The 41,032-nt window shown below is 52.1% G+C and carries 43 protein-coding genes; 16 read left to right on the top strand and 27 right to left on the bottom strand.

Going from position 1 to position 41,032, the window contains the following annotated elements; genetic code table 11:
• Positions 1-99: 99 nt before the first annotated feature.
• Positions 100-861: an SURF1 family protein gene (locus ACQY8X_RS11075; protein ID WP_428035202.1), complete on the bottom strand. Its 762-nt coding sequence runs from the start codon at positions 859-861 to the stop codon at positions 100-102.
• Positions 862-882: 21 nt separating this feature from the next.
• Here ACQY8X_RS11075 and ACQY8X_RS11070 point away from each other — a divergent pair, with 21 nt between their 5' ends.
• Positions 883-1,125 (top strand): twin transmembrane helix small protein, encoded by a 243-nt coding sequence (locus tag ACQY8X_RS11070; RefSeq protein WP_428035201.1) that lies wholly within the window; start codon positions 883-885, stop codon positions 1,123-1,125.
• Here ACQY8X_RS11070 and ACQY8X_RS11065 read toward each other — a convergent pair.
• The 9 genes from ACQY8X_RS11065 to ubiM form a co-directional block, all read right to left on the bottom strand.
• Positions 1,099-1,983 (bottom strand): cytochrome c oxidase subunit 3, encoded by an 885-nt coding sequence (locus tag ACQY8X_RS11065; protein WP_428035200.1) that lies wholly within the window; start codon positions 1,981-1,983, stop codon positions 1,099-1,101. The genes ACQY8X_RS11070 and ACQY8X_RS11065 overlap by 27 nt on opposite strands.
• A complete protein-coding gene (locus tag ACQY8X_RS11060) occupies positions 1,980-2,558 on the bottom strand; it encodes a cytochrome c oxidase assembly protein (protein ID WP_428035199.1) in 579 nt (192 codons plus the stop codon). The genes ACQY8X_RS11065 and ACQY8X_RS11060 overlap by 4 nt, the downstream gene beginning before the upstream one ends.
• Before the next feature lie 8 nt (positions 2,559-2,566).
• Positions 2,567-4,171 (bottom strand): cytochrome c oxidase subunit I, encoded by a 1,605-nt coding sequence (gene ctaD / locus ACQY8X_RS11055; protein ID WP_428035198.1) that lies wholly within the window; start codon positions 4,169-4,171, stop codon positions 2,567-2,569.
• Between the two features lie 4 nt (positions 4,172-4,175).
• Positions 4,176-5,291 carry a cytochrome c oxidase subunit II gene (coxB, locus tag ACQY8X_RS11050; RefSeq protein ID WP_428035197.1) on the bottom strand — a complete coding sequence of 372 codons (1,116 nt, stop codon included), beginning with the start codon at positions 5,289-5,291 and terminating at the stop codon, positions 4,176-4,178.
• A 461-nt stretch (positions 5,292-5,752) separates the two neighbouring features.
• Entirely contained in the window at positions 5,753-6,343 is a 591-nt protein-coding gene (locus tag ACQY8X_RS11045) for a sulfite oxidase heme-binding subunit YedZ (RefSeq protein WP_428035196.1), read from the bottom strand.
• On the bottom strand, positions 6,343-7,365 hold the full coding sequence (gene msrP / locus ACQY8X_RS11040; protein WP_428035195.1) for a protein-methionine-sulfoxide reductase catalytic subunit MsrP: 1,023 nt from the start codon (positions 7,363-7,365) through the stop codon (positions 6,343-6,345). Before msrP ends, ACQY8X_RS11045 begins: the two co-directional genes overlap by 1 nt.
• A gap of 32 nt (positions 7,366-7,397) precedes the next feature.
• Complete coding sequence (gene pssA, locus ACQY8X_RS11035) at positions 7,398-8,192, bottom strand: CDP-diacylglycerol--serine O-phosphatidyltransferase (protein ID WP_428035194.1); 795 nt, start codon at positions 8,190-8,192, stop codon at positions 7,398-7,400.
• A gap of 137 nt (positions 8,193-8,329) precedes the next feature.
• Positions 8,330-9,070, bottom strand: a complete 741-nt coding sequence (locus ACQY8X_RS11030; protein ID WP_428035193.1) for a type 1 glutamine amidotransferase — start codon at positions 9,068-9,070, stop codon at positions 8,330-8,332.
• 144 nt (positions 9,071-9,214) lie between these two features.
• Positions 9,215-10,420 (bottom strand): 5-demethoxyubiquinol-8 5-hydroxylase UbiM, encoded by a 1,206-nt coding sequence (ubiM, locus tag ACQY8X_RS11025; RefSeq protein WP_428035192.1) that lies wholly within the window; start codon positions 10,418-10,420, stop codon positions 9,215-9,217.
• Positions 10,421-10,655: 235 nt separating this feature from the next.
• Here ubiM and ilvY point away from each other — a divergent pair, with 235 nt between their 5' ends.
• Entirely contained in the window at positions 10,656-11,528 is an 873-nt protein-coding gene (gene ilvY / locus ACQY8X_RS11020; protein ID WP_428035191.1) for an HTH-type transcriptional activator IlvY, read from the top strand.
• Between the two features lie 51 nt (positions 11,529-11,579).
• Here the strand turns inward: ilvY and ACQY8X_RS11015 are convergent, their stop codons facing one another.
• The 6 genes from ACQY8X_RS11015 to ACQY8X_RS10990 form a co-directional block, all read right to left on the bottom strand.
• Entirely contained in the window at positions 11,580-12,476 is an 897-nt protein-coding gene (locus tag ACQY8X_RS11015; RefSeq protein ID WP_428035190.1) for a DMT family transporter, read from the bottom strand.
• The gene (locus tag ACQY8X_RS11010) at positions 12,473-12,862 is read right to left on the bottom strand and encodes an acyl-CoA thioesterase (protein ID WP_428035189.1); all 390 of its coding nucleotides are present in this window, start codon (positions 12,860-12,862) and stop codon (positions 12,473-12,475) included. Before ACQY8X_RS11010 ends, ACQY8X_RS11015 begins: the two co-directional genes overlap by 4 nt.
• A gap of 64 nt (positions 12,863-12,926) precedes the next feature.
• Positions 12,927-13,511, bottom strand: a complete 585-nt coding sequence (phnN, locus tag ACQY8X_RS11005) for a phosphonate metabolism protein/1,5-bisphosphokinase (PRPP-forming) PhnN (protein ID WP_428035188.1) — start codon at positions 13,509-13,511, stop codon at positions 12,927-12,929.
• Between the two features lie 112 nt (positions 13,512-13,623).
• Complete coding sequence (locus tag ACQY8X_RS11000) at positions 13,624-13,857, bottom strand: hypothetical protein (RefSeq protein ID WP_428035187.1); 234 nt, start codon at positions 13,855-13,857, stop codon at positions 13,624-13,626.
• A 460-nt stretch (positions 13,858-14,317) separates the two neighbouring features.
• Positions 14,318-14,809 carry an acetolactate synthase small subunit gene (gene ilvN / locus ACQY8X_RS10995; RefSeq protein WP_428035186.1) on the bottom strand — a complete coding sequence of 164 codons (492 nt, stop codon included), beginning with the start codon at positions 14,807-14,809 and terminating at the stop codon, positions 14,318-14,320.
• A 2-nt stretch (positions 14,810-14,811) separates the two neighbouring features.
• On the bottom strand, positions 14,812-16,533 hold the full coding sequence (locus ACQY8X_RS10990; RefSeq protein WP_428035185.1) for an acetolactate synthase 3 large subunit: 1,722 nt from the start codon (positions 16,531-16,533) through the stop codon (positions 14,812-14,814).
• Positions 16,534-16,956: 423 nt separating this feature from the next.
• Here ACQY8X_RS10990 and ACQY8X_RS10985 point away from each other — a divergent pair, with 423 nt between their 5' ends.
• Complete coding sequence (locus tag ACQY8X_RS10985) at positions 16,957-17,223, top strand: hypothetical protein (protein WP_299202321.1); 267 nt, start codon at positions 16,957-16,959, stop codon at positions 17,221-17,223.
• Between the two features lie 95 nt (positions 17,224-17,318).
• Here ACQY8X_RS10985 and tyrS read toward each other — a convergent pair whose 3' ends face one another.
• Positions 17,319-18,617 (bottom strand): tyrosine--tRNA ligase, encoded by a 1,299-nt coding sequence (gene tyrS, locus ACQY8X_RS10980; RefSeq protein WP_428035184.1) that lies wholly within the window; start codon positions 18,615-18,617, stop codon positions 17,319-17,321.
• Between the two features lie 381 nt (positions 18,618-18,998).
• On the opposite strand from tyrS, the gene ACQY8X_RS10975 reads away from it, so the two are divergent.
• Together ACQY8X_RS10975 and ACQY8X_RS10970 are read left to right on the top strand one after the other, a co-directional pair.
• Positions 18,999-20,390, top strand: coding sequence for an OapA family protein (locus tag ACQY8X_RS10975; RefSeq protein WP_428035183.1), 1,392 nt, complete (start codon positions 18,999-19,001; stop codon positions 20,388-20,390).
• A gap of 28 nt (positions 20,391-20,418) precedes the next feature.
• Positions 20,419-21,549 (top strand): anhydro-N-acetylmuramic acid kinase, encoded by a 1,131-nt coding sequence (locus tag ACQY8X_RS10970; RefSeq protein ID WP_428035182.1) that lies wholly within the window; start codon positions 20,419-20,421, stop codon positions 21,547-21,549.
• A gap of 265 nt (positions 21,550-21,814) precedes the next feature.
• Here the strand turns inward: ACQY8X_RS10970 and erpA are convergent, their stop codons facing one another.
• Positions 21,815-22,165: an iron-sulfur cluster insertion protein ErpA gene (gene erpA / locus ACQY8X_RS10965; RefSeq protein WP_428035181.1), complete on the bottom strand. Its 351-nt coding sequence runs from the start codon at positions 22,163-22,165 to the stop codon at positions 21,815-21,817.
• A gap of 87 nt (positions 22,166-22,252) precedes the next feature.
• A complete protein-coding gene (gene argC, locus ACQY8X_RS10960) occupies positions 22,253-23,284 on the bottom strand; it encodes an N-acetyl-gamma-glutamyl-phosphate reductase (protein WP_428035180.1) in 1,032 nt (343 codons plus the stop codon).
• Positions 23,285-23,443: 159 nt separating this feature from the next.
• Here argC and ACQY8X_RS10955 point away from each other — a divergent pair, with 159 nt between their 5' ends.
• The 9 genes from ACQY8X_RS10955 (at position 23,444) to ACQY8X_RS10915 (ending at position 31,604) form a co-directional block, all read left to right on the top strand.
• Positions 23,444-25,186, top strand: coding sequence for a chloride channel protein (locus ACQY8X_RS10955; RefSeq protein WP_428035179.1), 1,743 nt, complete (start codon positions 23,444-23,446; stop codon positions 25,184-25,186).
• 27 nt (positions 25,187-25,213) lie between these two features.
• Complete coding sequence (thiE, locus tag ACQY8X_RS10950) at positions 25,214-25,843, top strand: thiamine phosphate synthase (RefSeq protein WP_428035178.1); 630 nt, start codon at positions 25,214-25,216, stop codon at positions 25,841-25,843.
• A 33-nt stretch (positions 25,844-25,876) separates the two neighbouring features.
• On the top strand, positions 25,877-27,166 hold the full coding sequence (gene hemL / locus ACQY8X_RS10945) for a glutamate-1-semialdehyde 2,1-aminomutase (protein WP_428035177.1): 1,290 nt from the start codon (positions 25,877-25,879) through the stop codon (positions 27,164-27,166).
• Positions 27,167-27,172: 6 nt separating this feature from the next.
• Positions 27,173-27,814: a hypothetical protein gene (locus ACQY8X_RS10940; protein WP_428035176.1), complete on the top strand. Its 642-nt coding sequence runs from the start codon at positions 27,173-27,175 to the stop codon at positions 27,812-27,814.
• A gap of 56 nt (positions 27,815-27,870) precedes the next feature.
• Complete coding sequence (locus ACQY8X_RS10935; protein WP_428035175.1) at positions 27,871-28,332, top strand: DUF2846 domain-containing protein; 462 nt, start codon at positions 27,871-27,873, stop codon at positions 28,330-28,332.
• A 438-nt stretch (positions 28,333-28,770) separates the two neighbouring features.
• A complete protein-coding gene (locus tag ACQY8X_RS10930) occupies positions 28,771-28,917 on the top strand; it encodes a hypothetical protein (protein ID WP_428035174.1) in 147 nt (48 codons plus the stop codon).
• 450 nt (positions 28,918-29,367) lie between these two features.
• Entirely contained in the window at positions 29,368-29,964 is a 597-nt protein-coding gene (locus ACQY8X_RS10925) for a hypothetical protein (protein ID WP_428035173.1), read from the top strand.
• Entirely contained in the window at positions 29,961-31,154 is a 1,194-nt protein-coding gene (locus tag ACQY8X_RS10920; RefSeq protein ID WP_428035172.1) for a hypothetical protein, read from the top strand. Before ACQY8X_RS10925 ends, ACQY8X_RS10920 begins: the two co-directional genes overlap by 4 nt.
• A 240-nt stretch (positions 31,155-31,394) precedes the next feature.
• Complete coding sequence (locus tag ACQY8X_RS10915) at positions 31,395-31,604, top strand: cold-shock protein (RefSeq protein WP_372597360.1); 210 nt, start codon at positions 31,395-31,397, stop codon at positions 31,602-31,604.
• Between the two features lie 104 nt (positions 31,605-31,708).
• On the opposite strand, the gene ACQY8X_RS10910 is transcribed toward ACQY8X_RS10915, so the two are convergent.
• From ACQY8X_RS10910 to mrcB, 3 genes are read right to left on the bottom strand one after another with little or no spacing between them, the layout of a single operon-like run.
• Positions 31,709-32,392 carry a Crp/Fnr family transcriptional regulator gene (locus tag ACQY8X_RS10910; RefSeq protein ID WP_428035171.1) on the bottom strand — a complete coding sequence of 228 codons (684 nt, stop codon included), beginning with the start codon at positions 32,390-32,392 and terminating at the stop codon, positions 31,709-31,711.
• A 23-nt stretch (positions 32,393-32,415) separates the two neighbouring features.
• On the bottom strand, positions 32,416-32,970 hold the full coding sequence (locus ACQY8X_RS10905; protein ID WP_428035170.1) for a tetratricopeptide repeat protein: 555 nt from the start codon (positions 32,968-32,970) through the stop codon (positions 32,416-32,418).
• A gap of 4 nt (positions 32,971-32,974) precedes the next feature.
• Positions 32,975-35,320 carry a penicillin-binding protein 1B gene (gene mrcB, locus ACQY8X_RS10900; protein WP_428035169.1) on the bottom strand — a complete coding sequence of 782 codons (2,346 nt, stop codon included), beginning with the start codon at positions 35,318-35,320 and terminating at the stop codon, positions 32,975-32,977.
• Positions 35,321-35,368: 48 nt separating this feature from the next.
• Between mrcB and ACQY8X_RS10895 the strand changes: the two genes are divergently transcribed.
• Positions 35,369-36,940, top strand: coding sequence for an AAA family ATPase (locus tag ACQY8X_RS10895; RefSeq protein ID WP_428035168.1), 1,572 nt, complete (start codon positions 35,369-35,371; stop codon positions 36,938-36,940).
• Positions 36,941-36,970: 30 nt separating this feature from the next.
• Here the strand turns inward: ACQY8X_RS10895 and ACQY8X_RS10890 are convergent, their stop codons facing one another.
• The 3 genes from ACQY8X_RS10890 to ACQY8X_RS10880 are packed head-to-tail and all read right to left on the bottom strand — an operon-like array spanning position 36,971 to position 39,479.
• Complete coding sequence (locus tag ACQY8X_RS10890) at positions 36,971-37,732, bottom strand: heme ABC transporter ATP-binding protein (protein ID WP_428035167.1); 762 nt, start codon at positions 37,730-37,732, stop codon at positions 36,971-36,973.
• Complete coding sequence (locus ACQY8X_RS10885; RefSeq protein WP_428035166.1) at positions 37,726-38,715, bottom strand: FecCD family ABC transporter permease; 990 nt, start codon at positions 38,713-38,715, stop codon at positions 37,726-37,728. Before ACQY8X_RS10885 ends, ACQY8X_RS10890 begins: the two co-directional genes overlap by 7 nt.
• Positions 38,715-39,479 (bottom strand): TonB family protein, encoded by a 765-nt coding sequence (locus ACQY8X_RS10880; protein WP_428035165.1) that lies wholly within the window; start codon positions 39,477-39,479, stop codon positions 38,715-38,717. Before ACQY8X_RS10880 ends, ACQY8X_RS10885 begins: the two co-directional genes overlap by 1 nt.
• 114 nt (positions 39,480-39,593) lie before the next feature.
• On the opposite strand from ACQY8X_RS10880, the gene ACQY8X_RS10875 reads away from it, so the two are divergent.
• A complete protein-coding gene (locus ACQY8X_RS10875; RefSeq protein WP_428035164.1) occupies positions 39,594-39,920 on the top strand; it encodes a Rieske (2Fe-2S) protein in 327 nt (108 codons plus the stop codon).
• Positions 39,921-39,923: 3 nt separating this feature from the next.
• Here the strand turns inward: ACQY8X_RS10875 and sfsA are convergent, their stop codons facing one another.
• Positions 39,924-40,628, bottom strand: coding sequence for a DNA/RNA nuclease SfsA (sfsA, locus tag ACQY8X_RS10870; protein WP_428035163.1), 705 nt, complete (start codon positions 40,626-40,628; stop codon positions 39,924-39,926).
• A partial coding sequence (locus tag ACQY8X_RS10865; protein ID WP_428035162.1) for an aminotransferase class I/II-fold pyridoxal phosphate-dependent enzyme occupies positions 40,628-41,032 on the bottom strand: 405 nt, incomplete at its 5' end. The genes ACQY8X_RS10865 and sfsA, both read right to left, overlap by 1 nt.

Below are 41,032 nucleotides of genomic sequence, written 5' to 3'. Positions count from 1 at the left end.
CGCCGAAGATAGCAATCCTCACTCCGGCCTCATCCGCTCCCGCGCCACCCGCGGCGCCCCACACCAGCCAGAAAACAGTTCGGGGATAATGCCGATGACTCATATCTCCTCCTTACGCGGCCAAACCAGCCAGCTGCAACCACCCATCAGCACTATCGCCAGAGCAAACCATTGGATCGCATAGCCGAGATGCCGCTCAGGTGTCATATTGACTACTGGCCAGCCGACACTCAGCCCTGACAGCAACGGTTTATCAATACGGATAACCGCCGGGTATAAGCCCGGATGTCGCAACGCTAATCGATCCATATCCAACTGTTGTATTCTCACCCGCCCACTCGCCTGCCACTTGTCAGGACGGAGCTGAATGGTCTGCGACGGGATTGCAAGCCTGCCGGTTATAGTTTGAGACCCCAAAGGCAGACGGATCTCCGGCAGCTGATCCCGGTACTCACTTGCGGCAATCCATCCCAGATTAATCAACACCACCGGGTGTTTAGTAGTTGCATCAATATCGGGCTTAAACGGCACAATCACTTCATAGCCTGTGCGCCCACCCCGGGTACGATTATCCAGCAGGTAGATAATGCCACTGATAAATTGCCCATGAAGATTAACGCCGACCGGTTCAATACTTTCCCGTTCAGGCAGCCCAGTCAGGTCTGTACGTGCACTGTTCCAGCGGTCCAGTAACTGCTGTTTCTCATCCGCCCGCTGTAGTTGCCACACGCCCAGCCACAGCAACAGAGGAATCAGCAACAGCGCAAGAATCGCCATCAGCCACTTGCTAACGGGTATCTGCTGAACTTTACTCAAATGAGGTCTGCGCATAGACGCTTCATTCATAACCACTTTACTCATACACCGACCTGAGCACTGCATATGTTAAAGACTGCGATTGTTATCATCTTTATTCTTATCATCATCACCCTCTTCGCGGGTCTCTACTTTTTGCTGAAAGATCAGAGCCGCTCGCGGCGCACCGTTAAATCTCTGGCGTTGCGGGTCTCCCTGGCGGTGCTTTTACTCATCATCATCCTTTTAGGCTTCTACACCGGGGAGCTGAAACTGCGAACCCCGTTCCCACTAGCGCCCTCATCACAACAGGTAGACAAACAGAAATAGCCCGACCCAGACCACATCAACAAAATGCCAATACCATGACACCGCTTCGAAACCAAAATGATGATCTGGCGCAAAATGCCCACGTATCACCCGCAACAGAATAATCAGCAGCATCAGCGTACCCAGCGTCACATGCATCCCATGGAAACCGGTGAGTATGAAGAAGGTTGCACCATAGATACCTGCATGCAGGGTTAGCCCGAGCTCATGATAGGCTTCTGCATACTCCACTGCCTGAAACACCAGAAACGCTGTCCCCAGGGCGATAGTGAGTACCAACCACAAAATCACCTGCGGGCGACGATCCTGCTTTAAACGGTAATGAGCGAAGGTCACCGTGATGCTGGAACTCAACAACAACAGGGTATTCACCAACGGTAAGTGCAGAGGATCAATAACCCCCTCGGGACCGGGATAGGCGGTCATATCCGGCGTTTTCATCAGCGGCCAGGTTGCCTCAAACCCCTGCCACAACATATTGGCGACGCCTTTCTCACCCTCTCCGCCCAACCAGGGAACAGAGAGATTTCTAACGTAAAACAGCGCACCAAAGAAAGCGGCAAAAAACATGATTTCAGAGAAGATAAACCAGCTCATTCCCCAGCGAAACGAACGATCCATCTGATCAGAGTAGAGCCCTTTGCGGCTCTCATCGATCACATGGCCAAACCAGCCGGTGAGAATCAGCCCCATACACAGCGCACCGACTACTAAAAGACTCAACCCAAGAGCTCCGCCGGTATTAGCACTCAACGCGTTGATCAGCGTCCCGGCGCCATAAGCGATCAGAAACAGAGACACCGATGCCAGGATAGGCCAGCGGCTTTGAGCCGGAACATAATAAGCCTGAGTACTCATAGAACACTCCTTGCCGGCACAGCGAAGACGCTGCTCACCGGCCTGGGTTCGGGGGTAATATCGAATAATGTATAGGAGAGAGTGATGGTGGTGATGTACTTAGGTAGTTCATCATCCACCATAAATACCAATGGCATTGCGCGCTTTTCGCCTGCGGCAAGCGGCTGCTGCTCAAAGCAAAAACAGTTAACTTTGTGTAAAAAGGGAGCCGCTTCAGAGGGGGCAACACTGGGTATCGCCTGCGCGACCATGTTGCTGCTGGTTGGGTTAAAAGCCATGAAAGCGGTTTGCGTCATCTCTCCCGGATGAACCGAAATCTCAGCCAACTGAGGATGCAGTCGCCACGGCATCGACTCATTGTTAACCGCCAGAAACTGCACCCGCACTTTGCGCTTATCATTAATCGGATATTCCTGCGTCAACACACCAGTGTTCTGCAGTTTGCCATTCAAACCGGTGATATCGCAGAACACGTCATACAGTGGTACCAGCAAAAAACCAAAACCAAACATAAGCACGGCACCCGCTAACAGTTTTATTAACAAAGAGCGATTACGCTGCTGCAGCTGATTCATGATTCACCTCAGCTATTATCTTTGTATGGATGTTTGAATACTGGAGGCTCAGTGAACGAGTGATAGGGTGGCGGAGATGGCAGTGTCCACTCCAGCCCATGACTGCCCTCCCAGACTTTATCCGTCGCTTTTTTACCGGAGCGGATACAGCTAATGATGTTATAGACAAAGAGTAACTGGGAAAAACCAAACAGGAATGCCCCAAACGTTGCCACCATATTAAAGTCGGCAAACTGCAGTGCGTAATCAGGAATTCGGCGTGGCATGCCTGCCAGACCAAGGAAGTGCATCGGGAAAAAAGTCACATTCACGCCGATAAAGGAGAGCCAGAAATGCAGTTTCCCCATCGACTCGTTATACATATGCCCGGTCCATTTAGGTAGCCAGTAGTACGCCGCTGCCATGATCGAGAACACCGAGCCCGGCACCAGTACATAGTGGAAGTGAGCCACCACAAAGTAGGTGTCGTGATACTGGAAATCAGCAGGAGCGATCGCCAGCATCAATCCGGAAAAACCACCAATGGTAAACAGCACAACGAATGCCAGGGCAAACAACATCGGCGTTTCAAAAGTCATCGAGCCACGATACATGGTGGCAACCCAGTTAAACACTTTGACGCCGGTCGGCACCGCAATCAGCATCGTGGAATACATAAAAAACAGCTCGCCCGCCAACGGCATACCCACAGCAAACATATGGTGCGCCCAGACGATAAAGGACAGTATCGCAATCGAAGCGGTGGCATACACCATCGAGGTATAACCGAACAATCGCTTGCGGGCAAAGGTAGGGATAATCTCGGACACCACACCGAAGGCTGGCAGGATCATGATATACACCTCAGGGTGGCCGAAAAACCAGAACACATGCTGAAACAGCACCGGATCACCACCACCAGCCGCATCAAAAAAACTGGTGCCGAAATGGATATCCATCAGCATCATGGTCACCACCCCAGCTAAAACCGGCATTACCGCAATCAGAAGAAAAGCGGTGATCAGCCAGGTCCAGACAAACAGCGGCATATCCATCAGTTTCATACCTGGCGTGCGCATGTTGAGAATGGTGGCGATCACATTGATCGCTCCCATAATCGAACTGACCCCCATCATATGCACGGCGAAAATGAAAAATGTCACGCTGGGAGGCGCATAGGTGGTTGATAGCGGGGCGTAAAAAGTCCAGCCAAAATTGGGACCGCCGCCCTCCATCAACAGCGTGGAGAGCATCATCGTAAAGGCAAAAGGCAAGATCCAGAAGCTCCAGTTATTCATCCGCGGCAAGGCCATATCCGGCGCACCAATCATCATCGGAATCAACCAGTTTGCCAGCCCGACAAAGGCTGGCATCACCGCACCGAACACCATAATCAGCCCGTGAGACGTGGTCATCTGATTGAAGAACTCGGGCCGGACCAACTGCAACCCCGGCTGAAAAAGCTCAGCCCGGATAGTCAGTGCCATGCAGCCACCGATAAAGAACATCGTCAGACTGAACAAAAGATAGAGCGTACCGATATCTTTATGATTCGTAGTGTAAAGCCAGCGGGTGATACCTGTGGCAGGGCCATGATGACCTGTGCTGTGAAGCGGTTGTTCTAAACTACCCATCACCCTACTCCTTCAACAATTCACTGATTTGCTGAACCGTAACCATGCCACCCTGATTACCCCAGGAATTTCGTTCGTAAGTAATCACTGACGCCAGATCGACCGCATTGAGCTGCTCGCCAAAGGCTTGCATCGCAGTTCCAGACCGACCATGCAGCACCACATTGATATGTTCTGCCGGATTGCCGGTCATCAGCGGACTGCCTGCCAGCGCCGGGAAGACTCCGGGAATCCCCTGTCCTTCCTGCTGATGGCAGGCTGCGCAAGTGCATTTATAAACCTGTTCCCCTCTGGCCATCAGTTCGGTCTGGCTCATCTCTTTCTGTACTGATTGCGCTTCAGCCACTTTCAGGCTGGCCTGCTCAGCGACCCACAACGCATAATCGTCCTGAGACTTCGCCTCAACCACGATTGGCATAAAACCATGATCCCTACCACAGAGTTCAGCACACTGTCCGCGGTAGATTCCCGGCTCATCCACCCGCGTCCAGGACTCATTCACAAACCCAGGAATAGCATCTTTTTTCACCGCCAACGCTGGCACCCACCAGGAGTGGATGACGTCATTTGAGGTCAGCAAAAAGCGAATTTTCTTGCCAACAGGAATCACTAACGGCTTGTCTACCTCAAGCAAATAGTGATCCCCCTTAAGCTGCTCATTACTGATCTGCTCCTGAGGGGTTGCGAGGGAACTGAAAAAATCGATATCCTGATTAAGATATTTATAACGCCATTTCCACTGATATCCGGTGATCTGAATATCAATATCCGCGCTGTTTTTATCGTACATCTGAATCAGGGTGGTGCTGGCTGGAACCGCCATAGACACGAGGATAATCACGGGCACAATAGTCCAGATGATCTCAACCCAGGTACTTTCGTGAAAATGCGCAGCCTTCACTCCACGGGATTTTCGATGCCAGATAATCGACCAGAACATAACGCCGAATACCACAACGGCAATGGCAACGCAGATATAGAAAATAATCATATGCAGGTTGTAGACAGAGCGACTGATCTCCGTTGCCCCCTCAACCAGATTTACCTGCCACTGTGCTGCAACCAGCGGCGCATAAAAAAGTCCAGCCAGAAACAGGACCCTTCCTATACGTCGAATCATCCCCAGGTCTCCTTGCTGCTGAATATTCAACAGCGGTACACCAAGCCTAAAAATGATCCCTTTTAGTCCACGACAATATCCCAGCTGATCACTTGGTTATAAGCCAGTATAGCAGCAGATTTCAGAGTGCAAGGGGAAAGTTCGGCACACACAGAAAGTACAGGGGCGCAAACATGCCGCCCCTGTAGGAGAGAGAAAAACTTCAGCTTATTCTGAAAACTGCCTACCCTGCCAACGTCGTTAAAAGCCAGAACAGCAGCGTAATTAGCGCTACCAGAAAGACTGCCAAAACCAGCAGACTTGGCCACACAGACTTCATCGGGAGGTTATATCGCCGCTCCCGTTCGTCAGGTGGTTTGGTGAATACCATGCACCATAATTTATGAATCCTGGCTATCCAGTTAATCAACAGCAGCAGTTTGTCAGAGAATCGGCTCGGATACATAGGCACCGCTCCTCTATTAACTGCGCCTTTTAAGATATAGTCGATAGCCCAGTAAAAGAGCTAATAAAATTGCAAAAATAAGTTGCTGAAAGAAGTCAGCCCGGATCTGCCAGAGGAAGTGAAGCATCACCAAAAGACTGGCAGGATAGATAAGAAGGTGCAGTTTTTTCCAACGTTTACCGAGGCGACGCTGCATCCCCTGGGTTGAGGTCACCGCCAGCGGCAACAGCAGTAACAACGCTAATGAGCCTACCACGATATAAGGACGTTTAGTCAGTTCAGTTATCAGGATATCCCAGCGCCAGCCCAGTAAAAAGGTGGCAAACGCCAGCAGGTGCAGCAGCGCATAGAAGAAAGCATAGAGCCCGAACATTCGCCGGTAGCGAGCCAGCCAGCGCCAGCCAAATAGCTTTCGCGCCGGGGTCACCGCCAGTGTCAGCCATAGCCAGCACAGCGCCCAGAAGCCAAGTTCTTTAACAATATATTTTGCCGGATCAGCCCCTAGATCATTGCTCAGAAGCCCTTCCAGCAACAGCCCCAACGGCAACAGCAATAACAGAAAAATCAGCCACCAGCGAATCAACCCGATACGCTCTACAGCTGTCATCAAAACCACTTGGTCAGATCCATCCCCTTGTAAAGGTGGGCAACCTGATCTGCATAGCCATTAAACGGCAGTGTATCGACAATATCCGGTGTTAACAGCGAAGAGGGCAAACGCCGTTCAGTAGCCTGAGACCACCGCGGATGATCAACCTCAGGGTTAACATTGGCATAGAAACCATACTCATCCGGGGCAATATCATTCCAACTGGTTGCGGGCATCGTTTCACTGAAGTGGATACGGACAATCGATTTAATCGACTTAAACCCATACTTCCAGGGCACCACTAACCTTAATGGCGCGCCATTCTGGGGAGGCAGTGCATTACCATACAGGCCCACCGCCATCAGCGTCAGCGGGTTCATCGCCTCATCCATTCTCAGCCCCTCAACATAGGGCCACTTTATCGTGCTAAAAAAACCGCGCTGTCCCGGCATCTGGTCTTTGTCCACCAGGGTAGTGAACTGCACATATTTTGCTTTGGATGTTGGCTCAAATCGTTTAATCAGATCAGCCAGAGGAAACCCTAACCAGGGGATCACCATCGACCAGGCTTCAACACAGCGCAGTCGGTAAATCCGCTCTTCCAACGCATGAGGGGCAAGAATATCTTCCAGATTATAGTTGCCCGGCTTAGCCACTTCACCGCTGATCTCAACCTTCCAGGGGTCGGTAACAAATTCCTGGGCATTGCGCACCGGATCCCGTTTGTCGGTGCCAAACTCGTAGAAGTTATTATGAGTTATCACATCATAATAAGGGGCCAGAGTCTCACGGGTCGAAAACTCGTTATTACGTAGCGCATCCGCAAGTTTCTGCTGCAGCCATACAGGCCCTTTATAACGGGGCAGATCCGCAGGAATATCATATTCTGCAGCACCGGCCAGAGAGGGAAAACCCACCATTGGAATTGCCGCAACAGACAGCGCCGCTTGCATAAAACGGCGCCGCTCACGATAGACCGATTCTGGGGTAATCTCAGATGGCAGGATCGGTTGCGATATCCCGGTTTTATAACGTTTCAAAGCGTTTACCTCCTGCCATAGAACATAGCTGTTTAACTGCTGAGTGATTTACGTTTACGCAGTAACCATAAAACCGGACCAGAGAGGGTATAACCCAACAGCAATAACCAGAGGAAGATTGGCGGGCTGATAGAGATAACACCGATGGTCAACACAATCACCAGCAAAATCATAAAAGGGATCTTACCCTTCGGATCCACATCTTTGAAACTGTAGTAAAGCACATTACTGACCATGAGTACGCCCATCAGGGCAACATAGATAGCGATCGGGAAGACAAAACCACTGACATCAACATCAAACTCGACACAGGCCCATACCAGACCCGCAACTGAGGCCGCTGCCGCAGGGCTGGGCAAGCCGATAAAGTAACGCTTATCCACAGAACCGATCTGCGTATTAAAACGCGCCAGTCGCAGGGCTGCCCCGGCAACATAGATAAAGGCGCAGAACCAGCCAAACTTACCGGCACCGCTGAGTGCCCAGCTAAAGGTTACCAGCGCTGGCGCGACACCAAATGAAACCATATCGGACAGTGAGTCATACTCAGCGCCAAACGCGCTCTGAGTGTTGGTCAGACGGGCCACACGTCCATCCAGACCATCCAGTACCATGGCCACAAAGATCGCAATCGCAGCATTATCAAACACACCGTTCATACCGGCGACAACCGCATAAAAACCACAGAACAGCGCGCCTGTGGTGAACAGATTGGGGAGCAGATAGATCCCGCGACTGCGGGGCTTGGGGTCAGTCTGATCCGGGCATGCCTGTTCCGGATCGGATTGTTCAGATGGTTCCGGTTTGTTTACCTGTGGGTCATTCATAGAGCTATTTACACCAATGGATTAACAAAATGTTCCGACATTCTACTAACCCATATACGGGAAAGCTATCGGTACAGAAAAGCTCTCCTACCCGAGAGCCACGACAACACGCCGCTGCAACATACCGCTGCAGCGAACTACCCGAGTTTTAAAAGCACCCGGTCGACAAATTTTCGCACCAGAATATTCGATTCCGGCGTGTCGACCGCCGAGTTTAAGATCTGCTCCAGCTGGCCATCACCCTCGGTATAGTGGGATTTATAAAAGGTCAGCCGCTCAATCAGGGTGGCTTTATCAACCTCAGGATGGAACTGAAACGCCCAGAAGGGTTTCCCCTTTAGTTTGAAGCTGTGAACACACTGGTCGGTATAGGCAAGCAACCGACAACCCGGGGGTAATGTTTCAGCGTATTGCCGGTGCACTGAGACAGCGGCAAACTGATCCGGAGTGTCATGATAAAGCAGATCATTCCTGGCCGTTTCTGCCAGAGTAATGGGGATGGCACCTATCTCGAAGCCAGTATCTTTGTGCAGGATCTCTCCGCCCAGGGCAAGTATCGCTAATTGGAAACCAAAACAGGACGCAAATACCGGCTTACCGGTTTCGCCACAGTGACGAATCAGATCCTTGCACCCACTGATAAACACATACTGTTCCGGTTGCAGAACATCCGCTTCACTGGCACCGCCGACCAACAGAGCATCATACTCATCAGCAGCCGTTACCGGAAAACCCGGTGTATCAAATACGTTGAGGATCTCGATCTGCCGGGGCGCGACACCACAATATTCAGCAAAGCTATGGTGCTCTTCCCGGCGTACCTGCTCGCCATCACGGATCTGCAGTAGCAGAATTCTGAGTTGCTCACGGGTTTTCATAACAGGACATCTTAGTCTTCATTCTCAGTTCTACGGAATAACGTTAAGAATACCCTGCTAAGTTGAAGACTCAATAGAAAAAGGTCGATTGTGATAGAAACACCCCGTTGTTCACCGTTGTCCGGCCACTGCGATCTCTGCCCGCTACTTCAGGCCCGGCAGAAAGAAGGGGATATCGATCTTCTTCTCTGTCAGTTTGCGGGTGATCACCTGTTTCAGCGGTGCAAAGTTATTGGCAATTCTCAGTGTCGCCTTACGGGCAATTTTTGCCGCAAAATTATCATTGGTGAACAGCCCGACCACCAGGTTAGTGCCCATGTACAGCGGCTTGGTGACCCGCATATGACTGCTCTGATATTTTTCCAGTACAGAGTGAGAACCAATATCCAGCCCCTTAGACAGTGCGTGTTTAATCTCTTTGGTCAGGGTTTCCTGGCTGCGTAAACCCAGATTAAATCCGTGTGCGGTAACCGGATGCATCCCCACCGCCGCATCACCAATCACCGCGAACCGACGGCTGATAAACTTATTCGCATGTACAGCCACCAGCGGATAAAGGTGACGGCGTCCGTAGAGCTTCATGCTGCCTAGTTGCCCCTGCAAACGCTGCTCAATATCTGCGGCAAACGCCTCTTCACTCATATTGAAAATAGTGTCTGCCTCAGCACTGGAGACGGTTACCACGATAGAGGACAGATTACCGGTCATCGGCAGAATAGCCAGCGTTCGGCCATAGTGAAAACACTCAAACGCAGTCTGATTATGAGGCCGGGTATGTTCCATCCGGCATACAATCGCGGTGCGGGAAAAATCTTTCATGGTTGCCGGAACACCCATTTTACGACGGGTTTCAGAGAAGCGACTGTCGGCGGACACCAGCAGATCACACTCAATCCGTTCACCATTGGACAGCATAACCCAGGCATTCTCGGCACTGCTGCCAACATCTTCCACAGAGATCTCGGTCAGCAGTTCAACGTTCTCAATCCCCTCGACAACCTCAAAATACGCCTTACGAATTTTATCGTTGGGCACCAGATAACCAAGAGCATCGAGCTCAGTATCGTGGTTATCGAAATCCAGGGTATAGCTGGAGTTTCCATCCAGCACTTTTGCAGCACAGATCGGTGAGATATCTTTGTCGGCCAGCTGTTGCCAGGCTCCTGAGGCTTTCATCATCTCAATCGACAGGTGCGTCAGCGCGATCTCACGGCCATCTTCCGGAGGCTCACGCAGAGTCGCGAGGGATGATCGTTCCACCAGCAGCACTTTCAGGGAAGTATCCCCCAGTGAACGGGCAAAACTCAGCCCGGCCGGACCTGCGCCAATTATTACGATGTCATACTTCATACCGAACCTCAGGGCGAACAAACGCCATTGCAACGTGAATATGACCGCAAACAGTACCGGCAATAGCGACAGATTTCCCTAATCCAGATCAAGCCTGTCAGAAAAAGCAGATTGTTAACATGACCAGGAACTGTTTTTTACCTCTCATCCAGGCGGCACAAATCTATATTGCAGTTACAGATATATATGTGAAAATACATTTCAGATACTGCAACGCACTGAATGTGAGTACGCTATGGACACCCGCTCTCTTAAATTTTTTATCAGCCTCTGCGACACGCTTCACTTTGGCCGTGCCAGTGAAGCCTGCCACATCAGCCCTTCCGCACTGACCCGGTCAATTAAGCAACTGGAAGACACTCTGGGAGTACAGCTGTTCGACCGGGATAACCGCACGGTCAGCCTGACCCGGGAGGGAAAACGTTTTCAGGAGTATGCCCGGGAAGCACTGATCGAATGGGATGTAATACGCAATGCGCTGCTGCAAGGCGCGCAGGAGTTGCAAGGGGAGATCAGTGTCTATTGTTCGGTGACCGCCAGTTACAGTTTTCTCTATGAGATTCTCAGCAACTTTCGCAGGCAGTACCCCAAAATTGAAATCAAGCTGCATACCGGCGATCCCGAAAGTGCGATTCAGCGGGTGCTCAGTGGAACCGATGATATCACCATTGCTGCCCGGCCCGACAGCTTCAACGCCAGCCTGGCATTCAAACATATCGCCACCTCGCCACTGGTGTTTATCGCGCCACAACAGGATATCCAGCTGGACTCGATATTAAGCGGCACCCCCGACTGGTCAGCGGTACCGATGATTCTGTCCGAAGAAGGGGTATCGCGCAAACGGATCGACCAGTGGTTTAAAGCCCGGCAGAGCAAACCGCTTATCTATGCTCAGGTGGCCGGTAATGAGGCGATTGTCAGTATGGTCAGCCTGGGGTTTGGCGTGGGAGTTGTCCCCAGGATAGTTCTGGATAACAGTCCACTGGCCGAGCGGGTCCGTATCCTTGATATTGAGCCAGAACTGAAAGCTTACGACGTTGGCCTGTTCGCACTGAAAAAGAAACTACAGAGTCCGCTGATCGACGCATTCTGGTCACAGATCCGCTAGAGCTCTTTACTACCGGGACCATTTCCACAGCGGGGCATCGCTAGAAGCGGGTTACTCTGCTACCACCCGTTTACCCGGTTTATTGACCAGATAGATACCCAGCGCCACCAGCAACAATGCCCCGAGCATATCGAGTGAGAGCTGTTCATCCAGAATCAACCAGGCAAACAGCACCCCAAACAACGGGGTCAGAAAGGTAAAACTGGCAATCTTCGCTGCCGGATAGTGACTCAGCAGCCAGAACCAGGCCAGATAACCCGCAAACGCCATTAACACCGTCTGGAACAACAGCGACCCAAGCACCAGCGAAGTCAGGTTGGTTATCCCCGGCTCATTCAACAACCATGACAACAGTGGCAACACCAACGCAGACACAACCAGCTGATAGAGCAGCACCCGTGAGGGTGACTGATGCCGCTGAGGTGAGGCTTTCAGCACCACCGTGGTGGCGCCCCAGAAAAACGCCGCTGCCAACGCCAGGCTATCACCCAATAATGAAGCTTCTCCATCAAGGGAATCCCTGAAGGCGAAGAAAACACCGGCAAAGGCGATTAACAGACCGACAACCTGCACCCTCTTCAACGACTCATCCGGGACAAACAGATGCGTACCCAGCGCCACAATAAAGGGAGAGGTATAAAGAAAAATGGTGGTATGAGACGCCGTCGTCAGACTCAGTGCGATATAGATCAATAGAAATTCGATGGCAAACAGCACACCTAATAATACCCCCCACCAGAAAGCACCATCACGGCGAAAGATTTGCTCGCCGCGAAACACCATCCACAGCATCAACAGCAGCGAGGCACCAACGGAACGCAGACCCGCCTGCAACAACGGCGATATCCCCTCAAGGCCAAACTTCACCACCACCTGATTGAAGCCGAACAGCATGCACAGCCCCACCAGCAGCACGATGGCGGGGGTATCAAAGGCGGATTTAATCATGCACTGAACAGCGCATCAAATTCTGGGGGAAGATAGGGCCGCCCACGCTGATTCAATGCAGCACCGACGACCAGGCCGGCAACACAGACCTTTTCATCCGCAAGACGGACAACCTGCTGACGAAAACCAAACCTCGCTTTTCCCACCCGTTCCAGCGCAACCTCAACCCGAAAGCGGTCACCACTTTTCAGTGAGGCTTTGTAGTCCAGTTCAGCACGAATGACCACCAGATTGATCCCGGCCTCAGCTAAGGCCGAAAAACTGATACCATTTGCTGTCAGAAACTCATGTCGGGCGTGTTCCAGATAGTTAAAATAAACACCATTATTGACGATACCCTGCATATCCAGTTCATAATCCCTTACGCTCATCTCTATACTGAACATTGCAAACCTCCAGGACAAAAAAAGAGGGTGCGATCATAGCACCCTCCCTAAAATCAGTCATAACTTAGTGTGTTGAACGGGCAGCCTTAACCGAGTCTGGCGCCAGAGACTCTATCAGTTTCAATAACGCGTCCACACCTTCCTGCAGATGTGCATTATTATCGATCAGCATAATATTTTCCGGCAGACTATCAACAAACTGGCGGTGTCGGTTCAACCTCTTAGCGATCTCGGCTTCGGTTTCACGGCCTCGCTGAATCAGTCGCTGCTGCAGTATCGCTTCATCCACCTCAACCAGTACCGGAATCAGATTCGGATAGGCATGCATCGCAATTTGCAGATACTCCCGCGAGCCGTTGATAACGACATTGATCCCTTTCGCCAGCCAGTTATCGATCTCTGAACCGATGCCATAGCTATAATCATGGGAATACCATTGCATGGCAAACATCCCCATCGTGGCACGCATATCAAACTCTTCAGGAGACAGGTGGATATGATTCTCACCGCCAACATTAGGCGCACGAGTGATATAGCGATGGGCAACAAAACAGCAATGGTTTGGCTGCAGGCGCTGGCGGCACCCCTCAAGCAAGCTGTCTTTACCACTGCCTGAAGCGCCGACCAGATAGAGCAGTTTTCCACTCATAGGATGATCTCTGAATACTATAGTCGGTTATTTTGAGACCAAGAGTAATACGCTTAAATTTGAAACGCCAGTATTGATTACCTCCGCAGCGGATCACAGGAACGATATAGCGTCAGGCAAGCATCTCCTGTTCAAATACAATAACGTAGGTATCATCCCAACGGGGGAATAAACCAGACTGCCACCACATAGGTTGCTGACGATAGCGGACCAAGTGCTCTTCTGCCGGGTTGGCGTAACGGCTGATATCGCTGACACTGGCTGCATCTGCAACAGTATTAACAACAGTGACTGTCACTGTAGCAAGTACACAGGCCAGCAGAACCAGCCTCAAAGAACCGATCATATAACCTCCTCAGACCGGTACTCTGTTAATAGACTTCCTGACTCTGTCGTCAGGACACCGCAGGTTCCCTGTGTCACCGATCTGCATCCCCGTGTTTAATTTCCGGAGGACTATTAATTATAGTCTGAATAGCAGATTCGCCAGAAAATTTCAGATTTTTTCATCTTTTATATGAGCAAAGTCCGGTAGCCCCAGGCAACAAGAATCCGCTGCAGTAAGTCTGAATACCTGACGCGAAAAGGCATAGAAAAAAATTTCACCACAGATAACACGGAGAAAAGCTACTCATCAGATTTTCTCTGTGCTCTCTGAGTCCTCTGTGGTGAGTCTGTTTTTGATGGTGGGAATGACTGCAGAATATAACTCGACCAATATCTGCCATGATGAAATCCTTGCGCAGTAAAAAAAAGAGCCGCTTTGTAAGCGGCTCTTTATAGTAACGGTCAACAAAGCCCGAATATCAGAGGCTTAACACCTTTTCACCACGGGACAGACCGGAGACACCGGTACGCACCACTTCCATAATATTAGTGGTACCCAGCGTCTCAATAAAGGCATCCAGTTTGTCACTGGCGCCAGTCAGCTGAACCGTATAGGTGTTCGGCGTTACATCGATGATCTGGCCACGGAAAATATCCGCCGTCCGTTTGATCTCTGCACGCATCTGCCCAGTCGCCTTCAGTTTGATCATCATCAGCTCGCGCTCAATATGATCACCTTCGGTCAGATCCACCACCTTCACCACATCGATCAGCTTATTCAGCTGCTTAGTGATCTGTTCAATCACCCGGTCACTACCGATAGTCGTGACGGTCAGACGGGAGAGAGTTGAATCTTCTGTTGGCGCAACCGTCAACGACTCAATGTTAAAGTTCCGCTGGGAGAACAGACCCACAACCCGGGACAGTGCACCCGGCTCGTTTTCCATCAACACAGAAATAATATGTCTCATGATCAGGTTCTCTCCGTCTTGCTCAGCCACATATCACGCATAGAGCCACGTGGTACCTGCATTGGGTATACATGCTCAAACGGATCAACGCTGATATCCATAAACACCATGCGATCTTTCAGGGAAAACGCTTCGGTCATCGCCGCTTCCAGATCTTCATATTTCTCTACTTTCATACCCACATGACCATACGCCTCAGCCAGTTTCACGAAGTCCGGCAGGGACTCCATATAAGACTGCGAATGGCGGGACTCATAGTTCATATCCTGCCACTGACGCACCATCCCCAGAGACTGGTTGTTCAGACAGATAACCTTAACCGGAATATCGTACTGACTGATGGTCGACAGCTCCTGAATATTCATCTGAATACTGCCCTCACCGGTGACACAGACAACCTCCTCATCCGGGAAGTTCATCTTCACACCCATCGCGGCCGGCAAACCAAAGCCCATGGTGCCCAGACCGCCGGAGTTGATCCAGCGATTTGGTTTGTTGAACTTATAATACTGTGCCGCGAACATCTGGTGCTGACCTACGTCAGAACAGACATAGGCATCACCCTTGGTGACTTTACTCAGCATCTCGATAACCTGCTGAGGCTTCATCTTATCCGAGTCATCGGTGCGGTAACGGCCACCGTGACGGGCACGCCACTCTTCAATCTGTTGCCACCAGGAATCTATCGCTTCTTTGACTGGCTGTTTCTTACTCTCTTTTACCAGTCCAACCATCTCCTGCAGAACATGCTTGGCAGGTCCTACAATTGGCACATCAGCCTGAATGGTTTTCGAGATAGACGCAGGGTCGATATCAACATGGATAATCTTGGCCGTCGGACAGAACTTATCCACACCATTGGTCACCCGGTCATCAAAGCGCGCCCCCACTGCCAGAATAAGATCGGCGTGGTGCATCGCCATATTCGCTTCATAGCTACCGTGCATCCCCAGCATACCGATAAACTGACGATCGGTACCGGGATAACCCCCCAGCCCCATCAGCGTATTGGTCACTGGTGCATTCAGCAGCTTAGCCAGTTCAGTCAGTTCAGTGCTGGCATCACCCATGATAACGCCGCCACCGGTATAGATAACCGGACGCCGGGCATCCAGCACCATATCGATCGCTTTCTTAATCTGCCCGCTATGACCACGGCTAACCGGATTATAAGAGCGCAGCTTAATGCTTTTCGGATACTCATAATTAAAGCGATCCGTCGGGTTGGTCATATCTTTTGGGATATCAACCACAACCGGTCCTGGACGACCACTTTCAGCAATATGGAACGCCTTCTTGATAATAGAAGGGATATCTTCAGGGTTCTGAACACTGAAGCTGTGCTTAACCACCGGACGGGAGACACCGATCATATCGGTCTCCTGGAACGCATCTTCACCGATCAGGAAGCTCATTACCTGGCCGGTAATCACCACCATCGGAATCGAATCCATGTACGCGGTAGCAATACCGGTTATCGCATTGGTTGCACCCGGGCCGGAAGTTACCAGCGCCACACCGGCTTTACCGGTGGCACGGGCATACGCATCAGCCATATGGGTGGCAGCCTGTTCATGGCGAACCAGCACGTGTTGTACTTCTTCCTGCTGAAACAGCGCATCATAGATATGCAGCAGCGCTCCGCCCGGATAGCCGTAGATGTGTTTCACACCCTCATCTCTAAGAGCGCGAATAACCATTTGTGCGCCAGAAAGTTGTTCCACAATAGTATCCTCAAATTACATGCACGAACGCATGTATAAAAATTCTGATACTGGAGGATGTTATGACGCGCCTACTGGTGTTGGTGTGTAATAACATCAACCAGCAGGCTTTTGCGAAGATGACCGGTACGGCCAGAGAAAGGCAAAAGCAACTCTTCATCCGGTGATTAAGTGTGGGTACACACTGTAAACCCGGGAAAATAAGCTGGGTGTGCTTATCAGGTTTCTGCTTCGGGGTAACCTACTTAACGCAGAAACAACTAAATTGTGACGCCATTCTGCCAGCAGTACAGGAATTGATCAAGAGACCATCGACATAAATAATATATTTTTCAGATGCTGAAACGGATAGCTGCAGACCCGTCAGCGAGAGTGCTATAGTGAGGCCATCAGACTTTCCCCTTTTCTGTCGGAGACCGTTGCATGAATACTTCGGAAATTAAAAACAAGGAACGCGCACTCAACGAATTTCTGCTGGTACTGCGCAAGATAATGGTAGAACCACACATCTGCGCCACCGCGCTGGAAATTACCCGCAAACATATTGACGATAAACACGCCAACGTAAAAATTGCGGATGAGTTATCCGCCACCACCAGCGTCAAGATTCCCGCTGTACACAGCGAAGCAGACACCCTGTTCCTGGAGATGCTCAAAGATCTGGTGCGGGACGAGAAGGCGCTGTATTAAAACTTAGGTTGTCTTAATCCAGAGTGCTCTCTGGGTATAAAAAAACGCGCTGACTCTTTCGGGTAGCGCGTTTTTTTTATTTCAGGCGACCTGAATCAGATCACAAACAGGTGGTGCTTTTTCTTACCCAGTTTCACCAGGAAGAAGCGCCCGTAAGTGCCGTTCGCAGCGGCAAACACTTCAGCTGCTTTCATGTTGTCATCCATACCTTTCTCAGCACCATTAACGATCACCGCATTTCGCTGCAGAGCATCTTTGATCTGTTTACCGGAAGCCGCCAGACCCGCATCACTCAGCAGAGTGGTCAGCGGCGTTTCCGCCAGATCAACGTCCGCCAGGCTTGATGAAGGCAGGCCATCCAGTTGCAGCTGTTCAAAATCCGCTTCACTCAGATCAGAGAGATTGCCGCTGAACAGAGCATCCGTAATACGCATCGCTGCAACCAGACCCTCTTCGCTGTGCACCAGACGGGTCACTTCCCGTGCCAGAACAGACTGAGCTTCAGGGCGACCTTCACGTTCAGCATCTGCTTTTTCCAGCGCGTCGATCTCTTCAATCGATAAAAAGGTGAAGTATCGGAGGAAGTTGTAGACATCAGCATCATTAGTCTGCAGCCAGAACTGATAGAAGGCGTATGGTGAGGTTTTAGCCGGCGACAGCCAGATAGTGCCAGACTCAGTTTTACCAAACTTAGTGCCATCAGACTTGGTAATCAGCGGCAAAGTCAGACCAAAGGCCTTGTTGCCGTTCATACGCCGGGTCAGCTCGGTACCACCAGTGATATTACCCCACTGATCAGAACCACCGATCTGCAGGGTACAACCATGGCTGGCGTTCAGTTGCTGATAATCGTAAGACTGCAGAATCATGTAGGTAAATTCGGTAAAGGAGATCCCCTCACCTTCCCGGTCAATTCGCTGTTTGACCGACTCTTTAGCAATCATCTGGTTAACGGAGAAATGCTTACCGACATCCCGCAGGAAGGTGAGAATATCCATCTCCCGGGTCCAGTCGAGGTTGTTTACCACTTCAGCACTGTTTGCGCCGCAGTCAAAGTCGACAAACTGACTCACCTGACCTTTGAGCTTTTCAACCCAGCCAGCCACGGTGCTGTCATCGTTAAGTTTGCGTTCCTGTGCTTTAAAGCTCGGATCTCCGATCAGACCGGTGGCACCACCCACCAGCGCCAGCGGTTTGTGGCCAGCTTGCTGAAAACGCTTCAGCGCCAACAGCGGCACCAGCGAACCGATGTGAAGGCTGTCGGCGGTAGGATCGAAACCACAATAGAGGGTGACAGAACCTTCAGCCAGGTGTTGTTCCAGCTCCTCTTCACTGGTCATCTGCGCGATCAGTCCGCGCGCACTGAGATCCTGTAACAGTGTTTTATCTGTCATTGCCGTCTATTAACCTTCACAAAATAAGTAGTAATTATGGATTGGGGGCATATTCTACCCTTCCACATTAAATCCGACAAACCTATGATGTTCGGATCAGACAAAAGCCGACACTTTCTTCAGGTCTGGCTGCACTCTGCTGAGATCAGTCTTACTGACAAAAGCTGTCAGACAGAACTTTCCTGAGCAAATGCGTTCTGATAGAGCTGACCGGACGCCTCCACGGCAGCAGCAGACTTAAAAAAGAGACAACTATCTCTGTGGATGCTGGACTTTTCACTTAATGTGTAACGATTTTCGCCGATACAGGGTGAATATTTCGATTATGTGACAGCATCCGGTATAATTCAGCGATTTTTATGCATACTGAGGTACAGCGCCGTGTTTCTAGTTGAACGGTTAAAAAGGCATCTCCCGATCACCCACCTGATGGCGGTCATCATCTGTACAGCCATTATCGGTCTGACAGCGATGCTGATGCCCTCTGCGGAAGCGCCCGCTTCAGACGCGCCAACGACATTCAGCCAGCCTCAAATCAACGACTCAGAACCACCGTCTCCATTCGGTCTACAGTCTGCCACACCACATGCAGATAAGACTAAGCCCGATCAGATGGCGATGATGTCACCCGCAGCCCAGCCAGCGTCCCCTCAGCCAGAAGAGCAGAAACCAGACGTTTGGCAGGATGTGACCGTTCGCAGTGGCGATACCCTGACCTCTGTGTTTCAACGGGCGGGTCTTAGCAGCCGGGATGCTTTTCTGGTGAGTGATGCCGTTAAAGGCACTGAAGCGCTGAAACGAATCTACCCTGGCCAGACCATCAGCTTTGTTATCGACGATAAACAGTTGGTTAAACTGAAGCATATCAGCAATCAACTGCAAAGCACTCTTCTAAGCGCCACCGATCAGGGCTACAGCGTTAAAGAGATAACCAAGCAACCTGATATCGAGTCCCGTTTTGCTTCCGGCACCATCGAAAACTCCCTGTTTCTTGATGCCTCTGCTGCGGGCCTGTCAGACAAGATGATTATGGAGCTGGCCGCGATTTTTGGCTGGGACATCGACTTTGTTCTCGACCTGCGTCAGGGCGATAGTTTCAACCTGATCTACGAAGAGAAGTTTCTCGATGGCAAAAAGATCGGCGAAGGCGACATCCTCTCTGCCCAGTTCGTTAATCAGGGTGAAACCTATACCGCTATCCGCTTCACCGACAGCGATGGCAACAGCCGTTATTACACGCCGGAAGGCGACAGCATGCGCAAAACGTTCCTGCGCAGCCCGGTGGATTTTGCCCGCATTAGCTCTAGCTTCAAATCACGCCGTAAACACCCGGTACTGGGTCTGACCCGCGCCCATAAAGGCACTGATTATGCTGCGCGCACCGGCACGCCGATCAAAGCGGCTGGCGATGGCAAGATCATCTGGCGCGGCAAGAAAGGCGGCTACGGCAACTGTGTGATCGTCCAGCATGGCGGTAATATCACCACCCTCTACGGCCATATGAACAACTTCCGTAAAGGCCAGAAAACCGGCAGCCGGGTCAGTCAGGGTGATGTAATCGGCTATGTCGGCCAGACCGGACTCGCCTCCGGCCCGCATCTGCACTACGAGTTCCGCGTTAATGGTGTGCATAAAAACCCGCAAACAGTGAAACTGCCGCAGGCTGCATCCATTGATAAAGCGGAGCGTGAAAAGTTCTTAGTCGTGGCCGAAGCATCATTGGCACAACTGGAATCATTCAAAGCGACTCAACTGGCATCAGCGGCTAACTGATATCAGCATCCGGCAGGCAAACACATCGATGAGCAGCTCAACCCATGACCCAATGAATGCGCCCCTCTATATAGGCCTGATGTCGGGTACCAGCCTGGACAGTATCGATGCGGTAGCAGTTCGCTTTGAACCGGCATTTGAGCTGCTCGCCTGTCATAGCGAACCGATCCCTGCTGCTATTCATGCGGCCACCCTGACGCTGTTCAACCCCGGTGATAATGAGATTGAACGACTGGGACGACTGGATCTTGAGCTGGCCGAACTGTTCGCCACCGCTGTCGAAAACCTGATTCAACTGAACGCTTTTGAGCACCAGCAGATCGCCGCGATTGGCAGCCATGGACAGACTATTCGTCACCGCCCCGAGGCACATTTCACCCTGCAGATCGGTGACCCGAATCTGATCGCCGAACGCACCGGCATTACCACTATCGGTGATTTCCGTCGTCGCGATATGGCCGCAGGCGGACAGGGCGCGCCGCTGGTGCCCGCCTTTCACAATGCGCTGTTTCGTCACCCTGAACATAACCGGGTGCTGGTGAATATCGGTGGCATGGCTAATCTGACTATTCTGGAAGCCGCTGGAGATAAGCCGGTACTCGGCTACGATACCGGCCCCGGCAATGTGCTGATGGACAGCTGGATTATGCAGCACAAAAGCGAAAGCTATGACCGGGATGGGCGCTGGGCCGCTACAGGCAAAGTACTGCCAGCGCTACTGGAAAAACTGCTGGCACTGCCCTACTTCAGTGAAGCGCCCCCTAAAAGCACCGGCCGGGAGCAGTTTAACTGCGACTGGATAGCACAGATGGTCGCGTCATTAGACAGTCAGCCGCAACCTGAAGATGTGCAGGCAACTTTACTGGAGCTAACTGCCGTTTCCATTGCCGATGCCATCAAAAGCCACCAGCTGAAAGACCTGCAGGTCTTTCTCTGTGGCGGCGGCAGCCACAACAGCCTGCTGAAAACCAGGTTGACTCAACTGCTGAAACCACACTCTCTGAGCACCACCGCAGAACTGAGCCTTGATCCGGACTGGGTTGAAGCGGCGGCATTTGCCTGGCTGGCCTACCGCACCCTGAAGCGGATGAGCGGTAACGTTCCGGAGGTTACCGGCGCGGCAGGTTACCGGCCGCTGGGGGCAATTTACTGGGGTTGACTAGCCTGAAACTTCAAACCTAACCCACCGCCAACAATGGAATCAGCTGATTCTTATTCACCATCAGGTCAGCCAGGGTGTATTTTCGCAGCGTATCGATAAATGCCCGCATCCCTTCATCGTCTGCACATACCCCAGCTTAGCCAGCTACCCGATCACTTTAACCATATAAATGTATATCTCCCATGTACTGGGCTAATCAGGAAGCCTGAAAAATAAAAAAGCCAGCAGATGCTGGCTTTTTAAATGTTGTAACAGATGTTAATCAGATCGAGAAAGAAGATCCGCACCCGCAGGTAGTGGTAGCATTAGGATTATTAATCACAAACTGCGACCCCTGCAGGCCCTCTTTGTAATCTACCACCGAACCTACCAGATACTGATAACTCATCGAGTCAACGACCATAGTGACGCCATCGTTATCGATAGCGGTGTCATCTTCAGCAACTGCCTCATCAAAGGTGAAGCCATAAGAGAAACCCGCACAACCGCCACCGGTAATATATACCCGTAGTTTAAGGTTGTCGTTCTGCTCCTCTTCGATCAGACTTTTCACCTTGGCCGCCGCGGAATCGGAAAACACCATATCCGGCTGCTGGTCAGTCATCTCTGTCATATCTGCTCCACTAAAAATCGTTTTACCTGTTCAGGTAGGTATTATCTATTTAACCAACTAAAATAGTCAAGTATAGATAGTAAACCTTTACGGCATCATCCCTGCGTGACGCAGACCTTCGGCTTCATCAAAGCCAAACATAATATTAAGGTTCTGAATCGCTTGCCCGGCAGCGCCCTTCACCAGATTATCAATCACTGACAGCACCACGACGGTGTCATCATTCTGCGGCCGAAACACACTGATACGACACATATTGGCGCCTTTAACGCTGCGGGTCTCTGGCAGGCTGCCAGCAGGCATCACATCGACAAACGGCTCATTCGCATAGCGCTGTTCAAACAGCTCCTGCAAACCATCGGTCGGATCTTTGAGGATGCCGTAAAGGGTGGCATGGATACCCCGGATCATCGGCGTCAGGTGGGGCACAAACGTCAGCCCAACAGGACGGCCAGCGGCTTCACTCAACCCCTGTTTCACTTCTGGCAGGTGACGATGACCGGCAACCGCATAGGCTTTCATACTTTCACTGCTTTCACACAGCAGCGAGCCGACACTGGCACCACGACCGGCACCGCTGACACCAGACTTAACATCGGCAATCAGACGACGATGATCAATCAGGCCGTTTTCCACCAGCGGCAGAAAGCCCAGCTGGGTCGCGGTTGGATAGCACCCCGGACAGGCGATCATCCGCGCGGTTTTAATCAATTCCCGGTTCACTTCCGGCAGACCATACACCGCTTGCGCAGCCAGTGCCGCACTGGTGTGTTCCATGCCATACCATTTAGACCAGAGTTCCAGATCTTTAATCCGGAAATCCGCCCCCAGATCGATCACCCGCACACCCCGCTCTACCAGCTCAGGTGCCATCTTCATCGCCACCCCATGGGGGGTCGCGAAGAACACGGCATCGCACTGTGCCAGGGTATCCACATCCGGTACCGTAAACTGCAGATCGTAGTGACCACGCAGGTTGGGGTACATATCGTCAATTCGCAGCCCTTCCTCAGATCGGGAGGTAATCACCTCGACCGATACTTCAGGATGGTTCGCCAACAACCTTAGCAGCTCTACGCCGGTATACCCGGTGCCGCCTACGATACCTACTTTGATCACTTTGACCTCACAAATCGTTCTACGGTTTTCTATTCAGTCTGCGTATGATACAAACCCTTGAGGGGCATTACTATTGCGTATAGATAAAATAGGCAATCAAAAGCCCATCCGCTAAGGCTTTCTATCACGCGCGTTTAAAAACAGGCTGATCAGTTTCCGATGTTCAAAGACTCCCTATCATTCGCTCACTTCCGAAATCGGCTGGCTCATGCAGAGGCGCTGCCGCAGCTGGTGCTGCTAGGGATTGTATCCGGGTTGGTTTCCGGCATGGTGATTCTGGCCTTTCGGCTGATGATCGACCTGCCACTGGAGTTCTGGTTGCCCGGTGGGCAGAGTGAAAATTTTGAAGGACTGCCTGTCTGGCTGCGCATGGTATTGCCAGTTGTTGGCGCTATCGTGATCGCATTGCTGTTCTGGCAACTGTTACCGTCCACCCGAAAAGTGGGGGTTGTCCATGTACTCGAACGCCTCAGCTACCACCAGGGCAGTTTGCCAGCCAAAAACATGCTGGTACAGTTTTTTGGTGGTGGTATTGCCATGTTAACCGGTCAGTCAGTGGGCCGGGAAGGACCAGCAGTCCATCTGGGTGCCGCCTGTGGCAGTCTTATCGGCCAGGTGTTTAAACTGCCTAACAACACGCTGCGATTGTTAGTCGGTTGCGGTGTGGCAGCGGCGATATCCGCCGCCTTTAATACACCGCTGGCCGGAGTGATCTTCTCCATGGAAGTGATTCTGATGGAGTATACCGTGATCGGCTTTACTCCGGTGCTGGTTGCCTCGGTTACCGCAGCCCTGCTGATCCGGGTAACCTACGGTGTGGAGTCAGCGTTCACTATCCCCGCACTGCAGATCCAGTCGGTCGCCGAAATCCCGTTTGTGATTCTACTGGGGATTATCTGTGCACTACTCGCTGGGGGGTTTATCCGCATTATGATACAAACGCAAAAGTCAGTTAGCTGGCCTCTGGGAATCAAACTCCTGATTGCAGGCACGCTAACAGGTCTGGTAGGGATCTGGTATCCACAGGTGATGGGGCTCGGCTATGACACCATCTCTGAGGTTCTGCAAGGAAATATGGGGCTAGCCCTACTGACGGGGCTGTTAATCGCCAAATGGTTACTGACACCGATTGTGCTGGGACTGGGTATTCCCGGCGGACTGATCGGGCCGACACTCTATATTGGGGCAGTGGCCGGCGCCACCTTCGCCGTGCTCATTGCCCATTATACCGGTGAGAGCAATTCCGGTGTTGGCTTCTACGCCATGCTGGGCATGGGGGCGATGATGGGAGCGGTGCTCAACGCACCACTGGCGGCCCTGATCGCACTGCTGGAACTGACTGGTAATCCCAATATTATTTTCCCCGGCATGCTGACCATTGTGGTCGCCAGCACCGCCGTGCGCTTCTTTTTTAATCAGCCATCAATTTTTCTCAGCTCGCTCAAGGCCCAGGGACTGGACTACCGCCAGGAACCCCTGACTCAGGTGCTTTCACGACTGGGGGTCGCCAGTGCGATGAATACCCGTTTTGTCCGCTGCGAGATGAAAATCAACTGTGAATCAGCGATAAAAGTACTCGAACAGCGGCCAGAATGGCTTATTCTGGAAGATAAAAAAGGCATCCCGCGCTATCTTCTGCTGCCCGCCGACCTGCAATACTTTATCGACCGGGAGGGCGAACTGCACGGTTTTAACCCGCAGCTGGAGCTGGACCTTCTCGAAGTGCCCGCCATTCGTAAAGATATCGTTTCACTGGGTATTAATGCGACACTCAAAGAAGCCCTGGACAGGATGAACAGTGAGCGCCTTGATGCCTTGTGGATACAGAACTACAGCAAAGAGATTACCGGCACCATTACCCGGGAACAAGTCGAACAGTTCTATACTCAGAAAACAGATTAAGCCGCCAGCAGAGCAACCAATCAGCCGATGAAAAAGTTTCAGTTACAAGGCCTGTATGCCATTACCGATAGTACTCTTATGCCCGATACCGACAGCATGCTGTTTCAGGTGGAGCAGGCCTTGCGCGGTGGCGCTCGGATAATCCAGTATCGGAATAAATCTGCCGATCAACCCCGACGCCTTCAGCAGGCACTGGCCCTGGTTGACCTGTGCAATCAGTTCAACTGCCCCCTGCTGATCAATGACGATACCGAGTTAGCCAAAGCCTGTTGCGCTCATGGCGTTCATCTGGGGCAGAGTGACGGCAATATCCGCCAGGCCCGTGAATATCTTGGGTCTGGCGCGATTATCGGCAACACCTGCCATAGCTCCCTCGAACTGGCGCAGATCGCCTGTGAGCAAAGCGCTGATTATGTGGCCTTTGGCGCGTTTTTCCCTTCCAGCACCAAACCCGATGCCACACCCGCCCCCATCGGTCTGCTAAGTGAAGCAAGATCAACACTAGCCGTTCCGGTGGTAGCGATTGGTGGCATTAATATGGATAATGCAGGGCAGGTAATTTCAGCCGGGGCGGATATGATCGCAGTGATCCACAGTCTGTTTGCCAGTGATGATATTTGCGCCCGGGCCGGACAGTTCAGCAGTCTTTTTAACTGATCCGCTCACGACACGAATTTAAGAGAGTTCAACATGTCCCGTTCAGAGTCTTTATTTCAGGCCGCACAGGCCCATATCCCTGGTGGTGTTAATTCACCGGTCCGCGCCTTTAAAGGCGTCGGTGGTACGCCGATCTTTTTCAAGCGCGGTGAAGCGGCCTATCTGTTCGATGAAGACGACAAGCAATATATCGACTATGTTGGCTCCTGGGGGCCGATGATTCTCGGTCACGCTCACCCATCAGTGATGGATGCAGTGCGCAAAGTAATGGATTCCGGGCTGGGATTCGGTGCGCCGACAGCGATTGAGATCGAGATGGCGGATAAAGTCTGCGAGATGATGCCGGGCATGGATATGGTGCGGATGGTGAACTCCGGCACCGAAGCCACCATGAGTGCCATCCGTCTGGCCCGGGGTTATACCGGTCGTGACAAGATTGTGAAGTTTGAAGGCTGCTACCACGGTCACTCTGATTCCCTGCTGGTAAAAGCCGGTTCCGGCATGCTGACGCTGGGCGAGCCAAGCTCTCCGGGTGTACCAGCCAGTCTGGCAGAACACACCATCACCCTCACCTATAACGATATCGACAATGTCCGCGAAGCCTTCGCCGCAGCGGGCAACGATATCGCCTGTATTATTGTTGAGCCAGTGGCGGGCAACATGAACTGTATCCCACCGGTTCCGGGTTTCCTCGAAGGACTGCGTGAGGTCTGTGACCAGTACGGTGCTGTGTTGATTCTGGACGAAGTAATGACCGGCTTCCGGGTCTCACTGACCGGCGCACAGGGCTATTACGGCGTAGTTCCTGATCTGACCACCATGGGCAAGGTTATCGGCGGTGGCCTGCCAGTGGGTGCCTTCGGTGGCAAGCGTAAAATAATGGAACATATCTCGCCACTGGGCCCGGTTTATCAGGCGGGCACCCTGTCCGGCAACCCACTGGCGATGGCCGCCGGTCTGGCGATGCTGAACGCCCTTGAGGAAGAGGGTTTCCACGAAAAACTCAGCGCGAAAACTGAACTGCTGACACAGGGTTTTGAAGCGATGGCACTACGTTATGGTGTGCCCTTCACCACCACCCAGGTCGGCGGCATGTTCGGCTTGTTCTTCACCGATCAGGAACAGGTCACCTGTTTCGCTGAAGTGATGAAGTGCGATGCCGCGAAGTTTGGCCGCTTCTTCCACGGTATGCTGGAAGAGGGTATCTATCTGGCACCATCGGCGTTTGAAGCGGGCTTTATGTCTCAGGCACACACCGAAGCGGATATCAACGCTACCATCGAAGCGGCTGGGCGGGTATTTGCCAAGCTGGCAGCGGAATAATCAACGTTGTTCACTCTGGCACTGGTTGCGCTAATCATCAGTTCAACGGTCTCAGCACTGCTGCTTAAGCGAGCGGCTGAGTGCCTGACTGATGATCAGCCTAAAGCAACGCTCCAAGCCGCATCCCTGAGCCTGGCGTTTATCGGTTTTGCCGCCCTTGCTGACCTGCTGATAGCACTGTTAGTTGTCAGCAGCGACATGGACCTGCAAACCTTCCAGCGTCTGCTGAGCAATCTGGCCTACTATGCCGCCATCCCATTGCTGGCAAGCGCCATGTTGGTCAGTGCCCGCAACAGCCACTGGAGTCGTCCAGCCTGGGGGCGCTGGCTGATCGGTCTGTTCGCCCTGTTTGAGCTGTTACGGCGGATGGAACATGGCGAGATCTATACGCAGGTGGTGGCGGTTGCCGTCAGCGCTGTTATGCTCGCCGCAGTCTTCATGACCAGCCAGAAGCGACTGCGCAATGCTACCCTGTTAGCAGCCCTGAATATGGCGGTCGCCCTGTTGCTAACCGGCCCCGGTAATCTGGTCGCCAGTCCACTCACAGATAACAACTATCTCTATCCACTGCTGCTGGCCGGCGCCCTGCCCCTTAGCGCAATGGCAATCAAGCAGATGATTCGGTTTGATCTCCGACAAATTAAATAAACAGGTTTAAATTAACAAGCAACACTTACTTATCAATCAATAAACAAGGAAGAGCAATGAATAAACTCCTTATTGCAACAGCTGTAGCAACATCCCTCTTAGCTGGATGTGCCTCCGTTCCTATGGAAAGCAAAGAAAAAGCTGATATAGCTAAGAAATTCAATCCCCCATCAAACGAAGAAAATGCAGGGTTATATATTTACCGTGCTGGCGTATTTGGCGCTGCTCTGAAAAAGGATGTGTGGGTTGACGGCAAATGTATTGGAGAGACCGCACCCGATATATTTTTCTACGAAGAGGTTGGCGGAGGAGAAGAGCATAAAATATCAACTGAATCGGAGTTCTCTCCTAACGATCTAATGGTGAAAACAGAACGTGGAAAGAATTATTTTGTTAGACAATATATAAAATTAGGGGCCTTTGTCGGCGGTGCTGGATTGGAGTTAGTCGATGAGGAGAAGGGAAAAAATGAAGTTGCGCAATTAGAGATGGCCAAAAAGGGGTCATGCAGTAAATAGAAATTAAGGCAGAGTAACTTTCGTTTTTTATGTTTTACTCTGCCTCTTTTCTCTGTTTTCCAGCCAGTGCCTTAGATCAATAGAATGAAGGAACACCTTACCAGGAGTCGGCGAAATAGCCGTGGATCGTCGAGTCCATATCGAGCAGCTATCTGTATTTTTTACTTCTGGAACAGCCTTCCCACCTTAGTGCGATGTCAATTAATCAGATGGTTCGGTTTTATCAGCAGAAGAGAACGTCAGAAAGACTGGTCAGGCTTTATCTTCCCGGGATGAGCTTTCCCTCACGGCAGGTCACTGGAATTTCACTCTGATCTGATGCACTATCCGCCAGGTTGGATAGTGAGATTTTACCTGTACTCCAGCAGGCACAACCGACAAGTCCCCCCTATGATTAGCCCCACCTATTGTCAAAGAATGGCCCACTACAACGCCAAAATGAATAATCAACTCGACAGCGCCTGCGCCACGACTCCCGGTCAACAACGCCGGGCAGAAATAAAACTGTTCTTCAACTCGATCCATGGCTCTCTGAATCACCTTATGTTTGGCGATATTGCCTGGTTATCCCGCTTTATGGGCTGAGATGATGAGGTGCCTGAATTTGTCGGCATCCTCTTCCCGGATCTCTCCGAACTCACTGACGTAAGAAAAGAATAGGATCAGAAAATCATCGATTGTTTGGATCATCTGGAGTACAACTGGCTGGAGAGCGATTTTTTCTATGTCAGTAAAGTGGATGGAACATCGCGGACCAACCTGCAGGGTTGCCGGTCACTCATATGATCAACCTCAGCACTCATCACCGGGGGAAACGCACTGCAGCCCTATGTCAGCTGGATATCGATTTTGGTGTGACCGATCTGCCCTTTGTGCTTTAGACCAAACGTGCAAAAATGATCAGTCCGGGAATATCTGCATGATTAACAACCTGATTTGCGTTTTATAAGCCTCATCCAAATGTCCTGATATACTGTACCGAATAGCCTGACCACGACGGCATTATTTCCATCACCCTATAGCAGGACACCGGTTATGAAGAGCTTCCTCCGTGATAATCCCACTATCGCTTTTGGTCTGGGTTTACCTCTGCTGCTGGTTGTGCTGTTTATACTGATATCCGGGGTCCCCACGCTTCTGGTTGCCCCGCCGCAATACGATCTGCTGTTCGCCACCGAATATTATAATTATCAAAGCGGTGTGCAGATTTCGGTGATCAACCGCTCGGTTCAGGTCATCGATCTGGGCAATATGCCAAACAACCAGAAACCCCGTATCTGGCGCTATAGGGTGGCTACCGGTGCAGTACAGGAGATCGCTTATATACTGCCCCCTACTCCGACCAGTACAAACCTCCAGGACGATGCTAACAAAACGCCACAAACCACCCTGATTGATCTGCCCGACCTGCAGGGTGTGACAGTTGATTCATCCAGCATTGCGCCGGATGGTTACGCGTTTAGCGTCGGCGACGGTGGGTCGCGGAATATCTTTGGTGGTTTGTTTTACGCCTCCCGTTATCGCAATGCCGCCATACTGACCAAGAGTGGCCGCAGCATCAGCCTGCCTGATATCGATGGCCGCTACTACCGGGGTAACACCCACTTTATCGGCTGGGTTGTGTCACCATGACCGCGCTACTGGTGGTGATCGTCCTGATCCTGTTAATCGGTGGCGGTATCTGGGGATGGCCACTGCTGGCAGGACTGCTGGGCACCTCCAGCGTGACCGATAAAGCCGGAGCCTTAACACATATCACCCAGCTGATGAATACCTATGACATCACCCCCGACGATGTCGATACCGCGTTTCATGCGCAGGCCGATGCCAGAGGATCGGCTGAACATCGAAGTAAAAGCGATATTGTCCGAACACTGTTTGCCTACCTTGGCGGCATTTTCATTCTCGCTGGCATCAGCACCTATATCAGTATGTTCTGGGATAGCATGGGCGGTGTGATGCGGGTTCTGGTGACCCTCGGGGTGGGCTATATCCTGCTGGTTGTGCTGATCTCCGCCCTGCATGAAAACCGCTTTCCCCGACTCATTCTGCCACTGACCATCGCCTCGGTGGGCATGATGACTAGCGGCTGGTTTGTGCTGATTCACGAAGTCTATCCCCAGGGTGATAACTGGCGTGCCGCCGTGCTGTTCGTGTTCGCAGTGATAGCCCTGCACCAGGGCGCACTGTTCCTCAGATACCGACGCACAGCACTGCTGTTTACCGGGCTGTTTTTCAGCTATGGTTTTCTGGAAGTAGGACTCGATATGCTCGGCGTCCCCATCGCCTATATTGCCATTGCGCTGGGTGCCTCGGTTTTTCTGGTGGGCAGTGCGCTGGAAAAAACACCCTATAAGCTGCTGGCAGAACCGGCTTTGTTAATCGGGGTCTGCTGGCTCAACAGCGGCCTGTTTGATCGCATCGACCTATTCACATCCGCCAACTGGGCCAGCCTGATCACCGGCCTGTGCGTCATTTTGACCGCTTACGGCATCCACAGATCGGGACGTTATCCCCGTCTGATTGCACTGGGATACTTTATCGGTTCGATCATGGCCTACACCGGCTTATTCGACCTGCTACAAAACAGCCCGGCAGAACTGCTTTATCTTGCGGTTACCGCCTCAGGACTGTATGCCTGTGTCGTGCTACAGAGCCGCGCCTTGCTAATCACCACGGTAGTAGCGATGCTCGGCTTTATCGCCTATTTCTCAGAGAAGTATTTTGCCAACTCCCTGGGCTGGCCAATCACGCTGGTAGTAATTGGTGTTGCGTTCCTCGGGGTCGGCGCAATCGCCATCAAAGTAAAACAGCGCATATGAATAGTCGGAGCGGCTTCAGCGACAAACGACACCAGCATAAAAAATAAATAAAAACAGAAACTTATAGACACTGCCCAATTAACTCTATAGAGTGATCAGCAGCTAGAAAGAAGTCTCATATTTACATCCTACATTTCGTTGTTTTATTCGTAACACCACGTCCTGCAGTTTCTAAGTCTTAGTCTACAATTTCATGCATTTCCGCCTTTCGAGGCACACCCTAAATTTCAGGATATTATTATGTCTAATACAACAACTGGCACGGTTAAGTGGTTCAACGAAACTAAAGGTTTTGGTTTTATCGAGCAACTGTCTGGCCCCGATGTTTTCGCTCACTTCAGCGCAATCGTCAGCGATGGCTTTAAAACGCTGGCAGAAGGCCAGCAAGTACAGTTTACCGTTACCAGCGGCCCTAAAGGTCCACAAGCTGAGAACATTGTAGCGATCTGATCGATGGCTGCTTTTAAAAAAGGGCAAACCTTCCGGGTTTGCCCTTTTTTGTTGTCATGTTTTTATGAAGAACGAAGCAGGAAAGCACATAGCCACGCGATAACTCAGTGTCCGAAAGCCCGCAAGCCCGGCAGATCCTTCACTCTAATCTCAGCACCATTCACCTCGATCAACGCCTGATCTTTCATCTCTTTAATCAACCGGGAAAAGGTTTCAGGCTGCATACCTAACTGAGACGCGATCAGTTGCTTAGCCATCGGCAATTCAAACAGACACTGCTGCGCCGCCGGATCAGGTGCCAGCCCGAATAGATAATTTCCCAGTCGGTGGCGAGTATTTTGCAATGTCAGAATTTCGATCTCGCTGATCCGCTTATGCAGCTTTACCGCCATCCCCCCCATCAGATGCATCGCTGCCTGGGGGTCGGCCAGCAGCAGGGACTTGTAAGGCTGACTGACAATTGCCACCACCTGGGTATCCCCCATCGCCTGCGCATTGAGGGGGTAGTGGTTCTTTTCCAGAAACATCAGTGCTTCAGCAAAAGGGTCTCCGGCATGAATGACTTCCATCACCTTCGCCTGACCATCGGGGGAGAGCCGAAACAGCTGCATACTGCCGCTCTTAACAATATAGAAGTGCTTCGATTCCTCACCCTGATTAAAAAGCGTCTCACTATTTTTCAGGCTGATCAACCGGCAGTGAGGCAGCAACTTCTGCCGCTGCTCTGCAGAAAAAGTCTGAAACAGAAAGTGACCCGCCAAAAAGCTTTCAATAGCTGAATCACTCATCGCCTAGTCCTAATAGTAGTAAATCAATACAGATTGGCTTTATCCCGGGCATCCGCGGCACCGTTATGATCGCCTCCCTCACTGCGGATATCGGCGATTAAAAACCACAATTTACGTTCCAGTCCGGATTTTCCACGGGCCAGTGTCAGCCCTTTAAGCGCAAACTGCTCGGCCTGCAGATACTGCCCCTGCTGACGACGCAGGTCGGCAAGCCGATAGTAAACATGGGGGTCACGGGGCGCGATCCGCTGGGCCCGCTCAAGGCTGCTTTGCGCTGCACTATACTCACCCAGCTGCTGCTGTTCCTGAGCCCCCTGTAACAGGGCGATAACCGCAGGGTTGCTATTGGATACCGGTGTTGGCGCAGCCACCTGCGTATTTGTTACGGTAAACCCCTGCCCCGGATCAATCGGTGTCGTTACCGCCACATCGGAGCCTGCGCTCGGATCAGTGACCACCCCATTTCCAGGCACCGAACGATCTTCGACAATAGGGTTTATATTGGCATTGCCCCCCATACATCCTGCCAACAATGAGGTTAAGAGCAGCCCACAGCCTGTCGTTATAACTTTCTTCATCTGTTTATTCCGATCTGAACCAGCGCTTGAGAAGATCAAGCGGATTACTGATAACATTATCACCGCACCCGGACGATTCCTTCGGTTCGGTGCCCTCAATAAATGGTAATTGCCGGGCCCCCTCACACCCTTCGCCGGACATCAATCCGGTTGCATCCTCAACCCAATGATACTTGATTGTCTCCGGTCTTTCCGCCATAAATGGCTGCGGCCGGGCACGGGCCATAAATTCAGTCCAGACGCGTAACGCTCCGCTACTGCCGGTCAGCGGCAACGGTTTGTTATCATCCAAACCCAGCCAGACGACAGCCAGGCGATCACCGGCAAAGCCGGCAAACCAGCTATCCCGCTGATCATTAGTGGTACCGGTTTTTCCCGCCACCGTCAGCCCCTGAGGTAAACGACTATACACCGAACGGGCGGTGCCTTCGCGCACAACCTCCTGCAGGGCATACTGAATCAGGTGAACCGGGCCGGAGGCAACAGTCTGCAGAATGTTATAGGAATAACGTGACAGCTCTTCATTGTGGCTGTCCGTTACCATGCGAATGGCCCGCATCGGCACCTGAAAACCGTTACCAGCGATTGTCTGATAAAGCTGAGCGACTTCCAGTGGAGAAAGTGCGGTAGAACCCAGCAACATTGATGGATATTCATCAACATCCCGCTGCAATCCCAGCCGTTTCAGCATATCCACGACTTTTGGGGTACCAATCTCCAATCCCAGCCGGGCCGTGGACTGATTGTAAGAGTGTGCCAGTGCGGTATGTAGTGGCACCGGCCCATGACTGGTACGGCTGTAATTCTGTGGTTGCCACAGATCGCCGTTGGGCAGCTTTACTTCAATCGGCTCATCCTCAATGATTGATGCGAGGGTATAGTTGCCCTCCAGGGCCGCCAGATAGACCACCGGTTTAATCAGTGAGCCCACCGGACGCTGCGTGTCCAGCGCCCGGTTGAACCCCTGATAGCGAGTGTTTCGCCCGCCGACAATCGCCAGCACCTCACCGCTTAACGGATTGCTGACCACCATACCGCCTTCCAGTTCTTTAACCGGCTGACCATAGCGTTTTTGCAACTGCCCAACTACATCGACCAGACTGCTTTCAGCCTGCGTCTGAACGATCGGATCGAGCGCGGTGAACACCCGCAGTCCTTCACTGTTAAGCGCTTCTTCGGGATACTCTTCGCGCAGCTGCCGCTTCACCAGATCCAGATAGGCGGGGTAAGCCCCCTTAAGCAAGCTCTGCTGTTTGACGACGCCGAGCGGCTGCTTCTCAGCGTCCAGTCGTTCCGCCAGCGTGATCGTGCCCTGCTCCTGCAACACTTTCAGTACCAGATTACGCCGTTCGGTAGCCCGCTGCGGATGGCGTCGGGGATCATAAAACGAAGGACCTTTAACCATCGCTGCCATCAACGCTACCTGATGCAACTTCAGCTCACGGATCGGCTGGGCAAACAGATACTGGCTGGCCAGGCCAAAACCATGAATCGCCCGGGCACCCTCCTGCCCCAGATACACTTCGTTGAGATAAGCCTCAAGAATCTCATCCTTGCTGTAATGCAGATCCAGCAATACCGCCATCGGAATCTCTGCCAGCTTGCGTGACAGCGAGCGTTCAGAACTAAGATAGAAGTTTTTAATCAGCTGCTGCGTCAGGGTACTACCGCCCTGAACAAAGCGTCCCGCTTTGGCATTCACCACCATCGCCCGGGCAATCCCCCGGGGCGAAATACCGAAATGACTATAATAGTTGCGGTCTTCAATGGCGATCAGCGCATCCGTCAGATACGGTGGCGCCTCAGACAGCTGAATAAGATCACGGTCTTCATTGTCTTTCGGATAGATTCCCCCAATCAGTACCGGTTCTAAGCGTGTCAGCGGCAGCTGGCTGCCAGACTCATCACGGATACTCCTGACGCTATCACCATTGAAGTCAATCAGCAGTTTACGGGCCTGCTCCTGTCCATCAGGAAAATCAAAGCCACGGGTATATACCCGTACCCGGGAGGTCGCCCATTCGGCGCTGCCTGGCTGAGTCGCACGGGAGGTAAAATGGTACCCCAGTCCCTTCAGCTCTATTTTCAGATCATCACGGCTAAGCTGCTGACCGGGAAAAAGTTCCAACGGACGGGCATAGACTTTTGCTGGTAACGCCCAGCGTTTACCTTCAAATTTGGCCCTGACCTGGGCATCCAGATACACCAGTCCGGCCGCGCAAACCACCAACATAACCAGGGATATTTTCAGCAACAGTTTAACAACCCGGCGTATCCAGGAGGGCTTATTTGGCGGTGTTTTGCGACTCTTTTGGGAACGGGATGCAGCTGCCCCTCTCTTTTTTGCCATTGGCTACGTATAATCCTCTATGAATTCCGGTAACTACTTAAAAAACATATGACTCAAGAACTGATCACAGCCCTGTCAGATCCAAACAATTATCCTCATCCGGTCGCCGACATCCGGGTGATAGAGACGCATATCTCCTGGGTAATTCTGACCGGCGAGATCGCTTATAAAATCAAAAAACCAGTCAATTTTGGGTTTCTGGATTTTACCAGTCTGGAGAGTCGCAAACACTACTGTTATGAAGAACTCCGCCTTAATCAGCGTTTAGCCCCGGATATTTATCAGGAAGTCGTCGCTATTTGTGGCACGCCAGCGAGCCCTAAGTTAACCGCCCCTGAATTAACCACTCCTGAACCAGAGTCTGCTAGCACGCCGTTTGAGTATGCGGTCAGAATGCGGCAGTTTGATGATTCCCTGCGGCTAGACCGACTACTGCAGAAAAATGCCCTGACAACCGCCCATATCGATGCCCTGAGCCAGCAGATTGCCAAGTTCCACTTGCGCGTGCCCCATGCCAGCACTGATGGCCCCTGGGGAGAACCCGATACGATCTGGCAGGTGGTCAGTGATAATTTCGCCCACACCGGCGAGCATCTCGACTCACTTAACGACTGGATGGAATTACAACAACTGGCGTACCAGATAAGTCAGCAGTTCCGTAGTCTGTCCTCGAAGATTGTGCAACGCAAGCGCGAGGGTAATATTCGTGAGTGCCATGGCGATCTTCATCTCGCCAATACCACCCTGCTGAACAATCAGGTACGGCTGTTTGACTGTATTGAATTTAATTTAGAGTTTCGCTGGATCGACACTATCTGCGATCTGGCATTCCTGCTGATGGATCTGGAAGCCAATCAACAACACTCGTTTTCCAGTCGCTGTCTCAACCGTTATCTGGAAATTACCGGCGATTATGACGGCACCCAGCTACTCAACTTTTACAAAGGCTACCGGGCGATGGTACGAGCCAAAGTGGCAGTGATCGGGGCGACATGCGATCTGCAGGAATACCGCCGCTATATCAAACTGGCACTCAGCTATGCCAATAAACCCTCCCCGGTACTGTTCCTGATGCATGGTGTTTCTGGCAGCGGTAAAAGTTATCTCAGCCAACAGCTGCTGGAACGCAGCGATGCGATCCGTATCCGCTCCGATGTCGAGCGCAAACGACTGCACCGGGAGTTTAGCCGGAAGGGCGAAAACCTCGAACTCTATGGCCATGAGATGAATGTACATACCTACAACCATCTCAAAGCGCTGACTGAAAAACTCCTGAGAGTAGGTGAATCGGTGATTGTTGATGCCACCTTTATCCGCATCAGAACCCGGAAAAACTACCTGAAAATGGCGCAAAAACTCAGGATTGAGCTACGCATTATCGACTGCAGCTGCAACCCGCAACTGATGCAACAACGCCTTGAGACCCGCAAGCAGGAGGGGGCAGATGCCTCCGATGCAGACCTATCTGTTATGCTGAAACAGATGGAAAGCAAGCAGCCGTTAGAAGACGATGAACTAAGCTATAGTTACCACATTGATACCGGTGCCGAAAAACCTATCGACGCACTGTGCCGGCAGATCAAACAAGACCCGCTGATCAGCCTGCCGCTGAATGCCTGAGGCTATATAGCAAGCCGTTAAAACACGTGCTTATACAACCCCACTGACAAAAACCGGATGCGGCTCGCTGGCGACCTGATGTACTGGCACAGAATAAAGTTCACTCAGTGATGCCGCGGTCATTACCGTAGAAACGGGCCCCTCGGCAACCATCCGCCCCTGTCGCAACAGAACCACCCGGTCAGCCAGCTGCGCAGCGAGGTTAAGATCATGCAGAACACAGCACACCGCCACCCCCTCATCCGCAGTGACGCGGATGCGTTGTAGTAGTAGCTGCTGATATTTCAGATCCATCTCACTCACCGGTTCATCCAGCAAGACCACCTGACAACCGCTGCCCACTTGCGCCATGACACGGGCAACCTGCACCCGCTGCTGCTCGCCACCGGAAAGGGAGGTATAATCACGCCGGGCCAGGGTGTCCAGCTCAAATTGCGCCAGACACTCTGCGACCCGTTCCGCCGTAGCATCTGCACCAAGCCTTAAAGGGTAGCAGCCCAACGCCACCACCTCTTCCACCCGAAAGGGGAAATTAAGGGGCTGTTGCTGGGTATACATCGCCAGCAACCGCGCTCTGAGTTGCGAATCAATACCGCTCAAGAGCTGCTGATCAAGCAGAACCTGCCCGTAATCCGGGGACTGCAATCCCGACAGCAGCGCCAGTAGTGTTGATTTACCGGCACCGTTAGGACCCAACAGCACGGTAACCTCCCCCTGTTTCAGCGTAACACTGACATCCTCTAACAACATTTTACCGTTGCGCTGCAAACTGAGATTCGCCGCTGTTAACATACTCTCAACTCCCGCTTGCGCCGGGTTAACAACAACAGAAAAAATGGCCCACCGACTAACGCCGTGACAATCCCCACCGGCAGCTCTGCCGGGCTGACTAAAACGCGGGAGATAATATCAGCCACCGTCAGTAATACGGCCCCCAATAAGCCTGACAAAGGTAATAAGCGGCGGTTATCAGGGCCAGTTAACAGACGCACCAGATGAGGCACCACCAGCCCGACAAAACCGATAATACCGGTCAGAGCGACCACAGCCCCCACTCCAAGTGCGATGAGCAGGATCATGACCCGCTTACAACGCAGCACATCCAGCCCCAGCAAGCTTGCCTGCTGCTCTCCCAGCAGCAACAGATTGAGCTTTTCGCCATAGCGGGGCAGCAGCCATAACACCGGCACAGCCGCCACCAGCAGCACCAGCAGATCCTGCCAGCGACTGTGGTTCAGACTACCCAGCAGCCAGAAACTCAGTTGTCGCAGCTGCTGATCCGCCGCCAGATATTTCAACCCACCCAGCCCAGCCAGGGCGATCGCATTTATAGCGATACCACAGAGCAGCATATTGGTCACCGACACGCCCTGCAGCGTAACCGATAAGCGCGCCACCAGCAGAGTTGTTAACACCCCGCCGACAAAAGCAGCCAGCGGTAGCATCAACCCCCCTAGCAGATAAACCGAACTACCCAGAAACACCATCATCGTCCCGGCACTAAGCGCAGCACCCGCGGAGATACCGATCAGTCCTGGGTCGGCCAGCGGATTACGAAACAGCGACTGAGCAGCAGCGCCAGTAATCGCCAACAGAGAACCCGCCAGCAGCGTCAGCAGCAAACGTGGCAAGCGCAACTGCCAAAACACCTGGCTGGCAACCGAACCATCAAACACCTCCGTCAGGTCAACCGCTACCGGGCCGGTGGCCAGCGACAACATCATCGCCAGCAGCAACATAAACCATAATATAAACAAGAGATTGCGATGACTCATCAGTGGTTTTCCAGAACAAAGTCAATCGGTACCCGCACATAGGATGCCACCGTCTGACCATTCACTTTTGCGGGCATAAACTGCCAGCGCTGCACCGCACTGCGGGCCGCCTGATCCAGCAGATCAGAACCTGAGCTCTGCTCCAGTTGCAAAGCCTCAATACCACCATCACGGCCAATCTCCACACGGATAATAACCTGCCCCTCTATCCCCCGCTTACGCGCCAGGCGCGGGTACACAGGGTATTCAGGAGGGATCATAAACTCGGGATTCGACTGATAGAACGGTGCGCTTTGTTGCGCAGTCGACTCAGGCTTATCCACAGCAGACGTGGCCGCCCCCGTAGACGTCTCTGTTTTAATATCATCAGCCTGGGTTAGTAGCGGTTTGAGGTCAGGTGGAGGTCTGAGGGCTGACTGGCGTTGAAGGTCAGTCTCAGCCTGAGCCAGTGAGGCCGCGGGCACAGCACTATCGTGGATCGCCCCGAACGCTTTCTCCTCTGCCAGCGGTGTTGTCCAACCTTCGGTCTGTTTTTCGACCTGTCGGTCTGGTTGTTGCTGAGTATCAACGGCATCTTCAGTATCTGCGCTGTCATCACCCCGGGAGGCAGTGACCGTAACGTTCAACGGCTGTCCTCCCAAGCGAACCAAATCCGCAGAATCCAGCCAGCCACCCCCTATCAGGGTCAGATGCACAGCACCAGACACAAACAGGGTGATCATAAAGATGCGCAACTCAACCAGAGTCGCTAACAGACTGTTCACAAATTCAGGCTACACTATGTAAAGGTATAATTAGTCACAAAAGTTGGCGATTATAATAGCAGTATCAGCGCCACAGTCTGATATTTTCTCATGGGATGATTAGACGGATTCACTATGACGACTGTTACACCCTTATTCAATATCAGTGAACTGGCAGACAACAGTGCCAAAGGTTTAGAGCTGAATCAGCGCAACTTGTTTGCCGTCAGCCACAAAGGACAGATCTACCTGTATGAAAACCGCTGTCCACATAAAGGCGTTCCACTGGAATGGATGCCAGACACTTTCCTCGATATCGAAAAGCAGTTTATCCAGTGTTCCACCCACGGCGCACTATTCACTATCGATGAAGGATTCTGTATCGCGGGCCCCTGCTCCGGAGCCCGCCTGACAGCGGTTGCCTGTGAGATTATTAACGGTCAGCTCTGTCTGGTGGAGTAACGCTCAGAGCTGTACCGGCAACGGATGACTGATAGTCACTTCCTGTGGCGTAATCGTCGCACCATAGGCATAGACTTCAACCCCGGCGGCCACCGCTTCACGCAGTAACTGGCCATAGGCAGGGTCGATATGATCCGCCGGGCTAACCTGTTGAATTCCGGTATGCGGTACACAGAACATCAGCACTGCCCTATGTCCCTGCGCCACCATCAGCATCAGTTCGCGCAGATGTTTCGCCCCACGGCTGGTGACGGCATCTGGAAAGGTGCCACAGCCATGCTGTTCCAGCAGCGTGACATTCTTGATTTCGACATAACAGAGTGGTCGCTGAGACGCTTCAAGCAACAGGTCGATACGGCTGTTCTCGTCGCCATACTTAACCTCCTGACGAATCAGATCATAGCCCTGTAGCTCACTAATAACGCCCGTTTCGATGGCTTCGCGGATCAGCGCATTCGCCCGGCCAGTATTGATACAGGCCCAGAAGCGACCTTCCACCTGAACCAGTTCCCAGCCAAACAGATATTTGCGCTGCGGATTTCCGGAGTCCTGAATCCAGACTTCGCTACCGGGGTCGGCGCAGTTTTTCATCGAGCCAGTGTTGGGGCAGTGCACCGTCAACTGGCGACCATCATCCAGCTCAATATCCGCCAGAAACCGTTTATAGCGCTTAATCAGCCGGCCAGACTGCATATTCTCCAGCTGCATCAGCTCAACCTTTGCTGAAGTCGATGGAGTGCTTTTTCAATCTGCTCCACACTGGTGGTATAGGAGAACCGGATATAACGATTTGCCCGGTATTCGCCAAAGTCGATCCCTGGTGTGACCGCCACTTTATCCCGTTCCAGCAGTTCCCAGCAGAAATCAAAGGTATTGTCGGTAAACCTCGAGGCATCGGCATAGACATAAAACGCCCCCTCCGGCATCAGCGGAATCTCAAAGCCCAGCGCCTGCAGCCCCCCGACCAGCAGATCCCTTCGCGCTCTGAACGCTTCCCGGCGTTGTTCAAGAATAGCAATAGTCTCGGGCTGAAATGCCGCCAGCGCGGCATGCTGCGCGATTGTGGGTGGCGAGATAAACAGGTTCTGCGCCAGCCGCTCGATATCCGGGAC

It is taken from the genome of Amphritea sp. (genome assembly GCF_050300915.1).
In the GTDB taxonomy this organism is placed as follows: domain Bacteria; phylum Pseudomonadota; class Gammaproteobacteria; order Pseudomonadales; family Balneatricaceae; genus Amphritea.
Note: the sequence above shows the minus strand (reverse complement) of the source record. Positions and strands in the feature narration are given on the sequence as shown.

What these genes read in the sequence shown, in the direction of transcription:
- ubiM (WP_428035192.1), bottom strand. Translation starts at nt 10,420, where the DNA reads ATGAAGTATGACATCGTAATAATTGGCGCAGGTCCGGCCGGGCTGAGT.
- ACQY8X_RS10905 (WP_428035170.1), bottom strand. Translation starts at nt 32,970, where the DNA reads ATGAAGAAAGTTATAACGACAGGCTGTGGGCTGCTCTTAACCTCATTG.
- ctaD (WP_428035198.1), bottom strand. Translation starts at nt 4,171, where the DNA reads ATGGGTAGTTTAGAACAACCGCTTCACAGCACAGGTCATCATGGCCCT.
- ACQY8X_RS11075 (WP_428035202.1), bottom strand. Translation starts at nt 861, where the DNA reads ATGAGTAAAGTGGTTATGAATGAAGCGTCTATGCGCAGACCTCATTTG.
- ACQY8X_RS10955 (WP_428035179.1), top strand. Translation starts at nt 23,444, where the DNA reads ATGTTCAAAGACTCCCTATCATTCGCTCACTTCCGAAATCGGCTGGCT.
- ACQY8X_RS11045 (WP_428035196.1), bottom strand. Translation starts at nt 6,343, where the DNA reads ATGACAGCTGTAGAGCGTATCGGGTTGATTCGCTGGTGGCTGATTTTT.
- ilvN (WP_428035186.1), bottom strand. Translation starts at nt 14,809, where the DNA reads ATGAGACATATTATTTCTGTGTTGATGGAAAACGAGCCGGGTGCACTG.
- ACQY8X_RS10970 (WP_428035182.1), top strand. Translation starts at nt 20,419, where the DNA reads ATGAGCAGCTCAACCCATGACCCAATGAATGCGCCCCTCTATATAGGC.
- mrcB (WP_428035169.1), bottom strand. Translation starts at nt 35,320, where the DNA reads ATGGCAAAAAAGAGAGGGGCAGCTGCATCCCGTTCCCAAAAGAGTCGC.
- ACQY8X_RS11070 (WP_428035201.1), top strand. Translation starts at nt 883, where the DNA reads ATGTTAAAGACTGCGATTGTTATCATCTTTATTCTTATCATCATCACC.
- hemL (WP_428035177.1), top strand. Translation starts at nt 25,877, where the DNA reads ATGTCCCGTTCAGAGTCTTTATTTCAGGCCGCACAGGCCCATATCCCT.
- ACQY8X_RS10930 (WP_428035174.1), top strand. Translation starts at nt 28,771, where the DNA reads ATGAATAATCAACTCGACAGCGCCTGCGCCACGACTCCCGGTCAACAA.
- ACQY8X_RS11000 (WP_428035187.1), bottom strand. Translation starts at nt 13,857, where the DNA reads ATGATCGGTTCTTTGAGGCTGGTTCTGCTGGCCTGTGTACTTGCTACA.
- erpA (WP_428035181.1), bottom strand. Translation starts at nt 22,165, where the DNA reads ATGACAGAGATGACTGACCAGCAGCCGGATATGGTGTTTTCCGATTCC.
- ilvY (WP_428035191.1), top strand. Translation starts at nt 10,656, where the DNA reads ATGGACACCCGCTCTCTTAAATTTTTTATCAGCCTCTGCGACACGCTT.
- ACQY8X_RS10920 (WP_428035172.1), top strand. Translation starts at nt 29,961, where the DNA reads ATGACCGCGCTACTGGTGGTGATCGTCCTGATCCTGTTAATCGGTGGC.
- ACQY8X_RS11010 (WP_428035189.1), bottom strand. Translation starts at nt 12,862, where the DNA reads ATGTTCAGTATAGAGATGAGCGTAAGGGATTATGAACTGGATATGCAG.
- ACQY8X_RS10890 (WP_428035167.1), bottom strand. Translation starts at nt 37,732, where the DNA reads ATGTTAACAGCGGCGAATCTCAGTTTGCAGCGCAACGGTAAAATGTTG.
- tyrS (WP_428035184.1), bottom strand. Translation starts at nt 18,617, where the DNA reads ATGACAGATAAAACACTGTTACAGGATCTCAGTGCGCGCGGACTGATC.
- ACQY8X_RS11015 (WP_428035190.1), bottom strand. Translation starts at nt 12,476, where the DNA reads ATGATTAAATCCGCCTTTGATACCCCCGCCATCGTGCTGCTGGTGGGG.
- ACQY8X_RS11060 (WP_428035199.1), bottom strand. Translation starts at nt 2,558, where the DNA reads ATGAATCAGCTGCAGCAGCGTAATCGCTCTTTGTTAATAAAACTGTTA.
- ACQY8X_RS10875 (WP_428035164.1), top strand. Translation starts at nt 39,594, where the DNA reads ATGACGACTGTTACACCCTTATTCAATATCAGTGAACTGGCAGACAAC.
- thiE (WP_428035178.1), top strand. Translation starts at nt 25,214, where the DNA reads ATGAAAAAGTTTCAGTTACAAGGCCTGTATGCCATTACCGATAGTACT.
- pssA (WP_428035194.1), bottom strand. Translation starts at nt 8,192, where the DNA reads ATGAATGACCCACAGGTAAACAAACCGGAACCATCTGAACAATCCGAT.
- coxB (WP_428035197.1), bottom strand. Translation starts at nt 5,291, where the DNA reads ATGATTCGACGTATAGGAAGGGTCCTGTTTCTGGCTGGACTTTTTTAT.
- ACQY8X_RS10935 (WP_428035175.1), top strand. Translation starts at nt 27,871, where the DNA reads ATGAATAAACTCCTTATTGCAACAGCTGTAGCAACATCCCTCTTAGCT.
- ACQY8X_RS10915 (WP_372597360.1), top strand. Translation starts at nt 31,395, where the DNA reads ATGTCTAATACAACAACTGGCACGGTTAAGTGGTTCAACGAAACTAAA.
- ACQY8X_RS10925 (WP_428035173.1), top strand. Translation starts at nt 29,368, where the DNA reads ATGAAGAGCTTCCTCCGTGATAATCCCACTATCGCTTTTGGTCTGGGT.
- sfsA (WP_428035163.1), bottom strand. Translation starts at nt 40,628, where the DNA reads ATGCAGCTGGAGAATATGCAGTCTGGCCGGCTGATTAAGCGCTATAAA.
- ACQY8X_RS10885 (WP_428035166.1), bottom strand. Translation starts at nt 38,715, where the DNA reads ATGAGTCATCGCAATCTCTTGTTTATATTATGGTTTATGTTGCTGCTG.
- ACQY8X_RS11030 (WP_428035193.1), bottom strand. Translation starts at nt 9,070, where the DNA reads ATGAAAACCCGTGAGCAACTCAGAATTCTGCTACTGCAGATCCGTGAT.
- ACQY8X_RS11065 (WP_428035200.1), bottom strand. Translation starts at nt 1,983, where the DNA reads ATGAGTACTCAGGCTTATTATGTTCCGGCTCAAAGCCGCTGGCCTATC.
- ACQY8X_RS10910 (WP_428035171.1), bottom strand. Translation starts at nt 32,392, where the DNA reads ATGAGTGATTCAGCTATTGAAAGCTTTTTGGCGGGTCACTTTCTGTTT.
- phnN (WP_428035188.1), bottom strand. Translation starts at nt 13,511, where the DNA reads ATGAGTGGAAAACTGCTCTATCTGGTCGGCGCTTCAGGCAGTGGTAAA.
- ACQY8X_RS10895 (WP_428035168.1), top strand. Translation starts at nt 35,369, where the DNA reads ATGACTCAAGAACTGATCACAGCCCTGTCAGATCCAAACAATTATCCT.
- ACQY8X_RS10985 (WP_299202321.1), top strand. Translation starts at nt 16,957, where the DNA reads ATGAATACTTCGGAAATTAAAAACAAGGAACGCGCACTCAACGAATTT.